52 protein-coding genes and 1 pseudogene (1 of these 53 only partly in view) are annotated in these 56,619 nt (G+C 70.5%); 20 read left to right on the plus strand and 33 right to left on the minus strand.

The features are described from left to right. Nucleotides 1–208: 208 nt before the first annotated feature. Both ACFORO_RS45145 and ACFORO_RS45150 read right to left on the minus strand, forming a co-directional pair. Nucleotides 209–832 carry a hypothetical protein gene (locus ACFORO_RS45145; RefSeq protein WP_377873593.1) on the minus strand — a complete coding sequence of 208 codons (624 nt, stop codon included), beginning with the start codon at nucleotides 830–832 and terminating at the stop codon, nucleotides 209–211. A gap of 50 nt (nucleotides 833–882) precedes the next feature. Next, nucleotides 883–1,659 carry a lysozyme gene (locus ACFORO_RS45150; RefSeq protein ID WP_377873598.1) on the minus strand — a complete coding sequence of 259 codons (777 nt, stop codon included), beginning with the start codon at nucleotides 1,657–1,659 and terminating at the stop codon, nucleotides 883–885. 352 nt (nucleotides 1,660–2,011) lie between these two features. Here ACFORO_RS45150 and ACFORO_RS45155 point away from each other — a divergent pair, with 352 nt between their 5' ends. Then, nucleotides 2,012–3,766 (plus strand): hypothetical protein, encoded by a 1,755-nt coding sequence (locus ACFORO_RS45155; protein ID WP_377873592.1) that lies wholly within the window; start codon nucleotides 2,012–2,014, stop codon nucleotides 3,764–3,766. A gap of 98 nt (nucleotides 3,767–3,864) precedes the next feature. On the opposite strand, the gene ACFORO_RS45160 is transcribed toward ACFORO_RS45155, so the two are convergent. Further along, complete coding sequence (locus ACFORO_RS45160; RefSeq protein WP_377873591.1) at nucleotides 3,865–4,710, minus strand: oxidoreductase; 846 nt, start codon at nucleotides 4,708–4,710, stop codon at nucleotides 3,865–3,867. Nucleotides 4,711–4,808: 98 nt separating this feature from the next. On the opposite strand from ACFORO_RS45160, the gene ACFORO_RS45165 reads away from it, so the two are divergent. Beyond that, on the plus strand, nucleotides 4,809–5,705 hold the full coding sequence (locus ACFORO_RS45165) for a LysR family transcriptional regulator (protein ID WP_377873590.1): 897 nt from the start codon (nucleotides 4,809–4,811) through the stop codon (nucleotides 5,703–5,705). Between the two features lie 12 nt (nucleotides 5,706–5,717). On the opposite strand, the gene ACFORO_RS45170 is transcribed toward ACFORO_RS45165, so the two are convergent. Further along, entirely contained in the window at nucleotides 5,718–11,207 is a 5,490-nt protein-coding gene (locus tag ACFORO_RS45170; RefSeq protein ID WP_377873589.1) for an RHS repeat-associated core domain-containing protein, read from the minus strand. Nucleotides 11,208–11,392: 185 nt separating this feature from the next. Between ACFORO_RS45170 and ACFORO_RS45175 the strand changes: the two genes are divergently transcribed. Further along, nucleotides 11,393–11,575: a hypothetical protein gene (locus ACFORO_RS45175; protein WP_377873588.1), complete on the plus strand. Its 183-nt coding sequence runs from the start codon at nucleotides 11,393–11,395 to the stop codon at nucleotides 11,573–11,575. Here the strand turns inward: ACFORO_RS45175 and ACFORO_RS45180 are convergent. Next, nucleotides 11,562–12,452, minus strand: coding sequence for a glycoside hydrolase family 16 protein (locus ACFORO_RS45180; RefSeq protein WP_377873587.1), 891 nt, complete (start codon nucleotides 12,450–12,452; stop codon nucleotides 11,562–11,564). The genes ACFORO_RS45175 and ACFORO_RS45180 overlap by 14 nt on opposite strands. Nucleotides 12,453–12,669: 217 nt before the next feature. Between ACFORO_RS45180 and ACFORO_RS45185 the strand changes: the two genes are divergently transcribed. Genes ACFORO_RS45185 through ACFORO_RS45205 form a run of 5 tightly spaced genes read left to right on the plus strand, consistent with a single transcriptional unit; the run spans nucleotide 12,670 to nucleotide 16,663 of the window. Further along, nucleotides 12,670–13,500, plus strand: a complete 831-nt coding sequence (locus ACFORO_RS45185) for a helix-turn-helix transcriptional regulator (protein ID WP_377873586.1) — start codon at nucleotides 12,670–12,672, stop codon at nucleotides 13,498–13,500. Nucleotides 13,501–13,541: 41 nt separating this feature from the next. After that, on the plus strand, nucleotides 13,542–14,396 hold the full coding sequence (locus ACFORO_RS45190; protein WP_377873585.1) for an oxidoreductase: 855 nt from the start codon (nucleotides 13,542–13,544) through the stop codon (nucleotides 14,394–14,396). Beyond that, the gene (locus ACFORO_RS45195) at nucleotides 14,393–15,103 is read left to right on the plus strand and encodes an SDR family oxidoreductase (RefSeq protein ID WP_377873584.1); all 711 of its coding nucleotides are present in this window, start codon (nucleotides 14,393–14,395) and stop codon (nucleotides 15,101–15,103) included. The genes ACFORO_RS45190 and ACFORO_RS45195 overlap by 4 nt, the downstream gene beginning before the upstream one ends. Nucleotides 15,104–15,119: 16 nt before the next feature. Next, nucleotides 15,120–15,458: a YciI family protein gene (locus ACFORO_RS45200; RefSeq protein WP_377873583.1), complete on the plus strand. Its 339-nt coding sequence runs from the start codon at nucleotides 15,120–15,122 to the stop codon at nucleotides 15,456–15,458. Further along, nucleotides 15,455–16,663 (plus strand): RNA polymerase sigma factor, encoded by a 1,209-nt coding sequence (locus ACFORO_RS45205; protein ID WP_377896776.1) that lies wholly within the window; start codon nucleotides 15,455–15,457, stop codon nucleotides 16,661–16,663. The genes ACFORO_RS45200 and ACFORO_RS45205 overlap by 4 nt, the downstream gene beginning before the upstream one ends. A gap of 24 nt (nucleotides 16,664–16,687) precedes the next feature. Here the strand turns inward: ACFORO_RS45205 and ACFORO_RS45210 are convergent, their stop codons facing one another. Next, on the minus strand, nucleotides 16,688–17,290 hold the full coding sequence (locus ACFORO_RS45210; RefSeq protein ID WP_354749196.1) for a TetR/AcrR family transcriptional regulator: 603 nt from the start codon (nucleotides 17,288–17,290) through the stop codon (nucleotides 16,688–16,690). Nucleotides 17,291–17,408: 118 nt separating this feature from the next. Here ACFORO_RS45210 and ACFORO_RS45215 point away from each other — a divergent pair, with 118 nt between their 5' ends. Next, on the plus strand, nucleotides 17,409–18,842 hold the full coding sequence (locus ACFORO_RS45215) for an amidase (protein ID WP_377873581.1): 1,434 nt from the start codon (nucleotides 17,409–17,411) through the stop codon (nucleotides 18,840–18,842). 101 nt (nucleotides 18,843–18,943) lie between these two features. Beyond that, entirely contained in the window at nucleotides 18,944–20,020 is a 1,077-nt protein-coding gene (locus ACFORO_RS45220) for a GDSL-type esterase/lipase family protein (protein ID WP_377873580.1), read from the plus strand. Between the two features lie 501 nt (nucleotides 20,021–20,521). On the opposite strand, the gene ACFORO_RS45225 is transcribed toward ACFORO_RS45220, so the two are convergent. From ACFORO_RS45225 to ACFORO_RS45245, 5 genes are all read right to left on the minus strand, one after another. Beyond that, a complete protein-coding gene (locus ACFORO_RS45225; protein WP_344274248.1) occupies nucleotides 20,522–20,821 on the minus strand; it encodes a hypothetical protein in 300 nt (99 codons plus the stop codon). Beyond that, nucleotides 20,808–21,035, minus strand: coding sequence for a hypothetical protein (locus ACFORO_RS45230; RefSeq protein ID WP_101439894.1), 228 nt, complete (start codon nucleotides 21,033–21,035; stop codon nucleotides 20,808–20,810). Before ACFORO_RS45230 ends, ACFORO_RS45225 begins: the two co-directional genes overlap by 14 nt. Before the next feature lie 37 nt (nucleotides 21,036–21,072). Then, the gene (locus ACFORO_RS45235) at nucleotides 21,073–21,525 is read right to left on the minus strand and encodes an Lrp/AsnC family transcriptional regulator (protein ID WP_033287500.1); all 453 of its coding nucleotides are present in this window, start codon (nucleotides 21,523–21,525) and stop codon (nucleotides 21,073–21,075) included. A gap of 76 nt (nucleotides 21,526–21,601) precedes the next feature. Beyond that, nucleotides 21,602–22,744, minus strand: coding sequence for a M24 family metallopeptidase (locus ACFORO_RS45240; RefSeq protein WP_354749188.1), 1,143 nt, complete (start codon nucleotides 22,742–22,744; stop codon nucleotides 21,602–21,604). Nucleotides 22,745–22,754: 10 nt separating this feature from the next. Continuing rightward, nucleotides 22,755–23,252 carry a MarR family winged helix-turn-helix transcriptional regulator gene (locus ACFORO_RS45245; RefSeq protein ID WP_377873579.1) on the minus strand — a complete coding sequence of 166 codons (498 nt, stop codon included), beginning with the start codon at nucleotides 23,250–23,252 and terminating at the stop codon, nucleotides 22,755–22,757. A 77-nt stretch (nucleotides 23,253–23,329) separates the two neighbouring features. Here ACFORO_RS45245 and ACFORO_RS45250 point away from each other — a divergent pair, with 77 nt between their 5' ends. Both ACFORO_RS45250 and ACFORO_RS45255 read left to right on the plus strand, forming a co-directional pair. Then, complete coding sequence (locus ACFORO_RS45250; protein ID WP_377873578.1) at nucleotides 23,330–25,411, plus strand: MMPL family transporter; 2,082 nt, start codon at nucleotides 23,330–23,332, stop codon at nucleotides 25,409–25,411. 31 nt (nucleotides 25,412–25,442) lie between these two features. Next, nucleotides 25,443–26,387 carry a 5'-3' exonuclease gene (locus tag ACFORO_RS45255; RefSeq protein WP_377873577.1) on the plus strand — a complete coding sequence of 315 codons (945 nt, stop codon included), beginning with the start codon at nucleotides 25,443–25,445 and terminating at the stop codon, nucleotides 26,385–26,387. Nucleotides 26,388–26,436: 49 nt separating this feature from the next. Here the strand turns inward: ACFORO_RS45255 and ACFORO_RS45260 are convergent, their stop codons facing one another. From ACFORO_RS45260 to pafA, 13 genes are all read right to left on the minus strand, one after another. Then, nucleotides 26,437–27,654: a GNAT family N-acetyltransferase gene (locus ACFORO_RS45260; protein WP_377873576.1), complete on the minus strand. Its 1,218-nt coding sequence runs from the start codon at nucleotides 27,652–27,654 to the stop codon at nucleotides 26,437–26,439. 55 nt (nucleotides 27,655–27,709) lie between these two features. Beyond that, nucleotides 27,710–28,096, minus strand: coding sequence for a DUF4333 domain-containing protein (locus tag ACFORO_RS45265; RefSeq protein WP_377873575.1), 387 nt, complete (start codon nucleotides 28,094–28,096; stop codon nucleotides 27,710–27,712). A gap of 37 nt (nucleotides 28,097–28,133) precedes the next feature. Beyond that, complete coding sequence (locus tag ACFORO_RS45270) at nucleotides 28,134–29,333, minus strand: GNAT family N-acetyltransferase (protein ID WP_377873574.1); 1,200 nt, start codon at nucleotides 29,331–29,333, stop codon at nucleotides 28,134–28,136. Between the two features lie 51 nt (nucleotides 29,334–29,384). After that, nucleotides 29,385–30,092, minus strand: a complete 708-nt coding sequence (locus ACFORO_RS45275) for a DUF4333 domain-containing protein (RefSeq protein ID WP_354749174.1) — start codon at nucleotides 30,090–30,092, stop codon at nucleotides 29,385–29,387. 127 nt (nucleotides 30,093–30,219) lie between these two features. Then, nucleotides 30,220–32,985, minus strand: a complete 2,766-nt coding sequence (locus ACFORO_RS45280) for a DEAD/DEAH box helicase (protein WP_377896777.1) — start codon at nucleotides 32,983–32,985, stop codon at nucleotides 30,220–30,222. Nucleotides 32,986–33,248: 263 nt separating this feature from the next. Then, nucleotides 33,249–34,139 carry a diacylglycerol/lipid kinase family protein gene (locus tag ACFORO_RS45285; protein ID WP_377873572.1) on the minus strand — a complete coding sequence of 297 codons (891 nt, stop codon included), beginning with the start codon at nucleotides 34,137–34,139 and terminating at the stop codon, nucleotides 33,249–33,251. 2 nt (nucleotides 34,140–34,141) lie between these two features. After that, on the minus strand, nucleotides 34,142–35,125 hold the full coding sequence (gene tatC / locus ACFORO_RS45290) for a twin-arginine translocase subunit TatC (protein ID WP_377873571.1): 984 nt from the start codon (nucleotides 35,123–35,125) through the stop codon (nucleotides 34,142–34,144). 88 nt (nucleotides 35,126–35,213) lie between these two features. Next, nucleotides 35,214–35,531: a Sec-independent protein translocase subunit TatA gene (gene tatA, locus ACFORO_RS45295; RefSeq protein WP_344274211.1), complete on the minus strand. Its 318-nt coding sequence runs from the start codon at nucleotides 35,529–35,531 to the stop codon at nucleotides 35,214–35,216. A gap of 37 nt (nucleotides 35,532–35,568) precedes the next feature. Continuing rightward, nucleotides 35,569–35,781 (minus strand): bacteriophage holin, encoded by a 213-nt coding sequence (locus ACFORO_RS45300; RefSeq protein ID WP_344274208.1) that lies wholly within the window; start codon nucleotides 35,779–35,781, stop codon nucleotides 35,569–35,571. Between the two features lie 9 nt (nucleotides 35,782–35,790). After that, entirely contained in the window at nucleotides 35,791–36,771 is a 981-nt protein-coding gene (locus ACFORO_RS45305) for a helix-turn-helix transcriptional regulator (protein ID WP_354749165.1), read from the minus strand. Next, nucleotides 36,768–37,760, minus strand: coding sequence for a helix-turn-helix transcriptional regulator (locus ACFORO_RS45310; RefSeq protein ID WP_354749163.1), 993 nt, complete (start codon nucleotides 37,758–37,760; stop codon nucleotides 36,768–36,770). Before ACFORO_RS45310 ends, ACFORO_RS45305 begins: the two co-directional genes overlap by 4 nt. Before the next feature lie 154 nt (nucleotides 37,761–37,914). Continuing rightward, nucleotides 37,915–38,952 (minus strand): WD40/YVTN/BNR-like repeat-containing protein, encoded by a 1,038-nt coding sequence (locus tag ACFORO_RS45315; protein WP_377873597.1) that lies wholly within the window; start codon nucleotides 38,950–38,952, stop codon nucleotides 37,915–37,917. 220 nt (nucleotides 38,953–39,172) lie between these two features. After that, nucleotides 39,173–40,531, minus strand: coding sequence for a Pup--protein ligase (pafA, locus tag ACFORO_RS45320; RefSeq protein WP_037806466.1), 1,359 nt, complete (start codon nucleotides 40,529–40,531; stop codon nucleotides 39,173–39,175). Nucleotides 40,532–40,736: 205 nt separating this feature from the next. Between pafA and ACFORO_RS45325 the strand changes: the two genes are divergently transcribed. The 4 genes from ACFORO_RS45325 to ACFORO_RS45340 all read left to right on the plus strand — a co-directional run bounded on the left by ACFORO_RS45325 (nucleotide 40,737) and on the right by ACFORO_RS45340 (nucleotide 45,495). Next, nucleotides 40,737–42,176: a bifunctional phosphatase PAP2/diacylglycerol kinase family protein gene (locus ACFORO_RS45325; protein WP_377873596.1), complete on the plus strand. Its 1,440-nt coding sequence runs from the start codon at nucleotides 40,737–40,739 to the stop codon at nucleotides 42,174–42,176. 395 nt (nucleotides 42,177–42,571) lie between these two features. Beyond that, nucleotides 42,572–43,807, plus strand: a complete 1,236-nt coding sequence (locus ACFORO_RS45330; protein ID WP_377873570.1) for an alpha/beta hydrolase — start codon at nucleotides 42,572–42,574, stop codon at nucleotides 43,805–43,807. Between the two features lie 109 nt (nucleotides 43,808–43,916). Beyond that, nucleotides 43,917–44,267 carry a YciI family protein gene (locus ACFORO_RS45335; protein WP_116204978.1) on the plus strand — a complete coding sequence of 117 codons (351 nt, stop codon included), beginning with the start codon at nucleotides 43,917–43,919 and terminating at the stop codon, nucleotides 44,265–44,267. Then, a complete protein-coding gene (locus ACFORO_RS45340; RefSeq protein WP_377873569.1) occupies nucleotides 44,260–45,495 on the plus strand; it encodes an RNA polymerase sigma factor in 1,236 nt (411 codons plus the stop codon). Before ACFORO_RS45335 ends, ACFORO_RS45340 begins: the two co-directional genes overlap by 8 nt. Here ACFORO_RS45340 and ACFORO_RS45345 read toward each other — a convergent pair. From ACFORO_RS45345 to ACFORO_RS45370, 6 genes are all read right to left on the minus strand, one after another. After that, entirely contained in the window at nucleotides 45,474–46,211 is a 738-nt protein-coding gene (locus tag ACFORO_RS45345; RefSeq protein WP_377873568.1) for a transglutaminase domain-containing protein, read from the minus strand. The two genes, ACFORO_RS45340 and ACFORO_RS45345, sit on opposite strands and share 22 nt — an antisense overlap. A gap of 66 nt (nucleotides 46,212–46,277) precedes the next feature. Further along, nucleotides 46,278–47,063 (minus strand): proteasome subunit alpha, encoded by a 786-nt coding sequence (prcA, locus tag ACFORO_RS45350; RefSeq protein WP_377873567.1) that lies wholly within the window; start codon nucleotides 47,061–47,063, stop codon nucleotides 46,278–46,280. 61 nt (nucleotides 47,064–47,124) lie between these two features. After that, nucleotides 47,125–47,988: a proteasome subunit beta gene (prcB, locus tag ACFORO_RS45355; RefSeq protein ID WP_344274179.1), complete on the minus strand. Its 864-nt coding sequence runs from the start codon at nucleotides 47,986–47,988 to the stop codon at nucleotides 47,125–47,127. 138 nt (nucleotides 47,989–48,126) lie between these two features. Then, a complete protein-coding gene (locus tag ACFORO_RS45360; protein ID WP_037806475.1) occupies nucleotides 48,127–48,321 on the minus strand; it encodes a ubiquitin-like protein Pup in 195 nt (64 codons plus the stop codon). A gap of 89 nt (nucleotides 48,322–48,410) precedes the next feature. Continuing rightward, entirely contained in the window at nucleotides 48,411–49,913 is a 1,503-nt protein-coding gene (gene dop / locus ACFORO_RS45365) for a depupylase/deamidase Dop (RefSeq protein WP_354749150.1), read from the minus strand. A 17-nt stretch (nucleotides 49,914–49,930) separates the two neighbouring features. Next, nucleotides 49,931–50,107 (minus strand): hypothetical protein, encoded by a 177-nt coding sequence (locus ACFORO_RS45370; RefSeq protein WP_377873566.1) that lies wholly within the window; start codon nucleotides 50,105–50,107, stop codon nucleotides 49,931–49,933. On the opposite strand from ACFORO_RS45370, the pseudogene ACFORO_RS45375 reads away from it, so the two are divergent. Beyond that, nucleotides 50,030–50,260: pseudogene (locus ACFORO_RS45375) on the plus strand (NUDIX domain-containing protein); the annotation flags it as partial. The gene ACFORO_RS45370 and the pseudogene ACFORO_RS45375 sit on opposite strands and share 78 nt — an antisense overlap. Nucleotides 50,261–50,750: 490 nt before the next feature. On the opposite strand, the gene ACFORO_RS45380 reads toward ACFORO_RS45375, so the two are convergent. Both ACFORO_RS45380 and ACFORO_RS45385 read right to left on the minus strand, forming a co-directional pair. Beyond that, nucleotides 50,751–51,674, minus strand: coding sequence for an aldo/keto reductase (locus ACFORO_RS45380; RefSeq protein WP_377873565.1), 924 nt, complete (start codon nucleotides 51,672–51,674; stop codon nucleotides 50,751–50,753). 94 nt (nucleotides 51,675–51,768) lie between these two features. After that, on the minus strand, nucleotides 51,769–52,107 hold the full coding sequence (locus tag ACFORO_RS45385; protein ID WP_101439870.1) for a hypothetical protein: 339 nt from the start codon (nucleotides 52,105–52,107) through the stop codon (nucleotides 51,769–51,771). A 120-nt stretch (nucleotides 52,108–52,227) separates the two neighbouring features. On the opposite strand from ACFORO_RS45385, the gene ACFORO_RS45390 reads away from it, so the two are divergent. Continuing rightward, nucleotides 52,228–53,133, plus strand: a complete 906-nt coding sequence (locus ACFORO_RS45390) for a DMT family transporter (protein WP_354751040.1) — start codon at nucleotides 52,228–52,230, stop codon at nucleotides 53,131–53,133. A 56-nt stretch (nucleotides 53,134–53,189) separates the two neighbouring features. On the opposite strand, the gene arc is transcribed toward ACFORO_RS45390, so the two are convergent. Then, entirely contained in the window at nucleotides 53,190–54,992 is a 1,803-nt protein-coding gene (gene arc, locus ACFORO_RS45395) for a proteasome ATPase (protein WP_344274157.1), read from the minus strand. 338 nt (nucleotides 54,993–55,330) lie between these two features. Here arc and ACFORO_RS45400 point away from each other — a divergent pair, with 338 nt between their 5' ends. Next, entirely contained in the window at nucleotides 55,331–56,224 is an 894-nt protein-coding gene (locus tag ACFORO_RS45400) for a hypothetical protein (protein WP_377873564.1), read from the plus strand. Continuing rightward, nucleotides 56,225–56,619: the 5' portion of a hypothetical protein gene (locus ACFORO_RS45405; protein WP_354751038.1), read on the plus strand. The gene runs 64 nt beyond the window's last position; the window shows 395 of its 459 coding nt (coding positions 1–395); the start codon lies at nucleotides 56,225–56,227; the stop codon falls past the right edge of the window.

The raw sequence follows: 56,619 nt of genomic DNA on the forward strand, positions 1-56,619 counted from the left end.
ACACCGCCGCTGCGTCCGCGACTACGAAACACTTCCCGAACACCACGAAGCCATGATCCACATCGCCATGATCATGACCATGTCCCGACGACTCACCCGCAACACAGACCAGTGACATCAGTTCTCAGACGCCCTCTCAGGGTTCCCCTCACGGACAGCTGGGTCACCTGCCAGCGTGGCGCTGGTCAAGGAGAAGCGCGCAGCTACGTCACTCCGTCTTCTGCCTGGCCGCCAGCGTCTCCTCCACCTCCGGCACCCAAAAGCTGAGTTCCAGCGTCTTCACGCTCGCCCAATGCGACATCAACCGGCCTTGCGCGACCAACGCCGGGAACGCGCCCGCGAACAGCACCGCCGCGCAGGCCGCGAACACGGGATGCTGCCCGACGATCAGCTCGACCACCGAAGCCACGAACCCGAACGCCATCGCCGGGCTGGAATTGCGCAGCATCAGCCCGGCGGTGCGCAGTCGCGTCGCTTCCATCGCCGCGTCGGCGTCGTGCAGTTGCAGGGCCGACAGCAGCAGAAACGAGTCCGCCTCGACGAAGACGCGCCCGCGCGCGGCCGGGTTCCGGCGCAGGAACTCCTCCCGCGCGTCCCGCTTCCGTCGTCGCGGCAGCCACCGCGACGCCCGCGTTCCCATCGGATACGCCAGGTACCCGAGCAGGTAGCTCGCCACCACGATCCCGATCACCAGCACCACGCCCGGCCCGCGCGAGACGGCGGCGAGGTCGAGCCAGTGCAGCCGTCCGGCGAGATAGGCCAGGAACGCCAGGTGCAGCGCGCCGGGGATCGCATAGGTGAAGAGGTCGAAGAGACCGATCGCGAAAGTCACCCGGTGATCCAACTACGGCCGGACCCCCTCCGGTACGGCTTTTCCGGCGATCACGCCGACGAACCGCCTCCCCTGGCGAGCGCCTCGACGCGGTTCATCGGCCCGTTGTAGTAGTTCTGGTCGCCGGGCAGGCTGCCGGTGCGCGAGAACTGCCAGATGCTCTGCTTGTCCCAGCCCGCCGGGAGTTCGCCGATCTCCGGGGCGTACCGGGCGAGCCACAGCGGGTTGGTGTCGCCGAACCCGCCGGCGTTCCCGGTGCATTGTTTCCACCAGGACGTCGAGGTGTAGATGATCGCGCTGCGGCGCTGTTTCGCCAGGTAGCGCTGGGTGAAGTCGGCGATCCACGCGGTCATGTCGGCCTGGCTCTTGCCGTAGCAGGCGTCGCCGTACGGGTTGTACTCGATGTCGAGCGCGCCCGGCAGCGTCGAGCCGCCGCCGCGCCACGCGCCGCCGTGGGCGATGAAGTAGTCGGCTTGCTGTGCGCCGCTGGAGACGTCCGGGCGGGCGAAGTGGTACGCGCCGCGGATGAGGCCCGCGTCGTGCGCGCCGTTGTACTGCTGGTCGAACTGCGGGCTCACGAATCCGGTGCCCTCGGTCGCCTTGACGTAGGCGAACCGGGCGCCCGCTCCGGCGGCCTGGCCCCAGTCGACCGCGCCCTGGTGCCCGCTCACGTCGTGGCCGAGGGTCTGCCCGGCCGCCGGATCGAGCCGAGGGCTCCCGGTCCGGACGCCCTCGTGGCGCACAATTTGTGAACCGGCAACATTCTCGCCGGCCTTCGAGTAGTCCGCGGCGGCGGCCGGTCCGGCGGTCGCGACGCCGCACGCCATCGCCAAAACCGACGCGGCGGCGGTGAAAGCGAGCCGCCAGGGCTTGTCCGTTGCTGTCCGGGTCACCGAGACTCCGATCTTCACGGCGGCAGGTCCAAGGTCATCTTGCGGCACGACGCGGGACGGGGCTGGCTGCGTCACCCGGACGTGAACGAGATTCCGATAGCCGGAATCGCGCCAGTGGTCCAGACAACCGTGACCGAGTTGTGACCGGCACCACGCGGCTGGGCGTTTAATTTGTTGTGGCCGACCACAAACTGGTGGGTAAATCCCCTACCGCGGAGGTGTCCCCGACGTGAACCGGACTTATCGACCACCCCGACCTCGTCGATCCCGTGGCCCGGCAGTCGCGATGCTGGCCTTGCTGGCCGCGGCCGGGCTGGCTGTCCCCGCCGCCGCGGCCCCAGCGTCCGGCCAGGCGGGCTGCGGCGGCCAGCCGGACCAGCCGGACTTCGGGCCGAACGTGCACGTTTTCGACCCGGGAATGCCCTCCGCGACGATCCAGGCCCAGCTGGACAAGGACTTCGAGGCGCAGAAGGACACGCAGACCGCGCAGTTCGGCTCGGGCCGCGTCGCGCACCTGTTCAAGCCGGGCACGTACGCGGTGCACGACAACGTCGGCTTCTACACCTCGGTCGCCGGTCTCGGCCGGAATCCGGACGACGTCCAGATCAACGGCGACATCACCGTGGACGCCTTCAACGGATCCGACCAGGGCTCGGCGCTGCAGAACTTCTGGCGGTCGGCGGAGAACATGGCCGTCACGCCTTCCAGCGGCAGCGACCGCTGGGCGGTGTCGCAGGCCGCGCCGTTCCGCCGGATGGACATCAAGGGCGGGCTGCAGCTGTTCCCGGCCAGCTACGGCTACGCGAGCGGCGGCTACGTCGCCGACACCCGCGTGTCCGGCCAGGCCGCGTCGGTTTCGCAGCAGCAGTGGTACACGCGGGATTCGGCGCTGGGCAGCTGGGACGGCGGCGTGTGGAACATGGTCTTCTCCGGGACCACCGGCGCGCCGGCCAACTCGTTCCCGAACCCGCCGGAAACGACCCTCGACACCACGCCGGTGTCGCGCGACGTGCCGTACCTGTACGTGGACGACGGCGGCAACTACCGCGTTTTCCTGCCGTCCCCGCGCACGAACGCGTCCGGGCCGAGCTGGGCGAACGGCGGCACGCCCGGCGATTCCGTCCCGATGAGCCAGTTCCGCGTCGTCAAACCCGGCGACACGGCGGAGAGCATCAACAGCTCTCTCGACTCCGGCTGCAACCTGTTCTTCACCCCCGGCGCCTACCACCTCGACCAGACGCTGAACGTGACCCGCCCGGGCACGACCGTGCTCGGCATCGGCTACCCGACGCTGATCCCGGACAACGGCGTCGATGCGATGCACGTGTCCGATGTGGACGGTGTACGGGTGAAGGGCCTGCTCTTCGACGCGGGCACGCAGAACTCGCAGTCCCTGCTGACCGTCGGCGAAGGCGGGAAACACGCCAGCCACGCGGCGAATCCGACCTCGCTGCAGGACGTGTTCTTCCGCGTCGGCGGCGATCTGGCGGGCAAGGCGACCAACAGCCTGGTCGTGAACAGCGACGACACGATCGTCGACCACGTCTGGGCGTGGCGTGCCGACCACGGCAACAGCGGCACCGTCGGCTGGACCACGAACACGGCGGACACCGGCGTGCTCGTCAACGGCGACAACGTGACCGCGACCGGGCTGTTCGTGGAGCACTACCAGAAGTTCCAGGTCGTGTGGAACGGCCAGAACGGGAAGACGATCTTCTTCCAGAACGAAATGCCTTACGACGTCCCGGATCAGGGTTCGTGGAATTCCGCGCCGGGCACCGCCGGGTACGCCGCGTACAAGGTCGGCCCGGACGTGACGTCGCACGAGGCTTGGGGCCTGGGCAGTTATTGCTTCTTCGACACCAACCCGGCGGTTTCGAGCTATCACGCGTTCGAGGTGCCGCAGAACGGCGGAGTGAAGCTGTACAGCCTGCTGACGGTGTCGCTGAACCACCGCGGCACGATCACCCACGTCGTGAACGACACGGGCGACGTGACACCGGACGGCACGAAGCCGGTCAACGTCCCGAGTTACCCCTGATCCCGGCTGCGTGACCCCGCGTCTTCAGGTCCGTGAGGGGAACCCTGAGGGACTCTGAGTCCCTCAGGGTTCCCCTCACGGACGACAACTCCGCGCGATCAACTGTTCAGCGCGGTCGTCCGGCTCACCGACTCCCAGGAGTCGAGATCCTTGGTCAGGGCCTCGATTTTGCCCCGGATCGCGTCCACGGCGTCACCGCCGAGCGCGAGCCGCAATGGCGCGTCGGGCGCATCCACCGCCCGAAGGATCGCCGCCGCCGCTTTCGCCGGATCGCCGGGCTGGGTCCCGTCCATCCCTTCGATCGCACCCCGGGTGGCGGCGGTCGTTTCGGCGTAGGCGTCGATCTTCTGGGAGCGGTGCATCGCCGCGCCGCCGAACGACGTCCGGAACGCGCCCGGCTCCACGATCAGCACCTTGACCCCGAGCGGCGCGACCTCCGCCGCGAGCGCCTCCGACATGCCTTCCAGCGCGAATTTCGCCGCGCAGTAGGCCCCGAACGCGGGCGGCGCGAGCAGTCCGCCCATCGAGCTCATCTGCACGATCGTCCCGCTCCCCTGTTCCCGCAGCAGCGGGACGACGGCCTTGGTCATCGCGACCGCGCCGAAGAACATCACCTCCAGCACCGCGCGCAGGTCGGGCATCGTCAGTTCCTCCACGGCGCCGACCGAGCCGTGCCCGGCGTTGTTGACCAGCACGTCGATCCGGCCGAACGCGTCCAGCGCGGTCCGCACCGCGGCGTCGACCTGGCCCGGGTCGGTGACGTCCAGCGCGGCCGTGCGCACCCGGTCCCCGCCGGATTCGGCGAGGTCGGCGAGCGTTTCCGGCTTGCGCGCGGTCGCGACGACCCGGTCCCCCGCGGCCAGCGCGGCCTGGGCGAGTTCGCGGCCGAAGCCGCTGGAGCACCCGGTGATCAGCCAGACGCGGCCGTCGGTTTCCTCGGTCATTGAGCAGTCCCTCCAGTGGTTTCTTCCGCCTCCGATCGTGGCGCGCGCCCGCCGGGGTCCGCCAACACCGGTTCGCTGGCGGGCTACAGTCTCAGCCTGTGACCCCTGAGCTGCGGCAGCTGCGCTACTTCGTCGCCGTCGCCGAATCAACGAGCTTCACGCGCGCGGCAGCGACCCTTCACATCGCACAGCAGTCGCTCTCGCAGCAGATCACCGTGCTGGAACGCCAACTCGGCGCGCAACTCTTCGACCGCGACCCCCGCGGCGCCCGGCTCACCGCGATCGGCGAACTCTTCCTGCCGGAAGCGCGCGCGGTGCTGGCCCGTGCCGACGCGGCGGTGGCGACGGTCGCGCGTGCGGTCCGCGGCGAAATCGGCGCCCTGCGGCTGGCTTTCCTTGCCAGCACGGCGAATTACCTGCTCCCGCCGGTCGTGCGCGCAGTCCGGGAGCAACTGCCGGAGCTGACCGTCACCACCGCCGAAGTCCCGATCGCCGAACTAGTCGACGGGGTGCGCGGCGGCCGGTTCGACGCTGGCTTCACGCGCCCGCCGCTGGCCGACGGCTTGGAGACGCACACCCTCCTGACCGAAGAAGTCTGCGCGGTCCTGCCCTCCGGCCACCGGCTGGCCGACCGTTCCTCGCTGCGCCTGGCCGACCTCGCCGACGAGCCGTGGGTACTGACCCCGCGCACGTCGTGGGATCCGTGGCACCGCAAGTACGACGCCGACTTCGCCGCCGCCGGGTTCACGCCCGACGTCGTGCAGCGCACCGCGACCGTGCAGGGATTGCTGGGGCTGGTCGCGGCCGGGGTCGGCGTGACGCGGCTGGCGCGGTCCGCCCACAGCCTGCGCCGCACCGGTGTGGTGTTCGTGCCGCTCGAAGGCGAGTCCGCGCGCACCGTGCTGGTGTGGCGCTCCGACGGCCCTCGGCCGGCCGCGCTCCTGGAGGTGGTCACGCGGCTGGCCGAGACGACGGATCTGTCCGGCGCGGGCTGACTGACAAGCGCGTCAAAGTCCCCCGTTGTTCTCGTCCAGCTCCAGGGCCCGCGTTTGCTGCGCGAGCGCCCTTTCCTCCATTGCCTTCATCTCGGCGCGCTTCGCGTCCGGAATGGGCGTGTTCCCGTCGTGGCCGCGCAGTTCCGGCGGGTCGTAATCGCCGTTCTGCCACCGCTGCCACATCGGGTCGTTCTTGTCCTTCGGGGCCTGGAATCCCCATTTGTCGAGCAGTTCGTCGGCGGATCCCTGGGGGTATTCGCCGGTCCGGCGCTGCTCGTACGCCAGGTGCGCCTCGGCCCGGCCGCCCGCGGTGAGCGGGTCGGTCCGCGCGAACGAATCGCCGGACGCGGTCATGTCGGCGTGCGCCTTCGAGCCGGGCGCCGGGGCATACGGCATTCCCTTGCCGCCGGCGTACATTTCGTCGACCATGCGGTGGTAGGAATCCTCGGACCCGCGCATCCACCGCTGCTCGTCGTCGAAGTCCTTGAGCTCTTTTTTGCGCGCGGCGTCGTTGCCGTTTTCGATTTCGCTGCGGTGTTCGTTGAGGTCGTCGCGGCGGGCCTGTTCGGCCTTCGCGTCTTCCGCCCGCTGTTTGTAGGCGTCCGCCGAAGCCTGCCGCTGTTCCGGGGTGTTCTCGATCCGTTCCCGCACCTCGGAGCCGTCCGGGTGCTGCTTTCCGGGCACCGGTTTGGTGTCGGTTCCGTAGGTGTGGATGCCGTGCTTCGGGTCGTGGAAGTCCGGGTGGTGGACGTGTTTCGGATTGTCGCCGTGGTAGACCTTCTCCTGCGGGCTCACGTACGTGTCGTGCGGCTGGCGTCCCGGCACCTGGTAGGTCGGCCGGGTGTACTTGCCCTCCATGTGCGAGTAGCCCATTTGGTTGAGCTGCAGCAGACCGGACGTGTCCTTGCGCTCGTAGGCCTGCCGCTGCGCGTGGGCGTAGGTCAGCTGGTGCTCGTCGTGCGTCTTCCCGCCGGTGAACCCGGAGGTGTGCATCTGCTTGCCGCTTCCGGTGCCCGGGTGCATCCGGTGGAAGTCGTGGCTTTCGTAGTAGCCGAAACCGGCGTTCTCGAGGGTCTTTTCGTCGGACCGCTTCCGCGCGGCCCCGCTGCCGTCCTCCGCGGCGGCCTTGTGCAGCCCGGCGTGTTCGAGCTGGTTGGTCTGCTGCCCGTCGACCTTGTAGCCGTGCGCGTCGCCGATCCGTGCGGCCTCGTTGGTCTTGTCGCCGAAAGTGCCGGGCGGATTCTTCGGCTCCTTGGCGGCCTTCTTGGCCGGGGGCTGCCCGGACGTCGCGTTGCCGCGTTTGCGCTTGTTGTTCGTCCGCGCGGCGTTCGCGGCCGCCTGCTGTTGTTGCTGCTGCCGCCGCATTTCCTCGAGCTTTTTGGGGCACGGCCCGACCGGGGCGGAGGCGGTGAGGCCGAGCGGGTCGATCATCGCGTTCGGGTTGTCCACGTAGGCCAGCGAGTCCGGGGACGGGCCGAGACCGAGCGGGTCGTGCGAGAGGTAGCGGCCGGTTTCCGGGTCGTAGTAGCGGTGCATGTTGTAGTGCAGCCCGGTTTCCGGGTCGTAGTACTGGCCGGGGAACCGCAGCGGCGTGCGCGCGGTCCCGTCCTCCGCGACGACCGAGCCCCACAGCGACGTGCGCTGGTGCCCGGCCAGCGCGCCCGCGCCGTCGAGCAGTTCGGCGGGCGCGCCCACCAGGTCGGTGACGACGGCGTGGAACCGTTCGCCGGGGCGTTCGCCGAGCGTCCGTTCGGTCTGCGCGAGCACCTGGTCGGAGTCGGGCAGCCAGTCCCACACGGTCGCGACCTGCGGGCGGCCGGGGACGCTGTGCACCTGCTCGGCGGGCTGGTAGTGGTCCCAGGCGAATTCGATCTGCTCGGCCACCGCGCCCGACCGGTCGAGGCGCTGTTTGGCGACGCGCCTGCCGAGCGCGTCGTAGCGGTAGCGCCAGACCGTGCCGTCCGGGGTGCGCACGCCGGTCAGCCTGCTCGCGGAATTCCACTGGTATTCCCACCGCTGCCCGCGGCGTTCCCGCACCACGACCCGGCCCTCGGCGTCGTGGGCGTAGCGGGTCTCGCCCGCGGCCTCGACGAGGGTGCCGCGGTAGGTACGGGGGCCCGCCGCGGCCGGGTCGCCCGGCCAACCCGCTTCGGTGATCGCGCCGGCCGCGTCGTAGCCGTAGGTTTCCCGCCAGCCCGGCCCTTGGACCGCGCTGACGCGACCGCCCGGGCCGACCTCGAACGAACGCGGCCCGGCGAGCAGATCGCCTGTCGCGTAGAGGTTTCCGTCCGGCAGGTAGCGGTAGTCGCGCTGCTGTACGGTCTCCTCGCCGCGCACCACGGTCTGGCCGCGCAGTTTCCCGGTCGAGGTCCAGTGCTGGCGCAGCTCCGCCACCGGCGCGGTCCCGGCGAAGAGCCGGCGCACCGTTTCCTGTCCCGCCGCGTCGTACTCGAACCGCAAGGTGCGGCCCGCGGTGGTGATCGCGGTCGGGCGGTCCGCGGAGTCGTAGCCGACCGACGATTCCGCCCCGCTGGGCGTACGGCGGCCGATCCTCCTGCCGAGCGCGTCGTACTGGGACCGCACGACGCGGCCGTTGATCGCCTCGGACACCAGCTGCCCGGTCGCGTCGTAGTCGAACCGGACCTCGGTCTCCCCGTTGCGCGCCAGGATCATCCGGTCCGCGTGGTCGTAGGCGAATTCGGCGACGTCGTCGTCGGCGGCGCGCCGCACGAGCCTGCCGAGCGCGTCGTACTCGAGCGCGATCGCCTGCCCGGCCGCGTTGACCCGGCGGACGAGCTGCCCGGCCGCGTCGTAGCCGTAGCGCAGGACCCGGCCGTTGTAGTCGGTCTCCGCGACGACCCGGCCCGCCTGGTCGTATTGGTAGCGCCAGACCAGGCCGCGTTCGTTCGTGACCGTCGTGAGCCGCAGTTCGGTGTCGTAGCCGAACCGCCGGACGCCGCCGTCCGGCTCCTGTTCGGACAGCGGCAGGCCGAACGCGCCGTACTCGACCCGGTGCACGCCGCCGCGCGGGTCGACCGACTCCTCGACGTTGCCGACCGCCTTGAAGCCGAACTTGCTCACCGTGCCGTCGGCGTTGCGCTGCTGCACCAGATCGCCCGCCGCGTTGCGCACCCGTTCCACGAACGCGCCGGTCGGTCCGGTGATCGACACGACCGCGCCGAGCGCGTCGTAGCTGTACCGGGTCACCGCGCCGTCGGGAGCGGTGATGGCGGTGGGGAGACCGGCCGCGTCGGACTCGATCCGGGTGACGCCGCCGAGCGCGTCGGTCCGCGTCGCCACCGCTCCGGAGACCGGGTCGTAGGTGTAGGCCGTGCTCCCGCCCGCCGGGTCGATTTCCTTGACCAGGCTGCCTTGTTCGTCGTACTCGTAGCGCCAGACGTCGCCGGAGGGACCCGTCGTCGAGACCGGCAGGCCGCGTTCGTCGTACTCGTTCGCCAGCCGCGTGCCGTCCGGGCGGGTGACCGCGACGACGTTGCCGACCTCGTCGTACTCCCAGCGGGTGGCGTGGCCGAGCGCGTTGACGCTGGCGGTGACCCGGCCGTACTCGTCGTACTCGGTGGTCGAGGTGTTGCCGAGCGGGTCGGTCTCGGCGACGACCTTCAGCTGCTCGTTGAGCTGGAAGCGGCGGACCGCGCCGAGGGAGTCGGTGACCGTGGTGACCAGGTTCTCCCGGTCGTAGGACAGCTCGGTGTCGAGGTAACCGCCGTCGCCCCGGGCGCGCACGCACCGGCCGCTGCTGTCGTACTGGTAGCCGTACCAGCGGCCGTTGACGTCGTCCCAGCGCACCATCCGGCCGTCGGCGTCGTAGCGGAACTTGTGCGAGGTGCCGACCGCGTCGACGACCTCGGTCAGCCGCCGGGCGGAGTCGTAGCGGTACTCCCGGATCGCGACCGGCGCGTCCGGCACGCGCAGCGCGGTGACCAGCCCGTCCGCCGAATCGATCGTCACCCGGTAGCCGCCGGAGTGCTCCATCTCCACCGGCACGCCGTCCTCGTAGCGGAAGACGATCCGGTTGCCCGAGCTGTCGGCGAGGGCGTGCAGGCGGAGGGTGCGGTCGTCGGGGTCGCCGGTGAAGTAGCGGATGACGTTGCTCTGCGGGTCGCCGACGATGAACCCGGTGGTGATCCGGCGCAGCGCGAGGTAAGGCCCGTCGTCGGTGGCCACGGCCTCGATGTCGCGCGGATAGGGGAAGCGGACCAGCACGCCGTTCGGGGCGGCGTAGTGGAGGCCGTCGTCGCGGATCTCGAGCCGTTCGTCCAGCGTGGAGGACCAGGTGGGGCCGAAGAAGCCGCCGGAGCGGTAGGAGGAACGGTGGGTCCGTTCCACCGTCAGCGGCAGCATTCCCGGCAGCCGCAGGTCTTCCTGGACCAGGAACACCGCGCCGGTGGCGACGTCGATCGGGTCGCCGCAGTCCCGGACGTCCTTGGGGTCGGTGTGGTGTTCGGCGGCGTTCTGGTTGCCCCTCGGCTGCTGCGTCGAGGACGTGTGGACCTCGTTGCCGCCGGTGTCGTGCGACCCGGAGCCGCCTTGGCCGCCGCCTTCGTGCCCGCCCCCGCCTTCCCAACTGCTGGAGTGGGTGTTGCCGGTATTGCCCGTACCGCCGTGGTGCCCACCGCCACCGCCGCCCTCGGCGCCGGAGGTGTGCGTGCCTTCGTTGCCGCCAGGGCCGGAGCGGGTGCCCTCGGACTTGACGTTGATGTCCTTGGGCGTGTGCGTGGGAGCGTTCTTCCCGCCCTTGAGCCCTTTCAGCGCCTTTCCGGCGTCCTCGAACAGCGTCCCGGCCTTCTTCAGCAGCGGGATGAGCGCCTTGAAAGCCTTGACCAGCTTGGTCGTGATCTGGGTGATCTTGGACGCGGTCTTCGCGACCGCCGCCGCGACCTGCGGGCCCACCCAGGCCATCCCGATGCCCGCGGTGAGCAGCACCTGCAGCGCCCAGGAGATGAGGTGCCCGACCAGGTCCGCGATCGTGTCCCGCACCAGCGACCGGACCGCCGCGACGATCTCGCCCGCGGTCTTGACGCCGCTCGCCGCGCCCTCGGAACCCTTCTGGGCGCTGGCGATGAGAGCGGAGGTGTCCTCGGCGCGCTTGCGGTAGCTGTCGGCGGCCTCGCCCTGCCAGTTCTCGAGGTCTTTCTTGACCAGGTCGCCGAGGTCGGCGGAGACGCCTTCGAGTTCCTTGGCGACGTTGGTCCAGGTCTCGGCCTGCGAGCTGATCTGGTCCGCGTTGCCGGTGAGCGCGTCGAGGGCCTGCTTGAGCGGGCCGACGTGCTCCATCAGCCAGCCGACGCCCGCGGCGAAAATCGCGCCGAACGGGTCCATGACAGCGGTGAGGACGTCGAGCGCGGTGCCGACGGCCCCGATCGCGACCGCGGCCCAGTTCTTGCTCTCGATCGCGTCCTTGAGCCCGGTGGCGTCCTCGAGCAACGGGACCCCGGCCATCGCCGAGGTCTCCTTGACCGGCGCCACCAATGGATTGCTCACGTTGTCCCCCTCCGCCCTCTGCTGCGTTGATCACGGTACCTACCAGGCCCCGGACCCGCGCGCAGCAGGCGGCGACCTTGCTCGACAGGCTCCGCGGAGATGCCCTTTCAGCAGCTGAGGGACCTGCATGCGGGCTTGGCCGGCGCTGAGCGAACGCCCAGGTCGAGGACGTCGCGGAGGAAGACGTGTACGCCGAAGCCGCCCCGCGTGCCGACGGCCTGCCGCTCCAGCTGGTCGCAGGTGAATTGGCGGAGTGCGGGGCCAGCGTTGTGGTCACCGATCCCGCCGCGGCCGAGCGCGTCGAATGGTCCACGCCGCAGCTCGGCCGCGTCCGGATCGACCCGTCGCCCAAGGTCAGCTCTTGCTGACCTTCACCGAAAACGCGTCAATGCTCATCCCCGCCCCGGGCGTGATGTCCGCCCCCGGGCTGGTGCACCCGCACACCTTGTTCGGATAGGACCCGCCGATCGCCACGTCGAAGATGGCGAAGAACCCGTGGTCCACCGCGGCCTTCCAGGTGGCGTCGGACACCTGGTTCTGCTTCACCGCGAAGGTTTCCTTGCCGTCCAGGGAAAACCGCAGCTCCTCGGCGGCCGCGTCGCGGCGGTCCACCACCACCGAATACGTGTGGTAACCGGTCTTGCAGCCGGCGCAGTCCTGCAGGTCGCTGCTGATCCCGTCCGGATCGTGGCACTCCCCCGCCCACTGTCCACAGTGGAACGTGCTGGAGTGCTTGTCCAGCGCGTTCACGTTCTCCATGATGTCCAGTTCGCCGATGCTCGGCCAGTTCGTCGCGCCGACCGGCCGCGCGTCCGCGCCCATCGCCCAGAACGCGGGCCAGTAGCCGAGGCCGCGGTCGGGATTCGGCTGCTGGATCGTCGCGCTCATCTCCATCTGCCCGCCCGCCGGCGCGCCGAAATCGGTGCGCTGGGTTTCGATCCGGCCGGACGTCCACGCGCCGTTCGCGTCCCGCAGCGGCTTGATCACCAGGTGCCCGGCTCCGTCGTGGTAGACGTTGTCCGTCGAGTCGGTCGACGTCTCGATCTCCCCGGTGCCCCAGTTCGCCGCGCCGCCGGGATAGCCGGTTCCTTTGTCGTAGAGCCAGTTCTGCGGGTCGAGGCCGGTGCCGGCGGGGCCGTCGAAGGTGTCCTCGAACACCGTGGTCCAGGTTTCGGCCGCCTGTGCGGGCGCGGCGGCCATCGACACGGCGGCCGCGGCGGCCAGGATCAACGGGGTTCGGCGCATGGTTGGCCTTCCGGTCGAGGGGGGTGGTCTCAGCAGCGTCGGCCGGTGCCGCTGACCAGTCAAAACAGTCTGCCTGCCGGTCCCGCGGCCGCGGTGCGCGCGGGCAGCACGCGCCCGGATAGGTTTGAACCACTGCGCGCCGGGGTACCGCGAGGGTGGGAGAACCACACCCCCTTTGACGCCTCCACGGCCGCCGTCGGCGATCTAGCCTGGGTCCATGAGCGACAACAACCTCCTCGGCGAGTTCCTGCGGGCCCGGCGCGGCACCACCGCCCCGGCGGACGCGGACGTGCTCGCCGACACCCGGCGCCGGGTCAGCGGCCTGCGCCGGGAGGAGGTCGCGCAGCGGGCCGGGGTGAGCACCGACTACTACGTGCGGCTCGAGCAGGGCCGGGAGCGCACCCCGTCGGCGCAGGTCGTCGACGCGCTCGGCCGGGCGCTGCACCTCGACGACGAGGCGCTCGCCCACCTGCATTCGCTGGCCCGGCCGAAGCGGCCCAAGCGACGCCCGGCGCGGGAACGCGTGAGCCCGCGGCTGGTGCAGCTGATGGACGCGTGGCCGCAGACGCCCGCGGTCGTGCTCGGCCGGTGCATGACCGTCCTCGCGTCGAATCTGCTCGGCGGAGCGCTGTTCGGCGGGCACGGACACAGCGGCGACCTGCTGCGGCTGGTGTTCCTCGACCCCGACGCCCGGGATTTCTACCCGGATTGGGAGCAGGTCGCGGTCAACACCGTCGGCGGGCTGCGGTCGGCGGCGGGCACCGATCTGGACGATCCGCTCTTGATCGAGGCGGTCGGCGAGTTGTCGCTCAAGAGCGCCGATTTCCGCCGGTTGTGGGCGCGCCACGACCTCCGGCAGAAAACGCACGAGACGAAACGGTTCCGGCACCCGCTCGTCGGAATGCTCACCCTGCACTACGAATCGATGACCGTGAACAGCGCTCCCGGCCAGCAACTCGTGGTGTACCAAGCGGATCCGGGCAGTCCGTCGGAGGCCGCACTGGGGCTGCTGGGCAGTCTCGCCGTCGGCGACCACCCGCATCACTGACGCTTTTTTCGCAATTTCCGAATTCACCCGAGGGTAGATCCATGTCTGAAAACAATGCACCAGTCTGGTTTATCACCGGATGTTCCACCGGTCTCGGCCGCGCACTCGCGACCGCCGTCCTCGAACGCGGCCTGCGCGCGGTCGTGACGGCCCGCGATCCGCAACGCGTCGCGGACCTCGTCGCCGCATACCCCGGCCGCGCGGTCCCGGTCGCGCTCGACGTCACCGACCAGCGGCAGATCACCGAAGCGGTCGCCGAAGCAGAACGCGTCTTCGGCCGGATCGACGTGCTCGTCAACAACGCGGGCTACGGCTACCTCGCCGCCGCCGAAGAAGGCGAAGACGCCGAGATCCGCGCGTTGTTCGACGCCAACGTCTTCGGCCTGATGGCGCTCACCCGCGCCGTCCTGCCGGGAATGCGGGCCCGCCGCAGCGGTCACATCGTCTCGGTCTCGTCGCTCGGCGGGCTGGCCGCCTTCGGCGCGACCGGTTACTACCACGCCACGAAGTTCGCCGTCGAAGGCTTCAGCGAGTCGCTCGCCGCCGAGGTCGCGCCGCTCGGCATCGGCGTCACGATCGTCGAACCGGCCGCGTTCCGCACCAACTGGTCGGGCCCGTCCATGCGGGAATCCGCCGTCCGCATCGACGATTACGCCGACACCGCGGGCGCGCGCCGCACCTCGACGCTCGCCACCTACGGCAAGCAGCCCGGCGACCCGGACCGCGCCGCGACCGCGGTGATCGACGCCGTCACCTCCGCCGAACCGCCGCTGCGCCTGCTGCTCGGCCAGGCGGCTTACGCCATCGCCACCGCCCGCCTCGACACCCTCCGCAAGACGTTCGACGACTGGCGCGACGTCACCCTGTCCGCCGACTTCCCGAAGGAATCCGAATGACCAAGATCGCCCTGATCACTGGCGCCAGCAGCGGCATCGGCGAAGCCACCGCCCGCCGCCTCGCCGCCGACGGCTGGCACGTCGTCGCCGGAGCGCGCCGCGAAGACCGCCTGGCCGAACTCTCCGCCAGCACCGGCGGCATCGAATTCCACCGCCTCGACGTGACCGACCGCGCCGACGTCGCCGAGTTCGTCGACCGCGCGGTGCGCGACCACGGCGAGATCGACGCGTTCATCGCGAACGCCGGCGTGATGCCGCTGTCGCGGTTGGACGCCGGGCTGGTCGAGGAATGGGACCGGATGATCGACGTCAACGTCCGGGGCCTGCTGCACGGCATCGCCGCCGCGCTGCCGCACTTCACCCGCCAGCGCCGGGGCCACTTCGTCACCGTCGCCTCGATCGGCGCGCACCAGGTCACCCCGACCGCCGCGGTGTACTGCGGGACGAAATACGCGGCCTGGGCGATCACCGAGGGCCTGCGGCAGGAATGCGATCCGTCGATCCGCGTCACCACGGTCTCCCCCGGCGTCGTGACGTCCGAGCTGGCGGACACGATCAGCGACCCGGAAACGCGGGAGGTCATGCGGATCTACCGCAAGGACGCGATCGAACCGAAAGCGATCGGCGACGCCATCGCCTACGCTCTCGACCAGCCGGCCGACGTGGACGTCACCGAGATGATCGTGCGCCCCGCCCGGCAACGCTGAGCGAAGGAGGGGCCGCATGCCGCAGTACCTGCTCGGGATCTACCAGCCCGACAGCGGGACCCCGGATCCCGAGGTGCTGGCGGACATCGCCGCGCGCCTCGAAGCGGTGACCGACGAGATGAAAGCCACCGGCGTCTGGGTGTTCTCGGGCGGACTGCGTCCGGCGCCCGCCGCTCGAGTCGTCCGCGCGTCCGGCGAGGACGTCCTCTGCACCGACGGGCCGTTCGCCGAGGGCAAGGAACACTTGGGCGGCTTCACCATCGTGATCGCGCCCGCCCCGGAGGTCGCGGCCGAATGGGCGCGGCGGATCTCGGCAATCACCACGCTGCCGGTGGAAGTCCGGGAGTTCCATTGATCTCGACGGCCGTGCTCGAGCGGATCTTCCGCGCCGAGCACGGCCGCGCGGTCGCCGTGCTGGCTCGCGTCTTCGGGGACCTGGACCTCGCCGAGGACGCGGTCCAGGAGGCGTGCGCGATCGCCACCGTGAAATGGCGTGCCGAAGGGCTGCCGCCGAGCCCCGCGGGCTGGCTGGTCACCACCGCCCGCAACCGCGGGATCGACCGGCTCCGCCGCGAATCCACCCGCGCCGACCGCCACGCGCAAGCCGCGCTCCTGCACGCCGCCGAACCGTTCGACGAAGGCGCGGTCCCCGACGAACGCCTGCGGCTGATCTTCACCTGCTGCCATCCCGCTCTCAGCGCACCCGCCCGAGTCGCCCTCACCCTGCGGCTGCTGGGCGGCCTCACCACCGCCGAGATCGCGCACGCGTTCCTCGTCCCGGAACCGACGCTGGCACAACGGCTGGTGCGCGCCAAAGCCAAGATCCGCGACGCCCGAATCCCCTATCGCGTACCCGACGCCGCCGACCTCCCCTCGCGGCTCAACGCCGTCCTCGCGGTGCTGTACTTGATCTTCACCGAAGCCCACACCGCCAGCACCGGCCCCGATCTCACGCGACCGGACCTGGCCGCGGAGGCGATCCGCCTGACCCGGATCCTGGCCGCCCTGCTGCCCGACGAACCCGAAGTCCTGGGCTTGCTCGCCCTGCAGTTGCTCACCGAATCCCGCCGCGCGGCCCGCCTCGACGCCGACGGAATCCCGGTGCTGCTGCCCGACCAGGACCACGACCGCTGGGACTGGACGCTGATCGCCGAAGGCCAAGACCTGGTCCGCCAGTGCCTGCGGCTCGACCGCCCCGGGCCGTACCAGATCCAGGCCGCGATCAACGCCGTCCACAGCGACGGCACCGACTGGACCCAGATCCTCGCCCTCTACGACCAACTGCTCGCCCTGGCCCCGACTCCGATCGTCGCGCTGAACCGCGCCGTCGCGGTCGCTGAGGTCGAGGGTCCGGGTGTCGCGCTGACCATTGTGGACAGTCTCGACCTCGGCAACCGGCACCTGTTCCACGCCGTCCGGGCGGATCTGCTCGCCCGGCTAGGCCGAGCCGCCGACGCCGCGGCGGCTTACGACGAGGCGCTGCGCCTGGTCGCCAACGAGGCCGAACGCCTTCTGCTGCAACGCAAACGCGCCGCCCTCAGCTTGACTCCCGGCGACTGAGCACTTCTTCGCCGGGTGCCGCCCTCAGCGCGCTTTCCCGCGACCGACGACCCCTTCGACGATCTTCGTCAGCTGCGCGCCGACGTTCTCGACACCGCCGTTCTGCACCGCGATCTGCGCACCTTCCATCGCGAACGTCAGCTCCGCCGCGCCCAGCTCCGGATCGGGCAGCCCGAGTCCCTCGCACATCGCCCGGAGCCTGCCGAACTGACGGGTCTTGTGCTCGCTGATCAGCCGCCGCGCGGGATGGTCCGGGTCGGGCAGTTCGGCGACGGAGTTCGTGAACGGGCAGCCGCGGTGGGAGAACTCGGGCAGCCCGTCGACGATGAACCGGCCCACCGCGCGGATCTGCTCCGCGAAATCGTCCGGATGCGCCTGTTCCGCCGCGTCGAACGCCGCGGAGTAGTCGTGCACGACGATCCGCAGCCATTCCGCGATGAGCGCGTCCTTGGTGCCGAAGTGCCGGTAGATCGCCATCTTCGTGGTCCCGGCGCGGTCCGCGATCGCCTGGACCCCGACCCGCACCACGCCCTCGTTGAGGAACAGCTCCTCGGCCGCGTCGAGGATGCGCTCGCGAGGCGGCAACGTCGCGACCCGGGTCGGCCGCCGGTCGGAGGTGCTCGTCATCGGTTCTTCCTCGGGAGGGCTTGGCAATCCGGTTCGTCCCCGGCTACGGTACACAACCGTCCCCCGTGATACCACTCGGTATCACTCAATACGGATGAGTCTCCCGAAGGGCCCACTGGTGAAAATCTCCGAATACGCGAGCTGCGACGCCGTCGCCTTGGCGGACCTGATCGCCCGCGGCGAAGTCACGGCGGCCGAGGTCGCCGACGCGGCCGCGCGAGCTGTCGAAGCGGTCAATCCGCAGATCAACGCAGTAGTCGAAACCTGGCCGCCCGAAGACACCCCGGCCCCTGGCTCGGCGCCGCTCGCAGGCGTGCCGTTCCTGATCAAGGACCTGGGCGTCGCCATGGCAGGCAAGCGCAGCGAACTGGGCAGCCGCTTGGCCGCGGGCTCCGTGTCCCCCGAAGACTCGTACCTCATGCGCCGCTTCCGCGAGGCGGGCTTGGTGACGATCGGCCGCACAACCACCCCGGAAATGGCGTACAGCACCACAACCGAACCGGAGTTCTACGGCGCGACCCGCAACCCGTGGTCCCTGGACCGCAGCGCAGGCGGCTCGAGCGGCGGTTCCGGCGCCGCAGTCGCCGCCGGAATCGTGCCGCTCGCGCATGCCACCGACGCCGCGGGTTCCATCCGAGTCCCCGCCTCCAGCAACGGATTGTTCGGCCTGAAGCCGACCCGAGGCCGGGTTTCGCAGGGTCCGGGCGCCGACGAGGTCTTCAGCGGACTGGCCGTACAAGGCAGCCTGAGCCGAACCGTACGAGACAGCGCCGTCCTGCTGGACCTGATCGAAGGCCCCGAACCCGGCGACCCGTACTTCGCCGCCCGCCCGGACCGCCCGTACGCCACCGAAGCCCAACTGCCCCCAGGCCGCCTGCGCATCGCCGTCCTCCGCCAGCCATGGGGCGGCCGACAGCCGACCGCGCCAGTCTCCGCAGCCCTCACCGAAACCATGCGCCTGCTGGACTCCCTCGGCCACCACGTCGAAGAAACTCCGCTGGGTCTGGGCGCCTCCTGGGAAGAATTCGTCCTGGGCAACGCCCGGATGTGGACCGCGAACCTGGCCCCGTGGATCGACAGCATCGCCGCCGCGACCGGCCGCCCCGTCGACGAGACCACCCTCGAACCGGTCACCCTCGCCAGCTACCGATACGGCCATCAGGTCACCGCCGACGAGTTCGTCCGCGCGCTGACCATCCGCAACCAGGTCTCCCGAACCTTCGCCCAGCACTTCGCCCGCTACGACCTGCTGCTCTCCCCCACCCTGCCCGAGCCGCCGGTCCCGCTAGGCGTCTACGGCGAAGGCGCCGACCAGTTGGACGGCCTCGGCTGGCTAGCTCGTCTCCTGGACCGCTCCCCCTACACCGCCGCCGCGAACGTTTCAGGGGCTCCGTCGATGTCCGTCCCGCTGGCCGAAGCCGAAGGACTCCCCGTCGGCATGCAGTTCACCGCCGCATTCGGCCGCGAAGACCTGCTGTTCCGCCTGGCCGGACAGCTGGAACAAGCCGCCCCGTGGACCCACCGCAAGCCCCCGATCCGGGCGGCCGAATGACCCCTTGAGTCCACATTGGACGAACAACGGACGGTGACCCGCGTCCCAGCCACCCCAAACCCTGACGGCGCGTCCGGAGTTCTCGCTAGACTTGGCAAGCGATGCGACGATTCCGGTGGTGGTGGGGGGCGCTGGTCCTCGCCTGCGTAGCTGTTCTGGTGGGCTTTTTCGTCTTTTTCGGCAGCGAGAGCCGCCCAGGCCAGCCATTTCCGCGGCAAGGCCCGCCCGGCCGCGGCCCGCTGACCATCGTCTCGCTGGGAGACAGCACCGTCTCCGGCGAAGGCGCCGGCGCCTACACCCCCGACACCGACGGCAAGAACGGCGACTGGTGCCACCGCTCGTCCGCCGCGTTCGTGGAAAAGGTCCGCGTCCCCGGCGTCACCGCCCGGGTCAACCTGGGCTGCTCCGGTGCCCCCGCCGCCCAAGTCGCCCTGGGCGAGGCCAAACAGTGGGGCGAACGCTCCCAAGCCGCACAACTGGCCGACGTCGTCAAAGACCACCGGGTCTCGGCCGTCGTGATCGCCGTGGGCGCGAACGACGACCCGAAGTTCTCCGCGCAAGTGAGCGAATGCTTCAAAGCCTGGTTCTCCTCCGACGGCCCGTCCTGCAACGTCGCTTTGAAGGAAAGCTGGAAGTCCAAAGTGGACGCCATGGTCCCTAAAGTGGCGAATGCGGTAGGCGACGTAAAAAAGGTGCTCGCGGACGCCGGATACGTTCCCGCGGACTACCAGTTGGTATTGCAGTCCTACGCCACTCCCGTGGGCCCGAACATCCCGCCGGATCTGCAAAGCCTCAACGGCTGCCCCTTCCGAACCGACGACCTGCAGTGGATTTCGACCACCGGAATCAGCACCCTTTCCGCAGGCATCAAACAAGCAGCCACCCAATCCGGCGCCCGTTTCCTGGACCTGGCCCGAGCAGGCGAAAACCACGAAGCCTGCTCCGGCGGCGCGAACCCGGCAGCGGAATGGTTCACGAGGCTCACCCTGCACCTGAACGACCTGACGCAGGTCGATCGGGCGACGCACGCACTGCAGGAATCCTTCCACCCCAACGCCGCCGGACACGCCGCCATCGCCGACTGCCTGACGGATTTCCTCACGAGGCAACAAGGAAACGCCTCCTGCCTGACCGGCCCCGACGGCAAACTCCACGCCGTCCCCGAACCGGTCAGCTGACTCCCCGCGCCGCTTCACCCCGGCAGCAGTCCGTGAGGGGAACCCCCACAGACTTTGATCCCCTCAAGGTGGCCCTCACAACCCACGCAGGTCCGTGAGGGCCACCTTCACAGACTCTGATTCCCTCAGGGTTCCCCTCACGACCCGCCGCGCGCCGCGAGGGGCCCCTTCACGGACTTAGATTCCCCTCAAGGAGCCCTTCACGGACCTCTCCGAGCCGCTGCGATGCACCCAATGTGGCATTCGGTGCGTCACATGCACCCAATGCCACATTGGGGCGCTAGCCCCACGCCCCCTCCCCAACCGCAGCCAACGCACCCAACCAACTCAGTGCAGCCACACCTCCCGCACCCCGATACGAAGCCAAAAACACGCGCGGAAAGGCTTGTCAAGGCATCTTTCCCGCCTTGACAAGCCTTTCCGCGCGTAGTCACCATCAGCTTCGGGGTGCCCCCACGCAACCCCCACGGCAATGTCGCCGCCAGGCGACGAGCCGAGGATTCACAAATCCAACGCAGCCCTCAACGCCACATCAATCTGCTCCTGAACATCCACGTCAACCTCAGCGACGCGCTCCGCCAACCAAGGCCGATACAACCGCGTCAAATTCAACGTGGACACCCAATACCGAGCATCCACCGCCACCCCAAGAATGTCCTGCGGATCCCGATCCAGCAGCTCGGTCCCGAGCAGCCAAGGCCGCTCGGACTCATTCACCCCGTCCGAGGACAGCAGGACGACAGTCCGCTGCCGCGCGGGATCAGTAGGCGGGTGGTAAGTCCAAACCTCACCCCTGCGCACGCATCTCCTTCTCCGCAGCCGCCCGCTCCGCCTCATCGGCCTCGGCCGACGGCGTGACAGGAGCCCGCTGCGGGGTATACCCAGTCCGAACCGCCTCGCGCCGGGCCGCCTTCGACAGCCAGGACGAGACCGAAATTCCGTGCGCTTTCGCGGCCCGCTCGGCGTACTCGAGCGCACCGGTGTCGAGCGAGAGTGTCACCTTACGTGTTGCCATACCTTTTACCGTACCACTCGCACAGCGTCGGCGGATCTCACAGCGTCGGCGACCGCCCCTCGAACGGCGTGGACAGCACGACCGTCGTCCGGGTGGACACTTTCGCCGCCTCGCGGATCCGCCGGAGCAGGTCTTCGAGGCCGAGCGGCGACGCGACCCGCACCAGCAGGATGTAGGACTCGTCGCCCGCCACGGAGTAGCAGGACTCGATCTCGGTGATGTGCTGGATCCGCTGCGGGTAGTCGTCGGGGGCGGCCGGGTCGTTCGGGGTGAGCGAGATCAGCGCGGTGAGCGGGAGGCCGATCTGCTCGCCGTCGAGCCGGGCGGTGTAGCCGAGGATGACGCCGCGCTGTTCGAGGCGGCGCACCCGCTGGTGCACCGCCGACACCGACAGCCCGACCCGTTCGGCGAGGTCGGTGAAGCTGCGCCGCCCGTCGGCGGCGAGTTCCTGCACGATCGACTGGTCGAGCGGTTCCAGCGGGCCGCTCATGCCGTCGCCTCCTCGGGGAGTTCCACGCTGGTCGCCGGGGAGGCGGCGGCGCGAACGGCGGTGATCCGAACTGCGCTCATGCGTCCAGCACGACCAGTTCGTGCGGGCGCGTGTTCACGGACTCGACGCCCGCGTCGGTGACGAGCACGATGTCCTCGATCCGGGCGCCCCAGCGGCCGGGCTGGTAGATGCCCGGCTCGACGCTGAAGGCCATGCCCGCCTCGAGCGGCAGCGCGTTGCCCGCGATGATGTAGGGCTCCTCGTGCACGTCGAGGCCGATGCCGTGGCCGGTGCGGTGGATGAAGTACTCGCCGAACCCGGCGGCGTCGATGACGTCGCGCGCGGCCTTGTCGATGCTCTCGGCGGTGGCGCCGGGGCGGACCGCGTCAACCGCGGCCTGCTGCGCGCGCTGCAGCACGGCGTAGGTCTCGGCGACGTCGGCGTCGCGGGGCTCGCCGATCGAGTAGGTGCGGGTGGAGTCGGAGTTGTAGCCCTCGGGCACCGGGCCGCCGATGTCGATCACGACGACGTCGCCGCGTTCGATGACGCGCTCGGACACGTCGTGGTGCGGGCTGGCGCCGTTGGGGCCGGAGCCGACGATGACGAAGTCGGCGTGCGTGTGGCCCTCTTCGACGATGGCGGCGGTGATGTCCGCGCCGACCTCGGCCTCGGTGCGGCCGGCGCGCAGCCACTCGCCCATCCGCGCGTGGACGCGGTCGATCGCCGCGCCCGCCTTGCGCAGGGCGTCGATCTCGGCAGCGTCCTTGCGCATCCGCAGTTCGCGCACGATCGGGCCGGCCAGCGTCTGCTCGGCGTCGCCGAACGCGGCGCGCAGGGACAGCACGTGCAGCGCCGGGGTGAAGTCGCTGACCGCGATCCGGCCGGGCTTGCCGAGCCGGTCGGCGACGAGCCGGTAGGGGTCGTCGCCGTCGACCCAGGTGAGCACCTCGACGCCGAGTTCGTCGGTGGGCACGCCGGCGTAGCCGGGGGCCTCGAGCTTCGGCACGACGAGCGCGGGGGCGCCGTCGGCGGGGACGACGAGAGTGGTCAGCCGCTCGAAGGAACCGCCGGCCTGGCCGAGCAGGTACCGCAGGTCGGACCCGGGCGCGACGAGCAGCGCGTCGGTGTCGGCGGCGGCCGCCGCTTTCGCGGCGCGGTCGAGACGGGCGCGGAGCGCGGCGGCGTCGGGAGCGGGCGTGTTGAGGGATCGGCTCGACATGACGCCGAGCCTAGTACCCGGCGCCGCCGCGTTCGTCCCGACCGGCCGGGGGTGCGCCGGAACGGTCTTCGCGCAGGCCGGAGATCAACTGCACCAGCTGTGCGCGGAACTGGTCATTGGCGACCGCGGCCCCGAACGCGCCGGTGCCGTGCCGTTCGGCGCGGATCGCCCGCGCGTGCACTTCGCGGCCGGCGGCGGTGATCGCGACGAGGCGGCGGCGGGAGTCGGCCGGGTCGGGCGCGCGGGCGACGAACCCTTCTCGGGAAAGCCGGTCGAGGGTGCGGCTCATCGTCTGGTCGGTCACTTCGCAGCGACGGGCGAGCGAGCGCTGTGCGAGCGGGCCTTCGCCCAGCAGATGGAGCACGATCAGCCCGGCGTGGGTCAGCCCCAGCCCCGCGAGCACCGAGGTCCACTTCTGTTCGACCAGCCGCGCCGCGACGGCGAGCAGCCGCCCGGTCGGCCAGGACGCCAGCTCCCCGTCGCCCGGCGAGGTCTCCTCGGTGCCCATCCGCCCTCCCTCGTGCGATATGTTCAGCTTGCTGAACATATCGTCCCTCTTATTCCGCTCGAAGGACTGTATCCACCATGGCTGAGCCCGGAATCCCGCCTGCGTCGAGCCGTCGCCGCGTCCGCTGGGCGCTCCCGGCGCTGCTCGTCGTCGTCTGGCTCGCCGTCGGCGGGTTCGGCGGGCCGTTCGCCGGAAAACTGAGCACGGTTTCGAAGAACGACAACGCCGCGTTCCTGCCGCGCTCGGCCGAAGCGACGCAGGTGCAGGAAGAACAGAAGGCGTTCACTCCGCGCCAGACGCTGCCCGCGATCGTCGTCGCGGAACGCGAGGCCGGGCTGAGCACGGCCGACCGCGCCTACCTCGGCGCGCTGCCCGCGCGTGCCGACGCGGTCGCCGGGGTCGCCGGTCCGGTGAAGCCCGCGACGTTCTCCGAGGACGGCAAGGCCGCGCAGCTCTCGGTGCCGGTCGACGCGGGCGGGAATCCGGCGGAGGTCGTCAAGGAGGTCCGGGCGAAGCTCGGCGGCGGGCCGGACGGGCTGACCGTGCTGGTCACCGGGCCGGGCGGGCAGATCGCGGACCTGGTGACGGCGTTCGGCGGGATCGACGGCGTGCTGCTGATCGTCGCGGGCGCGGTCGTCGCGCTGATCCTGCTCGTGGTCTACCGCAGCCCGCTGCTGCCGTTGCTGGTCCTGGTCTCGGCGGTGTTCGCGCTCGCCCTGGCGAGCCTCGTGGTGTACCTGCTGGCGAAGAACGACGTCCTCGCGCTGAACGGGCAGAGCCAAGGCATCCTCTCGATCCTCGTGTTCGGCGCCGCGACCGACTACGCGCTCCTGCTGGTCGCCCGGTTCCGCGAGCAGCTGCGCGACACCCCGGGCCGCTTCGAGGCGATGCGGCTGGCCTGGCGGGCGACGTTGGAACCGGTGGCGGCGTCGGCGGGGACGGTCATTCTCGGCGTCCTGTGCCTGTTGTTCAGCGATCTCAACTCGAACAAGGGACTCGGCCCGGTCGCCGCGATCGGGATCGGCGCGGCGCTGCTCGCCTCGACCACCTTCCTGCCCGCGATGCTCGTGCTGTGCGGACGCGGCGCGTTCTGGCCGTTCCGGCCGCGGCACGGTACGCCGCATCCGGAGACCTCCGGGATCTGGGGCCGGGTCTCCCGCACGGTCGGCGCCCGCCCGCGCGCGGTCTGGGTGCTGTCGGCGCTGGTGCTCGTCGCCGGGGCGGCGTTCCTGCCCCAGCTCAAGGCGTCCGGCACCGCGCAGTCCGACGTGTTCCTCGACAAGGTGGATTCGGTGACCGGCCAGGAGGCGCTCGGCAGGCACTTCGCCGCCGGGGCGGGATCGCCCGCGGTGATCGTCGCCAACGCCGCGGCCGCGACCGAGGTGGCGAAAGCCGCGCGCGTGCCGGGCGTCGCGACTGTCTTCCCGCTCGCCGGTCCCGACCGGCGTCCGCTCGAAGTCGGCGGGCGGGTCGAATTGCTCGCGATCCTTTCCGCGCCAGCCGATTCCGAGGACGCCGTGGCGACCGTCGACAAGGTGCGCGACGCCGTGCACGCGGTGCCGTCGGCGGAGGCGAAGGTCGGCGGGCAGACCGCGATCCAGCTCGACACGCAGCGGACCTCGCAGCGGGACCGGGCGGTGATCATCCCGATCGTGCTGGTGGTGATCTTCGCCGTGCTGGCCTTGCTGCTGCGCGCGCTGCTGGCCCCGCTGCTGCTGATCGCGACGGTGGTGCTGTCGTTCGCCGCCACGATGGGCGTCTCGGCGCTGGTGTTCAACCACCTGTTGCACTTCCCCGGCGCGGACCCGGTGGTGCCGTTGTTCGGGTTCGTGTTCCTCGTGGCGCTCGGGATCGACTACAACATCTTCCTGATGACCCGGGTGCGCGAGGAGACGAAACGGCGGGGCACCCGGGACGGCACGCTGCACGGGCTCGCGGTGACCGGCGGCGTGATCACCTCGGCCGGGGTGGTGCTCGCGGCGACGTTCTCCGCGCTGGCGGTGATCCCGATCCTGTTCCTCGCCCAGATCGCGTTCATCGTCGCGTTCGGCGTGCTGGTGGACACGCTTCTCGTCAGGTCGCTGCTGGTGCCCGCGTTGACGGTCGACCTCGGCGGGCGGATCTGGTGGCCGTCGCGGCTGGACCGGCGCGTCGGGTGAGCCCGCGGCCCGGACGTGGCAGGCTGTGCGGGTGACCGGACCACTCGCTCTCCTCGATTCCGCGAGCCTCTACTTCCGCTCGTTCTACGCGCTGCCCGATTCGATGACCGCGCCCGACGGGACGCCGGTCAACGCCGTGCGCGGGTTCACCGACACGATCGCGCGCATCCTGACCGACCGCCGTCCGTCGCGGCTGGTCGCCTGTCTCGACGCGGACTGGCGGCCGAAGTTCCGCACCGATCTGCTGCCGAGCTACAAGGCGCACCGGGTCGCCGAGGCCGGGGACGGCGGGGCGGACGTCGAGGAGGTGCCCGACACGCTGACCCCGCAGGTGCCGATCATCCTGGAAGTGCTGGAGGCGTTCGGGTTCGCCGTCGCGGAGGCCGCCGGGTACGAGGCGGACGACGTGATCGGCGCGCTCGCGACCCGGGAGAAGGACGCGCCGGTCGAGGTGATCACCGGCGATCGCGACCTGTTCCAGCTGGTGCGCGAGGAGCCGACGCCGACGTCGGTCGTGTACGTCGGTAAGGGCTGGGCGAAGGCGGAAGTGCTGGGGCAGCGGGAAATCGCCGAGAAGTACGGCGTTCCGGTCGAACAGGCCGGGCCCGCTTACGCCGACATGGCCGCCCTGCGCGGCGACCCGTCGGACGGGCTGCCGGGCGTGGCCGGGATCGGCGAGAAGACCGCGGCGAAGCTGATCACGCAGTTCGGGTCGCTGGAGGAACTCGTCGCCGCTTCCTCGGCCGGGGATTCGCGGGTGCCGCTGAAGACCCGCCTGCGGCTCTCCGACGCCGCGGATTACCTGGCTGTCGCGCCCACGGTGGTGCGGGTCGCGGTGGACGCGCCGGTCGAGCAGTCCGGGCCGGACGCGGTGCCGACCGCGCCCGCCGATCCGGATCGGGTGGCGGAACTGGCCGAGCGGTGGAACCTGGGCCGTTCGGTGGAGCGGTTGCTGGCGGCTCTGCCGGGAGCCTGACGACAGCGCAGGGGTTCCAGCGCTCGGGCGGGCGCTGGAACCCTTCCGGTCAGAAGTGCGTGCCGGTCCAGGGCTGAGTCCCGGTCCGGAACAGCGCGTCCACGCGTGCCAGGGTTTCCGCGCTCGCACCGGCGATCCGGCCCGACAACGCGAGCGGACCGGCTTCCCACGCGCCGAGGTACAGCATCGCCAAGGTGTCGACGTCGAGCTGCAGATCCGCTTCGTCCTCCGTGCGCTCGACCCCGTTGCTGCTGACCCGGTAACGGCCGCGGTTGTCCGGCAGCATCCGGTCGTTCACCTCCAGCACCACCGGTTCCCGCGAGCCGTACGTGCGCGCGGCGAGCGCAGCCGGCACGTCGATCAACCGCAGCCACAGTTCGTCGTCGACGCCGATCGTCTGCGCCCGGCGCGGGTCGACGAGCAGCAGGCCCACCGGATCGTCCACCGGACGGCCGCGCGCGTTCACGACCTCGATCAGGTCGACCGACAGCAGGAACCGCCACAGCCCGGCCAGCGCTTCCGGGGTCGCCGCGTGCAGCTCGTGGACTTCGAGCGCGGCGCCGCGCTCCGGGTCGAGGTAGCTGTTCTGCGGCACGACGTGGAACACGGCGAAGCCGTCGTCGCCGTTCGGTCCAGTGTGGACAGCCACGCGGTGGTTGCCGCCGTCCGGGTGGAGGTGCCAGTTGAACGCGATGGGCCACCAGGGTTCCGGGCGGGCGATCATGCCCGGCCGGTGGGTGTCGATTCGTTGGTACAGCGAGGGAATCGTCGCGATCGCCTCGTCGGTGGCGAGCAGCCGGACCCGGCCGGGGAGGTCGACGCTTTCGCGCAGCGGCGCGGGTTGCTTGACCTGCAGGGTGGCCATGCGGGTCGCGACGCCGTAGCCGAAGCGGCCGTAGATGAGCGCTTCGCTCGCGTGCAGCGCGGCGACGACGTGGCCGCGCCGCACGAAGTCGTGCAGTTGCCGGTCCATCATCGCGGTGAGCACGCCGCGGCGGGTCCAGTCCGCGCGGACGCCGACGCCGTCGACCGCGCCCATCGGCACCGTGGCGCCGCCGGGGACGGTGAGCGTGGTGGCGAACGAGCTGGCGATGCCGATGGCTTCGCCGTCGTGGAACGCTCCGGTCCGGCCGTCCGCCGCCCAGGAATCGCTGACCTTCGCCCAGCGCTCGTCCGAGGGCGGGTTTCCGTGCAGGGAACGCACCAGAAGGTCGAAGGTCTCGCGGCTTTCGGCGTCGGTGATCTGGCGCACCACGTAGTCGCTCATGACCCGATTGAACCAATGCCGCCGCCGCGCGGCCATCGGATTTACCGCGGCTGGGCTATTGCGGCGGGTCGACGCGGTACTTGCCGTCCGCGCCGGTCACCGTGATGGGGACGTGTTTCGTCGCGCCCGCGATGTCCACAGTGCACTGGAACCGCGAGCCGTCGGCGACGGGCTGCCGGTCGGGGCAGGAGACCGTGCCGACGTTCGCCATCTTGTAGTCGGTGGTGAGGAGCCGGGTGACGGCCGAGGCCATCACCCGGGAATCGAACACCCGCATCGCTTCCGACGAGCTGGGCGCGGACGACGACGCGACGCCCGGCTCCGCGGGGCTGTTCGGCGTGACCGTGACGGTGTGGACCGGAGGCGGGGGCGTCCCGCTGTCGCAGCCCGCGGCGGCGAGCATTCCCAAGCCGCACAACAGCAGCACCGGCACGGCGCGCATCAATCCCGCTCCTCTGCGCGAAACGTCTGGTCAACGGTCAGAAGAACGTACCGCACCACACCGATTCGCGCGTGCCGAAGAGAACGTCGGCGGCCTCGGGAGCGGCCGGGTCGAACACCTCGATCCGGCCGGTGGCGGCGAGCGCCGACGCGCGCCACGTCCCGAAGTAGAGCATCGCGAGCGTGTCCGCGGAGAGCCGCAGCGCCGGTTCCGCGTCCGTGCGCGAGGCGCCGTCCGGTCCGACGACATAGCGGCCGTCGTTGCCCGGCAGCGACCGGTCGAACACCTCGAGGACGACGGGTTCGGCCGGACCGTAGGTGCGGGCGGCGAGCGCGGCCCGCACGTCGACCAGCCGGAGCCAGCATTCGTCGTCGGTGCTTTCGGTTTTCGCCATCCGGGGGTCGGCGAACAGCAGCGCGTGCGGTTCGTCGAGCGGGCGCATCGCGAGGACGATCTCGTCGACCAGGTCGACCGACAGCAGGAACCGCCACAGTCCGGCGAACGCGGCCGGGTTGGCGTAGTGGAACGCCATCACGTTCAGCTTGGCGTGCTCGTTGGCGTCTTCCTCGACGTAGTAGGTCAGGAAGCCGTCGTCGCCGTCCGGGCCGCGGTGCACGGCGGTCTGGAGCAGTTTCGCTCGGCGGCGCAGCGATGCCTCGTATCCCGGCCAGTAGACCTCGGACCGGGTCATCGCACCGACGCGGCCCGTCGCGGTCGCGGCGTACAGTTCCGGCCATTTCGGGGCGGCCTCGTCGACGCCGAGGACGGTGACCTCTCCCCCGGCCGGCACGTCCAGGCGCAACTGCGCGCGGTGCCGGTCGACCACGACCCGCTTCGCGAGGGTCGCGACTCCGTAGCCGTAACGGCCGTAGATCGCGCCTTCCGACGCGTACAGCAGCGAAAGCGCGACGCCTCGTTCGGCGAAGTCCGCCAGCTGCGCGGCCTGCAGCGCACTGAGCACGCCGCGCCGGGTGCGTCCGGCTCGGACGCCGACGCCGGTGACCGCGGCCAGCGGGAGCCGCGCGCCGCCGGGAACGACCATTTCCGCCGCGAAGGACCGGGCGGTGCCGACCAGGTCCGGTTCGAAGACGCCCCAGCTGCGTTCGGCCTCGTAGGCCTTGGAGACGCGGTCCCAGTCCTCGTCGGTGCCGGGCTGGACGTGCAGCGCGGCCCGGAACAGGTCCCAGGCCCCGCGCTGCTCGTCGGGACGGAGGATGCGGACGGTGCGGTCGCTCATGCCCCGATCATCGCCGGGGCGGCCCCGAGATCGCCACTGAATTGAATGGCGTCACTTGGCGGCGGGCGGCGAGACCTCGTAGTTGCCGTCGGTGCCCTTGACGGTGATCGGCACCTGCTGAGGTTTGCCGTTGATGGTGGCGGTGCATTCGAATTTCGCGCCGTCCTCCACCTTCTGCTCGGCCGGGCAGGTGACTCCGCTGACGCCCTGGATCTTGTAGGTGTCGGTGAGCATCTTCGCGACGTCGGTCTGCATCTGGTTGTTGTTGAAGACCTGGGTCTTGAAGAAGCCGGGCGCGACGAAGCCGAGGATCGCGACGACGGCCACCACGACGACAAGCGCGCCGATCCCGATGAACAGGCCCTTCTTCGACCCGCCCGAGGATTCCGGCGCGGCCCCGCCGGGCTGGCCGTAGTCGTACTGGCCGGGCTGCTGGCCGCCGTACTGCTGCTGCGGCTCGCCGTACTGCTGCTGGCCGTAGGGCTGTTGCGGCTGCTGCCCGTACGGCGGCGGCTGCTGGCCCCACTGGGGCTGCTGGGGCTGCTGCTGTTGGGGGTAGCCGCCCGGCTGCTGCCCGTACTGGGGGTCTTGACCGTAGGGCTGCTGCCCGTACTGCTGGGACGGGTACGGCTGCTGCTGCGGCCCGCTCTGCGGGTACGCGCCGCCCGGCTGCTGCCCGTACTGCGGGTCCTGGCCGTAGGGCTGTTGCCCGTACTGGGGCTGCTGCCGCGGGTCGTTGCCGCCATACGGCGTGCTCATCGTTGGCCTCCGCCTTCGTGTGTCCGCACCCGCGGGCCGGGCCGGGGGTGTCGTGCGCGATCCAACCACAGGTCTGGACCTGGCACACGTGTCCGCGCGCAGTCGCTACTAAGGTGTGCCCTCGCGGTCATGCCGCGCCCGCGGCCACGACGCCGCGGCGCAGCGCGCGGACCGCTTGTGCCGCCGCCGAACCGACCGGGTCCTCCTTGCCGAGGACGTCGCGGACCTGGTCGAGCAGGTCGATGACCTGGCGGCACCAGCGGACGAAGTCGCCCGCGGAGAGTTCCTGCCCGTTGGTCTCGGCCGCGGTGAGGACCTTCTCCAGGGATTCGCCGCGCGCCCAGCGGTAGACCGGCCACGCGAAGCCGGCGTCGGGTTCGCGGGTGCGGTCGAGGCGGTGGCGGCGTTCGTCCTCGGTGAGTTCGACCCACAGCCTGCTGGTTTCCTGCCACGCGCCGGGGACCGCGCCGCCGGGCAGCCGGGGTTCGCCCGCGGTGTCGCGGCGGGCCTCGAACACGAGCGTGGACACGACGGCGGCGAGTTCGGCCGGGCCGAGGCCGGTCCACACGCCGTGCCGGATGCACTCGGCGGCGAGCAGGTCGGATTCGCTGTAGAGGCGGGTGAGGCGGCGGCCGTGTTCGGTGACGCGGTCCTCGCCGTCGCCGGGGCGGACGTAGCCGCGTTCGCCGAGCAGCCGCAGGATCCGGTCGAACGCGCGGGCCAGGGAGTGCGTGGTGGCCGCGACTTTCCGTTCGAGCTGTTCGGTTTCGGCGGAGAGCCGCTGGTAGCGCTCGACCCAGCGGAGGTTGGCCTCGCGTTCGGCGAGGCCGTGGCACGGGTGGGCGCGCAGGGCGCGGCGCAGCGAGGCGAGTTCGGCGTCGTCGGCGGCCGCGGTGCGGCGGCGCTGGCGTCCGGGCAGGGCGATGCCGGCGTTGCGCAGCGACGAGGCGATGTCGCGGCGGGTCTTGGGCGAGCGCAGTTCGATGTGCTTGGGCAGCTTGATCCGGCCGAGCGCTTCGACCGGGGCCGGGAAGTCGGCGACCGACAGCGGCCCGGACCAGCGGTCCTCGGTGACGACGACCGGCCGCGGTTCGCGGATCGGGTCGAGGCCGGGGTCGACGACCACGGCGAGCCCGGCGCGGCGGCCGGCCGGGACCGGGATGACGTCGCCCTTGCGCAGCTTCTCCAGCGATTGCGCGGTTTCGGCGCGGCGGGAGGAGGTGTTCTGCCGCGACAAGGTCTTCTCGCGGGCGGAGATCTGCGCGCGGAGCTCGACGTACTCGAGCATCTGCTCGAAGTCGCCGGAGATCGCGTCGGTGTAGCCCTTGAGGGCTTCCTTGTTGCGTTCGATCCGCCGCGCGGTGCCGACGACCGACCGGTCGGCCTGGAACTGCGCGAAGGACTGTTCCAGCAGGTCGCGGGCCGCGTCCGCGCCGACCTGGGCGACCAGGTTGACCGCCATGTTGTAGCCGGGGCGGAACGAGGAGCGCAGCGGGTACGTGCGGGTGGAGGCGAGGCCGGCGACGGCCTTCGGGTCGACGCCGGGCTGCCAGGAGACGACGGCGTGGCCTTCGACGTCGATGCCGCGGCGGCCGGCGCGGCCGGTGAGCTGGGTGTATTCGCCCGGGGTGAGGTCGACGTGCGCCTCGCCGTTGTATTTCACGAGCCGTTCGAGCACGACGGTGCGGGCGGGCATGTTGATGCCGAGCGCGAGGGTTTCGGTCGCGAACACGACCTTGACCAGGCCGCGCACGAACAGTTCCTCGACGGTTTCCTTGAACGCGGGCAGCAGCCCGGCGTGGTGGCCCGCGAAGCCGCGTTCGAGCGCCTCGCGCCATTCCCAGTAGCCGAGGACGCCGAGGTCGCCCTCGGGCAGTTCGGCGGTGCGGGCGTCGACGATCCGGCGGATCTCCTCGACCTGTTCGGGGCCGTTGAGCCGCAGGCCGGAGCGGACGCACTGGGCTACGGCGGCGTCGCAGCCGGCGCGGGAGAAGATGAACACGATCGCGGGCAGCAGCCCGGCGTGGTCGAGCCGTTCGGTCACGTCGACCCGGGACGGGGGCCGGAACCTGGGCCCGCGCGGCGGGGCTCCGCGGCGGCCGCCACGAGGCCCGCGGAAGTTCGGCGCGAACCGGCCCATGTCGTCGGTTTTGCGCAGCAGCGTGGGGTTGATCCGCAGCTGCTCCCCCGGGTCGGCCTCGTTCTGGCCGGCGAACAGGTCGAGCAGCTGGTTGCCGACGAGCATGTGCTGCCACAGCGGGACCGGGCGGTGCTCGTCGACGACGACGGTGGTGTCGCCGCGGACCTCGACGAGCCATTCGCCGAATTCCTCGGCGTTGCTGACGGTGGCGGACAGGCCGACGACGCGGACGTGGTCGGGCAGGTGGAGGATCACTTCCTCCCAGACCGCGCCGCGGAAGCGGTCGGCGAGGTAGTGGACCTCGTCCATGACGACGTAGCCGAGTTCGGGGATCGAGGAGCTGCCCGCGTAGAGCATGTTGCGCAGCACCTCGGTGGTCATGACGACCACCTGGGCGTTGCCGTTGATCGAGGTGTCGCCGGTGAGCAGGCCGACGGCGTCGTTGCCGTAGCGCTCGACGAGGTCGGCGTACTTCTGGTTCGACAGCGCCTTGATCGGCGTGGTGTAGAAGCATTTGCGGCCCTCGGCGAGGGCGAGGTGGACGGCGAACTCGCCGACCACGGTCTTGCCGGCTCCGGTGGGGGCGCAGACCAGGACGCCGTGGCCCTCCTCGAGCGCTTCGCAGCCGCGGATCTGGAAATCGTCGAATTCGAAGGCCGATTCGGCGGAAAACCGGGTCAGCTGGGGGTGCTTGGCGCGGCGACGGGAGGCAGCGTAGGCCTCGGCCGGCGATGGTGAAGGGCTAGTGGCCACCCGGTCAGGGTTTCATATGCCACCGACATTCCGCACGCGGCGTGCGCGAACGCCCTCGTGAGCGGCGATGCCGGTTCTCACCGGCTTAGGCACTCACGAGGCGCTGTCGCTGTGCGGATTCAGGTTGCGCGCGGTCTTGCGCGCCCCAATGCCACATTGGGTGCGCTCAACGCACCGAACGCCACATTGGGTGCGTCGGATGCACCCAATGTGGCATTGGGGCGCTCGCCGCCGCAGGCAGCCGGCACGCGGCGTGCCGCCGGTCACGGCGCGGGGGCGACGACCGTGAGCGCGGAGGGCACGCAGACCGCTTCGACCGGCGTCTGGCCTTGGTCTTCGCCGTCGGCGTAGACGGGCCAGCCGGGTGCTTCGACGCGGAGGGTGCGGGTGCGGAAGGTTTCGACGCTGGGCTTGTGCACGTGTTCGCCGGTGCGCAGGTGCGGCAGCATCCGCAGCAGGCGGGCGCGGCCGGGGGCTCCGATGACGGTGACGTCGAAGAGCCCGTCGTCGGGGGTGGCGTCGGGGCAGATCGGGATGCCGCCGCCGTAGTACGGGGTGTTGCCGACGGCGATGAGGCTGGTCTCGCCGGAGAGGACGCCGTGGTCGGTGTGCACGACGATCGGGCTGGGCCGGAACGCGGCGAGTTCGGCGAGGATGGCCAGGTCGTAGCGGCGGGGGCCGGCGGGCCAGCGCATCGCGTTCGCGCGGGCGTTGACGGCGGCGTCGAATCCGGCGCAGAGCACGGTGGAGAACCACGTGTCGCCGGCTCGGCCGAGGTCGACGCGGCGGCGGTGCCCGGCTTGCAGCGCTCTCGCGAGGGCGTCGGTGGCGGCGCGCGGGTCGGCGGGGATGCCGAGAGCGCGGGCGAAGTCGTTGCCGGTGCCGGAGGGGACGAGGCCGAGCGCGACGCCGTGGTCGGCGCAGAACTGGACGCCTTGGTGGGCCGCGCCGTCGCCGCCGAGGACGATGAGCACGTCGAGGCCTTCGGCGTGCGAGGACCGCATGAGCGCGCGGGATTCCTCGACGCTGGTGGCGGTGAGGAGGTCGAGCCGGTCGACGGCGGGCCGGAGCCGCGCCGCGACCGCTTCGGCGACGCGGGCGGCCGCGCCGCGCCCGGAGGCCGGGTGCACGGCCAGTGCTGCGTTCAGGCCCACGGTCAGGTGATGTCGTCGGTCGAGCCGGAGCTCGAGCGGCCGGTCGACGGGCTCTGCGCGGTGGGTTCTTCGCCGTCGGCGGTGCTCGGCGTGTAGGTGAACGGCGCGGCCTCGTCGTCGGCGAGCTGGTCCCAGCCCTCGTCGTGGCGGCCGCGGTCGAGCTTGCGGTCGTGGAAGCGGGCGATCTGGATCGACAGCTCGAACAGCAGGGTGAGCGCGCCGGCGAGGCCGAGCATCGAGAACGGGTCCGAGCCGGGGGTGGCGAACGCGGCGAACACGAACAGCGCGAACACGAGGCCGCGGCGCCACCGCTTGAGCTGCTGGTACTTGAGCACGCCGACGCGGTTGAGCATCACGACGAGCAGCGGGAGCTCGAAACTGACGCCGAAGATCACCAGCAGCGACAGGATGAAGGAGATGTACTTGTCCGCGGTGAGCGCGGTGACGAACTGGTCCTGGCCGAAGCCGGCGAGCAGCGCCAGCGCGTGCGGGACGAGCAGGTAGGCCAGCACCGCGCCGGCGGCGAAGAGCACCGAGGCGAAGCTGACGAAGATCATCGCGTACCGGCGCTCTTTGGCGTAAAGGCCGGGGGCGATGAACGCCCAGATCTGGTAGAGCCAGGCGGGCGAGAGCAGGACCGCGCCCGCCGCGACGCCGACCTTGAGGCGGATCATGAACGCTTCGAACGGAACGGTCTGCAGCAGGCGGCAGCCGGGCTGGTCGCCGGCGAAGCGCTGCGAGGCCGGGATGGCGCAGTACGGATGCGTCATGATGTCGCCCAGCGACGGGATCGGGCCGAGCCGCTGCTCGAACCAGATGAACCCGAAGATCGCGCCGACGACGATGAAAACGACCGCCCAGCCGAGGCGGCGGCGGAACTCGTAGATGTGCTCGATGAGCGTCATCGTGCCGTCGGGGTTCTTCCGGCGGCTGCGCCGGGTCCGCTTGCTGGACCGGCTTCCGTTGCCGTTGGCGGCTTCCGCCACTGGTCGTTCCGTTCTCGTCAGAGCCCGCCACGGCGCGCCGGACCGGCGCGCCGCCGTGGACCGGGGACCGGGTGGTGCGCGCGGAGGGTCAGCTCGCGTTCTTCTGCGGCTGGTCGGCCGGGGCGGCCGCCTGCTGCTTCTTCAGTTCGTCGAGCTGGCGCTGGAGGTCGGCGACCTGCTTGTCCTGCGCGGTCTGCGCGGGCGCGGGAGCGGCGATGTGCCGGGTGTCGGCGGATTCGGCCTCGGCTTCGGCCTTCTGCTCGCCGGTCAGGTCCTTGGTCTCGGCCTTGAAGATCTTCATGGACTTGCCGATGGACCGGGCCGCGTCCGGGAGCCGCTTCGCTCCGAACAGCAGAACCACCACGAGCACCAGAACGATGATGTGCCACGGCTGCAGCGCGTTCATGGTCGTCTGCCCTCCTTGTCTGGGGTCTGTGCTGATGTTACTTGTTGCCGGCCGCCGGGCGGCGTTCGGCCACGGCCACACGGAGTGCCGCGGACCGGGCCCGGATGAGTCCGGTCCGGTCGTGGGTGTCCGCACTTACCATGCTCATGGTGCGGCGGAAGCGGCGCAAGACTCCGGCGGTCCGTACCAGCAGCAGGGCCAGGACGAGCAGGCCGGCCGCGAGCAGCACATAGACGGGCAGGTACGGCACCAAACCACCTTATCGGTCGGAGATGGACGCGAGATGACGGGCACGCGCCACGGCGTCGGCCGCTCGGCGACCGACTGCCTCGGCGAGTGTGGCGGGGCTCTCCACCTGGGCTTCCCCGCCGAGGCTGAGCACGAGCCGGACCATCCAGGGCTCGTCGCTGTAGCGCATGGCGATGCGCAGCCGTCCGCCGTCGAGTTCGTCGAGTTCCTCGCAGGGGTAGTACTCGGCGACCCAGCGGGCGTCGGGGTCCAGGACGAGATGGGCGACCCGCTGATCGGGACGGGCGGAGAAGACGCCGTCGGACAGGTCGGTGGGCCGCGCGTGGGCGGGCGGAGCTGCGGGTTCGTCCAATACGGTGAGCGCGTCCACCCGGTCGAGGCGGAACAACCGGACGCCTTCGACGCGCCGGCACCACGCTTCGAGGTAGCCGACGCCTTGGACGATGACGAGCCGCATCGGGTCGACGGTGCGTTCGGTGATCTGGTCGCGCGAGGCGGTGTAGTAGCGCATCCGCAGCGCGCGGCCTTCCTGCAGCGCGCCGGCGACGGTCTCGCGGGTGCGGGCGGCGCGGGCTCCTTCGCGCACGCCTCCCCCGACGACGACTCCGGCCGGGCGGGCTTGTCCGGCGGCGTCCTCGATTTTGGCGATGGCGCGGCGGACCGCGTCGCCGTCGGCCACGCCCGGGGTTTCGGCGAGCGCGCGCAGCGCGACCAGCATCGCGGTGGCCTCGCCGCCGGTGAGGCGCAGCGGGCGGCTCATCCCGGCGTCGTGGGTGACGACGATGGTGTCGCCTTCGAAGGACAGGTCGATGAGGTCGCCGGGCCCGTAGCCGGGCAGGCCGCACATCCAGAGCAGTTCGAGGTCTTTGCGCAGCTGGCGCGGGGTGACGTCGAAGTCCTGGGCGGCCTCGTCGATCCGGATGCCGGGGCGGGCCAGCAGGTAGGGCACGAGCGCGAGCAGTCTCGGCATGCGTTCGCCGGAAGCGCTCATCGCACGCTCCCCTGCTCCACGCGGGCGAGCACGGCCTCGTGCCGGTGCTGCACGGACTTGGCCAGCACGTCCGGTTCGAGCACGAGCACGTCCGGCCCCTGCGCCGCGATCCAGTCGGCGGCAGATTCCGGGAAGTACAGCCCGATCTCGATCACGTCGCCTTCCTCGCCCGCGACGATCTCGCGCCCCACCACGTCCCCGCGACGGCGCACCCCCGCGGCCCGCCCGTCCGCGATCCACAACCGGGCAGTCGTCACGGGAGCAGGATCCTCACTGCCGCCCGTCACCGACACCAACTGCATCAAATTGACGCCCTCGGGCCTGGCGACCGCGCCAGGTTTCCCGATCGCGACAACCTTCCCGGTCACCCGCGAAAGCCGAAAACATCGGGTCGCGTCGCGATCCCGGTCATGCCCCACGACATACCAACGAGCCCGCCAGGACACGACGCCCCAGGGCTCGAGCGTGCGAATCCGCCGCTCCGGCGACCCGCTGCGCCGATACTCGAACCGAACCGCCTGCCCGGCCTGGACGGCAGCCAACATGGGCGCGAACGCCGGCTCCGCCCGCACCCGAGGCTCGATCACCGTCGGCGCCTGGTCGTCGACCTCGACCCCGGCCGCCCGCAGCTTCACCAGCGCACCCTGCGCCTGCCCGGTCAGCTCCGGCGAGTCCCAAAGCCGAACCGCGAGCCCCACCGCCGCGGCTTCGTCCGGCGCGAGATCGATCTCGCCGAGCTCGTAGTCGCGACGAGCGATCCGATACCCCTCGACCGGGTCGAATACGGAGTTGCGCCCGGTCTCGAGCGGAATCCCCAGCTCGCGCAACTCGGTCTTGTCCCGCTCGAACGTGCGAAAAAAGGCGTCGTCACTGGCCGCCTCGGCGTACCCCGGAACGATCCCGCGGATCCGCTCCGCGGTGAGGTACTGCCGGGTGGAGAGCAGGGCCAGCACAAGGTTGACCAGCCGTTCGGCGCGTGCGGTGGACACCAGACGACTCTAGCTCTCCCCGCTGCCGGCCATCGCGAGGTCTGCCCCGCGCGCGTCGCGCCTGGTCAGCCCGGGTGGCGCGAACGGCCCCTCCGCTCCCGCCCCGTCACCCACCGCCGTTCCAGCGGACTCACACCCCGGATCGGGTTCCCCCTCACGAAACCAACTTCGCCACCCGCCCCTTGACCCCGCTGGCCCAACACGCGCCGAACCACGTGCAATCAACGGTGTCAAAACTGCCCGTGTCGAACGAGACCCAATGCCGTCCCCCGTCGCGGCTCAGATCGCTCCCACCAGGTCCCACGGCGAGCACCGTCCCACCACGCCAAGCAAGCCCGGACCGATACCCAGCAGGATGCTCCGGCGGCGTACGCCAGCTGCGCCCACTGTCGCGGCTCACCGCGACCGCCGGTCCAGGCGCAGTCGGATTGGCGTAGTCCCCGCCAATCGCAACCCCTTGCCACGGCGTACGAAACGCAACCGCGAACACCCCAGCCGACGCACTGCTGGGCAACGGCGTGACAGACGCAGCCCAGTGCCGCCCGCCATCACCAGAGTGCAAAACGCGCGCGTGCGGCCCACCGCCAGTAGCAAGCCACGCATCAAACGGCCCAGACGTAGCGATGCACTGCCCACTCGCGGCAAACCCGGCTTCTCCGGCCTCCGCGGGCGGAAACGCGTCGTCCGGAACCTGCCGCCAACTGCGCCCGCCGTCAAAGGTCGCCTGCACCCGGAACTTCCCGTTGACCGGATCGCTCATCGCAAGCCCGCGCCAGGGATCAAAGAAGGCCAGACAGTCATAGAACGCCGCGGAATCAGGATTGCTGAACGTCTGCCGCCAGTTCTTCCCGCCGTCGTCAGTCCGGTAGACCCGGGAATCCGCCCCCGGCCCGATCGACAGCACGACGGCATGGTCAGCATCAAAGGCCTCGATGTCACGAAACTCAAGCTTGCCGGTGGCAGGCGGACCCGCTGAAGTCCAGTTGCGACCGCCGTCAACAGTCCGCAACACAGTGCCCTGAGTCCCGCTGACCCAAGCGACCCGTTCACTGACCGCGGACAACCCGCGAAACTGCGCCGTCGTGCCCGTAGGCAAAACCCGCCACGACGGCAGGGAGGATGCCGCAGCAACCCCGCCAAAAGCCACCGACAGCACCGCTATGAGAACAAGACCCGCCCGAAACCCGCGCATGCGCAGATCCTGCCGCACGCCCCCGACAACTTTCGTCGGTTCTCTCCCCCGCAACAACGTTTCCTGCTTGGAGCTCCGGCGCTTATCCGCTCGCTTGAGTGCCACGCGGGATCGCGTCGGCGTCTGGAGGGCAGTGCGCCCGGCCCCCAGGCCGGGTGTACTGCCCTCCAGACGCCGACTCAAAGGCGATCACGCACGCGACGGCGGAGCCGGCGCCAAATTACAGCGACCCGATGAGCCGCTCCACCCGCTCATCCACAGACCTAAACGGGTCCTTGCACAACACAGTCCTCTGCGCCTGGTCATTCAACTTCAAATGCACCCAGTCCACCGTAAAGTCCCGCCCAGCAGCCTGCGCAGCCGCAATAAAGTCCCCGCGCAGTTTCGCCCGAGTAGTCTGCGGCGGAGTATCCTTCGCAGCCTCGATCTCCCCGTCATCAGTAACCCGCCGCACCAGCCCCTTCCGCTGCAGCAGATCGAAAATCCCCCGCCCACGCCGAATGTCGTGATAGGCGAGATCCAACTGAGCCACCCGCGGACTGGACAAATCCAGATCATGCTTGGCCCGATACCGCTCCACCAGCCGATGCTTGATCGCCCAGTCGATCTCGGTATCGATCTTGCTGAAGTCCTGCTCCTCCACAGCCTCCAGCGCCCGCCCCCACAACTCCACAACCCGCTCATTGGCAGGAGTAGACCCGTTCTCCTTCAAATGCTGCACAGCCCGAGCGTGATACTCCCGCTGAATATCCAGCGCCGAAGCCTCCCGCCCGCCGGCCAGCCGAACCTGCCGACGACCGGTGAGGTCATGGCTGATCTCCCGAATCGCCCGAATCGGATTGTCCAGCGTGAAGTCCCGGAACTGCACCCCGGCCTCGATCATCTCGAGCACCAGGTGCGCCGAGCCGACCTTCAGCATCGTCGTCGGCTCGGCCATGTTGGAGTCGCCGACGATGACGTGCAGGCGCCGGTAGCGCTCGGCGTCGGCGTGGGGTTCGTCGCGGGTGTTGATGATGGGCCGGGACCGGGTGGTGGCGCTGGAGACGCCTTCCCAGATGTGCTCGGCGCGCTGGGAGAGGCAGTACACCGCGCCGCGCGGGGTCTGCAGGACCTTGCCCGCGCCGCAGATGAGCTGGCGGGTGACGAGGAAGGGCAGCAGGACGTCGGCGATCCGGGAGAATTCGCCTGCCCGGGTGACCAGGTAGTTCTCGTGGCAGCCGTAGGAGTTGCCCGCGGAGTCGGTGTTGTTCTTGAACAGGAAGATGTCGCCGCCGATGCCCTCGTCGGCGAGCCTGCGCTCGGCGTCCACGAGGAGGTCCTCGAGGATCCGCTCGCCGGCTTTGTCGTGCGTGACGAGCTGGGTCAGGTCGTCGCATTCGGCCGTCGCGTATTCAGGGTGCGAGCCCACGTCGAGGTAGAGCCTGGAGCCGTTGGACAGGAACACGTTGGACGAGCGTCCCCACGAGACGACCCGCCGGAAGAGATAGCGCGCGACCTCGTCGGGCGAGAGCCTGCGCTGGCCGTGAAAGGTGCACGTGACCCCGAACTCGGTCTCGATGCCAAAGATCCGCCGCTGCATCCCACCAGAGTAGGCGCTGGACCCCCGCGGAAGGTGCGCCGTTCGGGCGGCGACACGCGGTCGGTACGTTGCAAGTGGTGACAATGCGGCGGAAACCGGTCGCCGGGGCCGGTGGCGGGCCCGGCCCGGCCAGCGGAGGTGGACGAGAGTGTTCCAGCAGGTCGGCCGGGCGTTCCGGCAGGTGGGGCGGCGGGATCGGGCGCTGATGCGGCGCAGTGCGGCACTGCGGCGCACGCGCGCCGACGACGTGGTGACCGCGTTGTCCCGAAGTGCGGACAAATCGCGGCTCTGGTGGGGCGTGGCGGCCGTGCTGGCGGTGCGGAAGGGCCCGGCGCGGCGGGGCGCGCTGCGCGGGATCGCCGCCATCGCGGGGGCGAGCGCCGCGGCGAACCTGGTCGCGAAGCCGTTGTTCCCGCGCCGCCGTCCGGCCGAGGAAGAGGTTCCCGCGCACCGTCAGCTGCGGAAACGGCCGACCTCGTCGTCGTTCCCGTCCGGGCATTCGGCTTCGGCGGCCGCGTTCGCGACCGCGGTGGCGATGGAGTCGCCCCGCGCCGGGCTCGCGCTTTTCCCGCTCGCCGGGGCGGTCGCGTACTCGCGGGTCCACACCGGGGTGCACTGGCCGAGCGACGTCGCGGCGGGGCTGGCGATCGGGACCGGGGGCGCGGTGCTGACCCGGCATTGGTGGCCGCTGCACCCGGACGCGCGCGCCCGCACCGCCCATTCGGCGCAGGCCCCGGAGATGCGCGACGGCGAGGACATGCTGGCGCTGGTGAACCCGCATTCGGGCGTCAACGGCCAGGACCCGACCGAGGACGTCCGCTACGCCTGGCCGAAGGCGTCGCTGATCTATCCGGACCCGTCGCGGGATCTGCGCGAGCAGCTCGCCGCCGAGATCGAAGCGCACGGTTCGGTCCGCGCGCTCGGCGTGGCGGGCGGGGACGGCACGGTCGCGGCGGTGGCGTCGGTCGCGGCCGAACGCGGGCTGCCGCTGGCGCTGATCCCGGCCGGGACGCTCAACCACTTCGCCCGCGACATCGGGGTCCGTTCGATGCCGGACGCGGACGAGGCGACCGAGGGCGGGCACGCGGTCGGCATCGACCTGGCCGAGGTCGAGATCGACGGGACCGGCGAGCCCGAGCACCGCTGGTTCGTCAACACCGCCAGCCTCGGCGGGTACCCGGAAATGGTGCGGCTGCGGGAGAAGCTGCAGTCCCGGTTCCCGAAGTGGCCGTCCGCGGCGATCGCGCTGGTGCGCGTCATGCGGCACGCGAAACCGCTGCGGGTCCAGCTGAACGGGAAGCCGACGCAGGTGTGGCTGATCTTCGTCGGCAACGGCACGTACGCGCCGAAGGGGTTCGCGCCGTCGCGGCGCCCGGCGCTCGACACCGGCCTGCTCGACGTCCGGTACGTGCGGGCGGACGTGCGCTGGTCGCGGCTGCGGTTCGTGCTCGCGAGCCTCACCAACAGCCTGCACGCGAGCCGCGTCTACCGGCAGCGGGACCTGCCGGAGCTGCACGTCCGGCTGCTCGACGGGAACCGCCGGGTCGCCACCGACGGCGAGGTCGGGCCGCTCGGGCGGGAGTTCCGGTTCCGGTCGCGGCCGAGCGCGCTGACCGTCTACCGCAACCCGGACAGCGCTTCTTGACGGCCGTCCTGCCCCGAGGTCCCATGCCAGGGAACTTGAGCGCGAGGACCACCGTCCGTGAGGGGAACCCTGAGGGACTCTGAGTCCCTCAGGGTTCCCCTCACGGACGTCTGGCCTGCCCTAAGGTCCCTCCGGACGCGGTCGGCCGGGCACCGAGTTCTTCGCCACTGCGTGCCCGGCACTCCCGGCTCTGACCTGCGCGCTTACCCTCCGCTCGCCGTCGCCGCAACTATTCTTGACCATTCCTTTACCTTCTCTCAACGAATCCACAGCGAGCCGTCCCTAGCGTGATCTTCGAGGTGCGGACAGTCGTGTCCGCACCAGTTCACGGCAGGGGTCTACTCAGTGCGTCTTTCCACCCGCGGTCCGAGCTGCCCGTCCGCGGCAGGCCGCGGATGACGCGGCTGCTCCCGCAGGCTGTCGACCCGGTCCTGCCCCCGTCGGTCACCTCCCAGGCGAGGGACCTCGGGCCGCTCGAATCCCCGTTGGTGTGGCTCGCGTTCGCCGGGGCCGCCGCCGCGGTCCTCGCCGTCACCATCGCGCTCGCGCATCGCCGCCGCGCGCGCCGCTGGGGCATCAGCGGCGCGATCGCGCTGTTCCTGCTCGCCGCGATCACCGCGGTGAACAGCTACGTCGGCTACGTCCGCACGCCCAGCGACCTCGGCAGGCTGCTGCAGCGCGGTTCCGGCGCGATGAACGTCGCGGGCACCCTGCTGCGCAGCACCAGCGACGATCCGGCCGAGGACTCGGATCCCAGCACCGCGAGCAGCTCCACCGGCGGGAACAGCGGCAGCTCCCCCACCGCCGCCCGCCCGGCGGCTCCGTCCAACGCCAACGGCAGCACCGAGGTGCTGAACGTGCCCGACCCGGCGCACGGCGTCGCGAACGGCGAGAACTACGTGATCCTCCCGGCCGGCTACCACGACCCGGCGAACGCGGCCAAGCGCTACCCGGTCGTCTACCTGATCCACGGCTACCCCTACGGCGGGCCGCGCGACTGGCTCACGTCCGGCTCCGCGCCGCAGACGCTGCAGAGCCTCGAGGACGCGCACGTGATCCAGCCGATGATCATCGTGAGCGTCGACCTCACCGCCAACCGGCCGAGCACCGACTGGGAATGCCTGAACGTCCCGGGCGGGCCGCAGCTGGAGACGTATCTCGCCAGCAGCATCGTGCCGTCGGTCGACCAGCACTACCGCACGTTCCCCGACCGCGGCCACCGCGCGCTCGGCGGCATGTCCGGCGGCGGCTTCGGCGCGCTGAACATCGGGCTGCACCACCTCGACGAGTTCGGCACGCTGCTGATCTCGCTGCCGTACGACGACCTGAACGACTCCGTCGGCGTCCTCGGCGGCAACCAGGCCGCGATCGCGGCGAACACCCCGCGCCGCTACATCCCGACGATGCCGTTCCCGCAGAAGCTCGCCGTGATGCTGACCGTCGGCACCGGCGCGCCGACCGACGTCGCGACCGCGCACCGCATCGCCGGGTCGCTGCAGCGGCGCGGCCAGGAGGTCGTGGTGCACGCCGAACGCGGGTTCAACCACACCTGGCACACCGCCCGCGCGACGCTTCCCTACATGCTCGCTTTCGCCGATCAGAACTTCCGCAGCGCTCCTGCTTCCTCCTGAGCGGATTTCCCGGAAATATCTTCCGGGGCCCTGTCCATCCGGGCGGGCGCCGTTCGTGGTGAGGTCAGTGCGGCACCACGGCCGCGCTGACCGACGAAGGAGCCCGACCATGAAGTACCTGCTGCTGATTCACGCTTCCGCGGCCACCGAGCAGGGCGGGGCCGCCGGCTGCGAGCCCGCCGACTGGATGGCCTACGACAAGGAAGTCCGGGACGCGGGGGTGTTCGTCAGCGGGGAGTCGCTCGCCGACCTCGTGACCGCGACCAAGGTGCGGGTCGGCGCGGACGGCGAGCGTTCGATCACCACCGACGGCCCGTTCGCCGAAACCCGCGAGCTGCTCGGCGGGTTCTACGTGCTGGACGTGCCGGACCTCGACGCGGCGCTCGACTGGGCGGCCCGCTGCCCCGGTTCCCGCGACGGTTCGGTCGTGGTGCGCCCGATCGCCGATTTCGATGCCTGACGCGCGAGCGTCCGTGGCGGCCGTGTTCCGCGAGGAGCACGGCCGCCTGCTCGGCGCGCTCGTCCGCCGCTTCGGCGATCTCGACCTCGCCGAGGAGGTCGCCGCCGAAGCAGTGGAGGCCGCGCTGGTGCGCTGGCCGGTGGACGGCGTCCCGCCGAAGCCCGGCGCGTGGCTGATGACGACCGCGCGCCGCAAGGCCGTCGACCGGCTCCGCCGGGACCAGGCGTACGCGGCGAAACTCGCTGTCCTGCAAGCGGAATCCGAACGCAGCGATCCTCCCCCGCTGCCCGGGGCCGACGGCGACCTGCCCGACGACCGGCTCCAGCTGTTCTTCACCTGCGCGCATCCCGCGCTGGCCGCGGAGGACCGGCTCGCGCTCACGCTGCGCTGCCTGGCCGGGCTCACGACACCCGAGGTGGCGCGGGCGTTCCTCGTGCCGACCGCGACGATGGCGAAGCGGATCGTGCGGGCCAAGAACCGGATCCGCGACCACCGCATCCCGTTCCGCGTCCCAGCCGGCGACGAGCTGCGCTCCCGCCTCCCGGGCGTGCTGCAAGTGCTGTATTCGCTGTTCACCGAGGGCTACGCGGCCAGCTCCGGCCCGGACATCCAGCGTCCGGACCTGGCCGAGGAAGCCATCCGGCTGGCGCGGATCCTGCACCGCCTCCTGCCCGCCGAACGCGAAATCACCGGACTGCTCGCGCTTCTGCTTCTCGTCCACGCGCGCCGCGCCGCCCGCACCGGGCCGGACGGCGAGTTCGTCTTGCTGGAAGACCAGGACCGGACGTCCTGGGACGCAGCGCTGATCGACGAGGGCTGCGCGCTGGTGCCGGTCGCGCTCACGGGAGGGCCTCCCGGGCCGTACGGGGTGCAGTCGGCGATCGCCGCGCTCCACGCCGAAGCACCGGATGTCGCGAGCACCGATTGGCCGCAGATCGTTGCGCTGTACGACATCCTGCTGACGCTCACGCCGACTCCGGTCGTCGCGCTCAACCGCGCGGCCGCAGTGGCGATGCGCGACGGACCCGAAGCCGGGCTGAAACTCCTCGACGGCTTGGCCGACGAGCCTCGGCTGCAGGGCTACCACCCGTACGCTGCGGCTCGCGGAGACCTGCTGCACCGACTCGGCCGTGACGACGAAGCAGCGGCGGCGTACCGGGAAGCGTTGGAGAGCGCGGGAACCGAGCCGGAGCGCGCCCATCTGCGTCAGCGGCTCGACGCTCTCTGACTTGGTGCCCACCGGCTGAGCACCGGGTCGACGAGCGTCGTCAACGGTCCCGACAGTGTTTGCCCGTGCTGCCGGAACAAGTCGTCGCGCGAATCGAAACGCCCCAGGTCCACCAGGACCGTCGCGGAGAGGTCGCATGCTCCGCCGACGTCGCAGGTGATCCCGTCCCAGTCGATCGCGGTGCGGGACACGGCGTCGAACAGGGTTTCCCCGCTGTCATTGGAGAATCCCGGACTCGCCGCCAGCTCGGTCAACGGCCCGAACAACTCGCCGACCGGAACCCAGGCGTCCGCGATCCGGAACTCCGGCCACGCCACCACGACCCGCGACGGCACCAGGAACTTCAGCAGGGGAAACCGCGGATACCAGAACCGGCCGTCCACGACTAGACCCCGCACTCGCGTCGGAATCCCTTGCGCCCGCGCGACTCCTTCGAGAATCGCCAGACGCTGACTGCACGAACCTCGCCCGCGCCGCAAGGTCCGCGAGACCGGCTGTCGCTCCTGCACCGCGTACACCGGCCGCACCGACCTGGCGATAATCCGGTGCGCGGCCCGCAATCCGGCAAGCTGGTTCTCGGATGCGGTCTGCCGCACCAGGGACCGCACGAGCGGATCGCGCCAGTCGAGAATCGCCGTCGGAACCACGCCGCCCCCGGCGGAACTGTCCCCGGCGGCACGACGACGCCACCACGGGGTCACCAGCGCACACGTCACCACGCCAGTATTCCGGAAAACGACTGTGGGCCGCCGACATTCGCCGGCGGCCCACAGTGCGTTACGTCATTCCTTCTCGCCCGAGTCCTTCTCTGCGCCCTTGTCGGAATCGCCTTCGCCGGAGTCGTCCGGCTTCTCGGCAGGCTCCTCCTTCGCCGGCAACAACGCCTCCAGCGCCGCCCCGGACAACCGCCGGAACGCCCGCCGCGGCTTCGCCCGGTCCAGCACCGCGACCTCGAGCTTGATCTCCGTCTCGGCCGCCGGACCGTTGCCGTTCGACGTCGCGGTCGCCCGCAACCCCTCGATCGCCGACGCCAGCGCCGTCCGCAGATCGTGCTCCGGATCCACCACGTCCTTCAGCTTCGCACTGATCGTGTCCGTCTGGCCGCCCATCACCACGAACGGCGACTCGTCGAAAATCCCGCCGTCGAACGTCAATCGGTACAACTGGTCCTCGGCCGCGGTCGCCCCGACCTCCGCCAGGCAGACCTCCACCTCGAACGGCTTCAGCTGCTCGGTGAAAATGCTGCCCAGCGTCGCCGCGTACGCGTTCGCCAGCGCCCGCGCGCTCACATCCCGCCGGTCGTACTGGTAGCCCTTCAGATCCGCGTGCCGGATCCCCGCCACCCGCAGATTCTCGAACTCCGAGAACCGGCCCACCGCGGCGAACCCGATCCGGTCATAGATCTCCGCCACCTTGTGCAAGGTCGCCGAAGTGTTCTCCGCGACGAACAGCACCCCGCCGGAATACTTCAGCACCACCACGCTCCGGCCCCGCGCGATCCCCTTGCGCGCCAGCTCGGAACGCTCCCGCATCAGCTGCTCGGGAGAGGCATACAACGGCATCGTCACGGTGTCGGCTCCACGTTCTCCGAAAACTCGGCAGTCATTGATTCAGCGGACATCGGCGGCCTCAGACCGGCCGGTGGTGATTGCGCTCCGCGCGCCCGGCCACCACCGCCTCGGCCACCGCACCCGTCCGCTCCGCGGGCAGCACCACCGCGCCGTCCTCCGCGGTGATGGTGATGACGTTCGGGAAAATCCGCCGCACCAGATCCGGCCCGCCGCTCGCGGTGTCGTCGTCCGCCGCGTCGTACAACGCCTCCAGCGCCGTCCGCACCGCCGCGTCGGCATCCGCGTCCGGGTCGTACAGCTTCTTCAGCGACGACTTCGCGAACAGCGAACCCGAACCGACGCTCGCGTACCCGGCGTGCTCCTCGTACCGCCCGCCCGCCGCGTCGTACGACACGATCCGGCCCGCGTGCTTCGCGTCCTCGGCCTCCAGGTCGTACCCGACGAACAACGGCACGACCGCGAGGCCCGCCATCGCCATCTCCAGGTTCGCCTTCACCATCCCGGCCAGCTTGTTCGTCTTGCCGTCCAGCGACAGCGAAACGCCCTCGATCTTCTCGTAGTGCGCCAGCTCCACCGCGTACAGCCGGACCATCTCCACGGCCAGCCCCGCGGTCCCCGCGATGCCCACCGCCGAGTACTCGTCCGTGACGTGCACCTTCTCGATGTCCCGGCTCGCGATCAGATTCCCCGACGTCGCCCGCCGGTCACCGGCGATCAGCACCCCGCCGGCGAACGCGACCGCGACGATCGTGGTGCCGTGCGGCGCGTTCAGCTCGCCCGCGCCCGCGGGCACCCGCCGCGCGGGCAGCAGCTCCGGCGCGGTCGCGCGCACGAAATCCGCGAACGACGACGTCGCCGGCGAAAAGTAGGCCGACGGCAGTCCGGGCCCGGAAAAACCCGCCCCAGAGGAGGTGTTGTCCATACGTGCTCTCGGTTCCCATCTATCCCGTGCCCGGCAACGCCACCGGCAAACCTGCCCCCGGCGCCGCCGCGCGAAACCTCCGGCCCAGCGCGCCCGCCGCACCGCCCCGCATCCGGGACGGCCGCGACGGGCAGGCGGCTACTCGCCGCCCTTCTGCACGTAAGCGCGGACGAAGTCCTCGGCGTTCTCCTCCAGCACGTCGTCGATCTCGTCGAGGATCGTGTCCACGTCCTCGCCGAGCTTCTCCCGCCGCTCCTGGCCCGCCCCGCCGGCGTCGTCGAACTCCTCGTCGGAATCGCCGCCGCCGTGCTTCTCGATCTTCTCCTGCGCCATCTCGCCTCCCGGTCTGGCCGATGTTCCCTAGCCTACCCAGCGGTACCGACGAAAAGGGCCTTCCAGCGGCCCGAAACGCCGGGATCGCGCTAGTCCGAACCGGTGATCGCCTCCACCAGCTCCTCCGCCGTCGCCGCCGCGTCCAGCAGCTTCCCGACGTGCGCCTTCGTCCCCCGCAACGGCTCCAGCGTCGGGATCCGCACGAGCGACTCCCGGCCCACGTCGAAAATCACCGAGTCCCACGACGCCGCCGCGATCGACGACGCGTACTTCTCCAGCGCCCGGCCCCGGAAGTAGGCGCGCGTGTCCGACGGCGGATTCGTGATCGCCGCCTGCACCTCCTCCTCCGTGACCAGCCGCTTCATCGAACCCCGCGTGACCAGCCGGTTGTACAGGCCCTTGCCCAGGCGCACGTCCGAATACTGCAGGTCCACCAGCCGCAGCCGCGGCGCGCCCCACGCCAGCTGGTCCCGCTCCCGGTACCCCTCCAGCAGCCGCAGCTTCGCCGGCCAGTCCAGCCGGTCCGCGCACTCCTGCGGATCCCGCGCCAGCGCGTCCAGGATCTCGCCCCACACCCGCAGCACTTCCTTCGACGCCTCGTCCGCGCCCGTGCGCTCGAGGTTCGCCGACGCCAGCTCGTGGTAGGCGAACTGCAGGTCCAGCCCGGTGAACTTCTTCCCGTTCGCCAGCTCGACCTTCGTCTTCAGCGTCGGGTCGTGGCTGATCTTGTGCACCGCCCGCACCGGCTCGTCCAGCTTCAGGTCGTCGAACCGCACGCCGGCCTCGATCAGGTCCAGCACCAGCGCCGTCGTCCCGACCTTCAGATACGTCGAGTACTCCGACAGGTTCGCGTCCCCGATGATCACGTGCAGCCGCCGGTACTTGTCCGCGTCCGCGTGCGGCTCGTCGCGCGTGTTGATGATCCCGCGCTTGAGCGTGGTCTCCAGCCCGACCTCGACCTCGATGTAGTCCGAGCGCTGCGAAAGCTGGAAACCCGCTTCTTCGCTCTGCTGCCCGATCCCGACCCGGCCCGAACCGCACATCACCTGCCGCGACGCGAAGAACGGCGTCAGCCCGCCGATCACCGCGGTGAACGGCGTCGACCGCTGCATCAGGTAGTTCTCGTGCGTGCCGTAGCTCGCGCCCTTGCCGTCCACGTTGTTCTTGTACAGCTGCAACGGCGGCTGCCCCGGGACGGTGGCCGCCTTCAACGCGGCCTCCTCCATCACCCGCTCGCCCGCTTTGTCCCAGATGACGGCGTCCCGGGCGTTCGTGACCTCCGGCGCCGAATACTCCGGATGCGCGTGGTCCACGTACAGCCGCGCACCGTTGGTGAGGATGACGTTCGCCGCGCCGAGGTCCTCGACGTCCGGATCGTGCCCCGGACCGCCCGGCCCGGTCAGGTCGAACCCGCGCGCGTCGCGCAACGGCGACTCCACCTCGTAGTCCCAGCGCGCCCGGCGCGCCCTCGGGATGTCCGCAGCCGCGGCGTAGGCCAGCACCACCTGAGTCGAGGTGAGCACCGGGTTCGCCGTGGCGTCCCCGGGCACGGCGATGCCGTACTCGACTTCGGTTCCCATGATCCGACGCATGCCCACCACCCTACGGGTTAGACGCGTGCGACGATGCCCCCATGCCAGGCAGTGACGAACTCGTTGCCCTCTATGACGACGCAGGCCACGCAGTAGGCGAGGCCCTCCGCTCCCGAGTGCGGGCGGAAGGACTCTGGCACGCCGCCGGCGTAGTCCTCGTCCGATCGGGCGACGGCCGCAACGTCTACGTGCACCTCCGCACCGCGGACAAGGACACTTTCCCGAGCACCTGGGACTGCTGGGCAGGCGGAGTAGTAGCCGCAGGCGAAACCCCGGCGGATTGTGCCCGCCGAGAACTAGCCGAAGAACTAGGCGTCCACGGAGTGGACCCGGAACCGCTGTTCACCACAATGCGCGCCCGCCACGACATCCTCCCCAGACCGGCCCGCATACACCGTCACCTCATGCGTCAACGCCGACCCGCTCGGATAAACCCAGCTAACCGACTTCCGCTCCCCAGCAGCCAACCCGTTCAAACACCCCGAAACGCGCCCCGAGCCCGGCGCAACACCCTCCTCGGCAACGTCCGAATCAGACAACAACGCCGCCTGAGCCCGCCCCGGATCCGGCACCGCCGAAGAAGAAACCACCGGAGGATCAACGGCCCGCGACACCGGCGGAGCCACTGGCGCACTAGTACCCGGCGAGGGAGCCGGATCGTCGTAATAAGTCTCGAGATTGTTGGGCCGATTGCCGCATCCGGCGAGCCCGGCCAGCGCCCCCAGCCCGACCAGCACAGCGACTGCTGGCACCTGCCGACGACGCACGTTGCCCCTCCGCGCTCAATGGTGCCCGTTCGCCCCGGGCCATGCTGGCCCCCGAGGGTAATGCAATCGCTCAACTCCACCCGAGGTGGGATCGATGCGCCCAGTACTCCCGCGCGTCCCGCGCCAGTCCCCCCAGCACAGAACGCTCGTCGTCGCTCAACCGGACCTGCGTGGCAGCGAGGTTCGCGGTCAGCTGCGCCGTGCTCGACGGACCGAGCACCGCCACCGGAGCCCACTCCTGCCCGAGCACCGCGGCCACCGCGATCGCGTCCGGGCCGACGCCGTGCGCCCCGGCGATCCGCCGCAGCGGCTCCGGAGCCTCCGCGACGAGCCGCCCGTTCGCGAGAGTTTCCTTGACCAGCACCCGTTTCCCGGCCGCCCGCGCCTCCGCCAACGCCGGGCCGACCGAAGGCTCGGACACATTCCACGTCGACTGAACCGACGAAAACACCGGCTGCCCGCCCGATTCCAACTCGAACGCCCGGCGCACCACGTCCGCCTGCGCGGGTCCGGATGTTGAGAAGCCGACCTCGACGCCGTCGCCGGAAAGCCCGGCCAGCGCGTCGATCAGAGCCGGATCAGTGAAAAGTGGACTGTCCACAGTGAGCGAATGAACCTGGTACAGATCCACGTGCCCCGCCAGGAGCTCCCGTGTCTGCGCCCACTGCTCACGAAACCGCGGCAGCGTGTGTTCCTTGACCTCGTGGACATCCGCATCAAGCCGCCACTCGCCCACGTAGCGATAGCCCCACTTGCTGGACACAGTCACATCCCGGTGTCCGCGTTCGGCCAACCAGCCGCCGAGAAACTCCTCCGAACGGCCGTAAGACCGCGCGACGTCGACCCACCGGACTCCCGCCGCATACGCCGCGTCGAGCACCTCGTGCGTCGCGGCCCGCATCGACGGAACGTCCCGTACTGCGGGCAAGTCCCGTCCCAGATTGATGTATGCCGGACGGCCGAGCGCGGCCAGCCCCACCGCGATGCGGTCCATCGGGGCCCCCTTGTCTTTGCTGGATTTCGGAATTGCGGAAAAAGTTTAGGCGAGGCGACGCGAAGCGTTTTCTTATCGCCAGATGTATAGGACGTTATACACTTTGTTTGTGCCGGAGGATGGCCAACCATTGGCCGGAGTTCTGGGCTTGGCGGTGAAGTTTCTCAAGGCGCGCGGCGGGTGCCCGGACGTAGCCTTTGCCGAAGACAGGCGCGATTTGACGGAGGCTGGCCCCTTCCTCCCGGGCAGCGAGGAGCGCCCAGTCGGAGGCGTCGGCGCAGGCCGCGGACGCCCGGCGCAACTCCCCCAGCAGGTCGATCAGGTCGTTGGCGTTCAGCTCCCCCGCTTGGACGGCGGCAGCGGTCGTCTCGAGCCAGGCCAGCACGTCGGCTTCGGTGATCGGCGGGCGCGGGCGGGCGTTGTCTGTACTCACGCGGCGCAGTATAGGGCGTTATACACCGATGTCGAACACAGTGACGGAAACCTGCTGGACTCCGGGCGTGGCGCGGACGTTGACTGGCCGCAGCAGTCATCCGGCCGTTTCGGAGGTTCAGTGAGGTTCGGCATCGCCGCCCGGTTCGTCGCGCTCGCCGTCGTGTGGGGCGCGAGTTTCCTGTTCATCAAGGTGGGCCTGGAGGGGCTGTCGCCGGCTCAGGTCGCGCTCGCCCGCGTGGCGCTGGGCGCGTTGACGCTCGGCGCGTTCCTGGTGCTGCGCAGGCGATCGCTCCCCCGCGATCCCGCCTTGTGGGCGCATCTCGCGGTGGTTTCGCTGCTGTTCTGCGTGGGCCCGTTCCTGCTGTACTCGTGGGCCGAGCAGTACGTGGCGTCCGGGCTCGCCAGCATCTTCAACGCCACCACTCCCCTGCTGACGATGCTGTTCGCCGCGGCGGCCCTGCCCGCCGAACGGCTCACCCGCCCGAAAACCGCCGGGCTGCTGATCGGCTTCGCGGGCGTGCTCACGCTGGTCGGCGTCTGGCGCGGGATCGACCTCAGCCACGAAGTCCTCGCGCAACTCGCCTGTCTCGGCGCGACCACCTGCTACGGCATGGCTTTCGTGTATCTGCGGAAATTCGTGTCGCCGCGCAATCCCGACCCGGTCGTCGTCGCGTTCGGGCAAACCGGTTTCGCCACCGTCATTCTGCTCGCCGCGACACCGGTGATCGCCGCGCAGCCGGTGCGCCTGAATCTCGCCGTGGTGCTGTCCATGCTCGCGCTCGGCGTGCTCGGCACCGGCGTGGCCTACACGTGGAACACCGCCATCGCGACCGCCTGGGGCGCGGCCAACGCGTCTGCTGTGACCTACCTCACTCCAGTGGTCGGCGTTCTGCTCGGAGTGCTGGTCCTCGACGAGCCGGTGCACTGGAACGAACCCGTCGGCGCGCTGCTCGTGGTGCTCGGGATCCTGGCGTCGCACGGGCGGCTTTCCCGCACGCGGCAACCGGTCCTGGAACGGGTCTGAAACGGCCTGTGGGGCCGCCGGAGACGATCCGGCGGCCCCACAAGGTTCACGGTGCGCTACAGGTACTGACCGGTGTTCGTGGCGGTGTCGATCGCCCGCCCCGATTCCTGGTTCTTGCCGGTGACGAGGGTGCGGATGTAGACGATCCGCTCGCCCTTCTTGCCGGAGATCCGGGCCCAGTCGTCCGGGTTGGTGGTGTTGGGCAGGTCCTCGTTCTCCGCGAACTCGTCGACGATCGCGTCCAGCAGGTGCTGCACGCGCAGGCCGGGCTGCTTGGTCTCGAGCACCGACTTGATCGCCGACTTCTTCGCCCGGTCCACGATGTTCTGGATCATCGCGCCCGAGTTGAAGTCGCGGAAGTACAGGACTTCCTTGTCCCCGTTGGCGTAGGTGACCTCCAGGAACCGGTTCTCGTCGCTCTCCTCGTACATCCGCTCGACGGTGTGCTGGATCATCGCGTCGAACGTGGCCTTCTGGTCCCCGCCGAACTCCGCCAGGTCGTCGGCGTGGATCGGCAGGCCCTCGGCCAGGTACTTCGAGAAGATGTCCTTCGCGCCCTCGGCGTCCGGACGCTCGATCTTGATCTTCACGTCGAGCCGGCCCGGCCGCAGGATCGCCGGGTCGATCATGTCCTCGCGGTTGGAGGCGCCGATGACGATGACGTTCTCCAGCCCCTCGACGCCGTCGATCTCCGACAGCAACTGGGGCACGATCGTCGTCTCCACGTCGGACGACACGCCCGAGCCGCGGGTGCGGAAGATCGAGTCCATCTCGTCGAAGAACACGATGACCGGGGTGCCCTCGGAGGCCTTTTCCCGCGCCCGCTGGAAGATCAGCCGGATCGACCGCTCGGTCTCGCCGACGAACTTGTTCAGCAGTTCCGGGCCCTTGATGTTGAGGAAGTAGGACTTGCCGTCCGCCTGGTCCCCGCGAGCCTCGGCCACCTTCTTGGCCAGCGAATTCGCCACCGCCTTGGCGATGAGCGTCTTCCCGCAGCCGGGCGGGCCGTAGAGCAGGACGCCCTTCGGCGGGCGCAGCTGGTACTGCTCGTACAGGTCCGCGTGCAGGAACGGCAGCTCCACGGCGTCGCGGATCTGCTCGATCTGCCGGGTCAGGCCGCCGATGTCCTCGTAGCGGACGTCCGGCACCTCCTCCAGCACGAGGTCCTCGACCTCCGCCTTCGGAACTCGCTCGTAGGCGTAGCCCGCCTTGGAGTCCACCAGGAGCGAATCGCCCGGTTTGAGCGGCTGCTCGGACAGCGGACCGGAAAGCAGGACGACCCGCTCCTCGTCCGCGTGGCCGACCACGAGAGCGCGCGTGGCCCCGCCCTCGACGTCCGGTGCGAGCACTTCGCGCAGCGCGCACACCTCGCCCGTGCGCTCGAAATCGCCGCCTTCGACGACCGTGAGCGCCTCGTTGAGCCGCAACGCCTGCCCGCGCCGCAGCGACGAGACCTCCACCGCGGGCGACACCGAGACGCGCATCTTGCGCCCCGCGGTGTAGACGTCCACCGTGTTGTCCTCGTACGCCTCGACGAACACCCCGTAGCCGCTCGGCGGCTGGGCCAGCCGGTCGACCTCTTCGCGGAGGGCGAGCAGCTGACCCCGCGCCTCGCGCAGAGTTTCGACGAGTTTCGTGTTCCGCTCGGTGAGCTGACTCACCCGTTCCGACGCCTCGGCGAGACGTTGTTCGAGAACGCGGTTCTGTCGCGGGGAATCGGTGAGCCTGCGGCGCAGCAGCGCCACTTCTTCCTCGAGAAAACGGATCTGCCGGGCTTGTTCCTCTGGTGTCTGCCCTGCTCCGCCGGTTGCTGAAGGGTCGGCCTCCTCGCGCCGACCTCCGGGAAGGTCATGATGCATCGGGCACCTCCTCGGAGTGCTTTTCATTCCACGGTACCGGCGATCACCGACAAGAAAAGGCCTTTCCGCATCACAAGACCGGCGCGTCGCGCTTTTTCTTCCGGCCAGCACGGCCGCGAGCGCAGCGCAAGCGGCCGATTCGGTGCCGCGGACGGGAATCCGCTCCGCGCGGGTTTCCGCAACGCGGAACCGAACGCATCGCGGATGCCCGGCGGCGCGGACCGCAAACCCGACTTGCGGGTTGGCTGCGCGCGAAGGCGCGCGGCTGGCTAGCATCCCCGGGTGGCCACGCTCCGCACGTGGCCAGGACTTTCGTTCGCACGGCAGGGGGAACCGAAATGACTTATCCGCCGCAGCAGCCCGGCGGCTACGGACAGCAGCCGAACCCGTACGGGCAGCAGCCCGGCGGCCAGCAGCCGTACGGGCAGCCTCAGCAGGGCGGATGGAACCAGGGCGGGCAGCCGCCGCAGGGCCCGCAGTCCGGCGGATTCCCCTCCGCGCCCGGCCCCGGCGGTCCCGGAGCCCCCGGCCAAGGCCCCTACCAGGGCGGATACCCGCAGCCGGGCGGTCCCCCGCAGTACGGCCAGCAGCCGGACCAGTTCGGGCAGTTCGGACAGCAGCCCGGGCAACCGGGCCAGCCCGGCGGGCCGTTCGGGCAGCAGCCGGGAGGCCAGTTCGGCGGGTTCGGCGAGGAGCCGCCGAAAAAGAAGAAGACCGGCCTGATCGTCGGCATCGCGATCGCCGCGGTGGTCCTCCTCGGCGGCGGGACCGGCCTGGTCATCTGGCTCACCGGCGACAGCAAGGACACCAAGAACGCCGCCCCGCCCGCGTCGTCCTCGGCCCCGGTCGCGGCCCCGCAGTCCAGCGGCAGTTCGTCGTCGTCCCCGTCGAGCTCCTCGTCCTCGGGTTCGAGCAGCGGCAACTACCCGGCCGCGTCCGGCGCGAAGGCCACCTCGGGCGAGCTGTTCGACGCCGCTTCGGCGGCGTACAACAGCTCCGACACCGACGGGCTGTACTCGTTGCTCTGCACCAGCCTCACCAAGGGCCAGAAGCCGACCGACAAGATGCCCTCGGGCATCCACTTCGAGCTGACCGGCAGCCCGCAGGAAAGCGGCGACCAGGCCACGGTGAAGTACCACGTCACGACGTCCACGAAGACCGCCGACGGCACCCTCACCGCCCTGCGCCAGGGCGGGGCCTGGTGCCTCGGGAAGGTCAGCACGGACCACTAGGTGAGACGCCGGCTCGGCACGGCACTCGTCCTGCTCGCGGTCGCTGTCGCGGGCGGTGTCCTCGGCCTGGTCTCGATCGGCCTGCCGGGGCCCGCCCGCACCACGACGGAGCCGCCCGCTCCCCCGCCTCCGCCGCGAAGCAGCGCGTCCCAGAGTCCCGCGCCCGCGGCGGATCAGGCCGCGATCGCCTCGCTCGCGCGCACTCTCGTCGACGCGATCACGCGCGCCGACTCCGCCGAATTCGGCACTCTCACGTGCAAACCGCAAACTGCGGCGGCGTTGAAGGAACTCCAGTCGAAATGGGACGCCGCGGGCCCGCTTCGCGTCTCACTCACCGGACAGCCGGCGATCGCGGGCGACGAAGCCACCGTGACCGTCCGGGTCGAAGGCGCCGG

Origin of the sequence: Amycolatopsis halotolerans (assembly GCF_042647905.1) — a bacterium.
GTDB lineage: Bacteria > Actinomycetota > Actinomycetes > Mycobacteriales > Pseudonocardiaceae > Amycolatopsis > Amycolatopsis halotolerans.

Excerpts from the sequence above, each read along its gene's own strand:
- ACFORO_RS45270 (WP_377873574.1), bottom strand. The coding sequence starts at position 29,333 with ATGAGCGACCGCACCGTCCGCATCCTCCGTCCCGACGAGCAGCGCGGG.
- ACFORO_RS45200 (WP_377873583.1), top strand. The coding sequence starts at position 15,120 with ATGCCGCAGTACCTGCTCGGGATCTACCAGCCCGACAGCGGGACCCCG.
- ACFORO_RS45360 (WP_037806475.1), bottom strand. The coding sequence starts at position 48,321 with ATGGCGCAGGAGAAGATCGAGAAGCACGGCGGCGGCGATTCCGACGAG.
- ACFORO_RS45275 (WP_354749174.1), bottom strand. The coding sequence starts at position 30,092 with ATGAGCACGCCGTATGGCGGCAACGACCCGCGGCAGCAGCCCCAGTAC.
- ACFORO_RS45265 (WP_377873575.1), bottom strand. The coding sequence starts at position 28,096 with ATGCGCGCCGTGCCGGTGCTGCTGTTGTGCGGCTTGGGAATGCTCGCC.
- ACFORO_RS45400 (WP_377873564.1), top strand. The coding sequence starts at position 55,331 with ATGACTTATCCGCCGCAGCAGCCCGGCGGCTACGGACAGCAGCCGAAC.
- ACFORO_RS45315 (WP_377873597.1), bottom strand. The coding sequence starts at position 38,952 with ATGCGCGGGTTTCGGGCGGGTCTTGTTCTCATAGCGGTGCTGTCGGTG.
- ACFORO_RS45195 (WP_377873584.1), top strand. The coding sequence starts at position 14,393 with ATGACCAAGATCGCCCTGATCACTGGCGCCAGCAGCGGCATCGGCGAA.
- ACFORO_RS45150 (WP_377873598.1), bottom strand. The coding sequence starts at position 1,659 with ATGGCGTGCGGCGTCGCGACCGCCGGACCGGCCGCCGCCGCGGACTAC.
- ACFORO_RS45330 (WP_377873570.1), top strand. The coding sequence starts at position 42,572 with ATGACGCGGCTGCTCCCGCAGGCTGTCGACCCGGTCCTGCCCCCGTCG.
- ACFORO_RS45210 (WP_354749196.1), bottom strand. The coding sequence starts at position 17,290 with ATGACGAGCACCTCCGACCGGCGGCCGACCCGGGTCGCGACGTTGCCG.
- prcB (WP_344274179.1), bottom strand. The coding sequence starts at position 47,988 with ATGGACAACACCTCCTCTGGGGCGGGTTTTTCCGGGCCCGGACTGCCG.
- ACFORO_RS45260 (WP_377873576.1), bottom strand. The coding sequence starts at position 27,654 with ATGAGCGACTACGTGGTGCGCCAGATCACCGACGCCGAAAGCCGCGAG.
- ACFORO_RS45240 (WP_354749188.1), bottom strand. The coding sequence starts at position 22,744 with ATGTCGAGCCGATCCCTCAACACGCCCGCTCCCGACGCCGCCGCGCTC.
- tatA (WP_344274211.1), bottom strand. The coding sequence starts at position 35,531 with ATGAACGCGCTGCAGCCGTGGCACATCATCGTTCTGGTGCTCGTGGTG.
- ACFORO_RS45220 (WP_377873580.1), top strand. The coding sequence starts at position 18,944 with ATGCGACGATTCCGGTGGTGGTGGGGGGCGCTGGTCCTCGCCTGCGTA.
- ACFORO_RS45230 (WP_101439894.1), bottom strand. The coding sequence starts at position 21,035 with ATGGCAACACGTAAGGTGACACTCTCGCTCGACACCGGTGCGCTCGAG.
- ACFORO_RS45340 (WP_377873569.1), top strand. The coding sequence starts at position 44,260 with ATGCCTGACGCGCGAGCGTCCGTGGCGGCCGTGTTCCGCGAGGAGCAC.
- ACFORO_RS45160 (WP_377873591.1), bottom strand. The coding sequence starts at position 4,710 with ATGACCGAGGAAACCGACGGCCGCGTCTGGCTGATCACCGGGTGCTCC.
- ACFORO_RS45245 (WP_377873579.1), bottom strand. The coding sequence starts at position 23,252 with ATGGGCACCGAGGAGACCTCGCCGGGCGACGGGGAGCTGGCGTCCTGG.
- ACFORO_RS45155 (WP_377873592.1), top strand. The coding sequence starts at position 2,012 with ATGCTGGCCTTGCTGGCCGCGGCCGGGCTGGCTGTCCCCGCCGCCGCG.
- ACFORO_RS45235 (WP_033287500.1), bottom strand. The coding sequence starts at position 21,525 with ATGAGCGGCCCGCTGGAACCGCTCGACCAGTCGATCGTGCAGGAACTC.
- ACFORO_RS45250 (WP_377873578.1), top strand. The coding sequence starts at position 23,330 with ATGGCTGAGCCCGGAATCCCGCCTGCGTCGAGCCGTCGCCGCGTCCGC.
- pafA (WP_037806466.1), bottom strand. The coding sequence starts at position 40,531 with ATGCAGCGGCGGATCTTTGGCATCGAGACCGAGTTCGGGGTCACGTGC.
- ACFORO_RS45335 (WP_116204978.1), top strand. The coding sequence starts at position 43,917 with ATGAAGTACCTGCTGCTGATTCACGCTTCCGCGGCCACCGAGCAGGGC.
- dop (WP_354749150.1), bottom strand. The coding sequence starts at position 49,913 with ATGCGTCGGATCATGGGAACCGAAGTCGAGTACGGCATCGCCGTGCCC.
- ACFORO_RS45180 (WP_377873587.1), bottom strand. The coding sequence starts at position 12,452 with ATGCGCCGAACCCCGTTGATCCTGGCCGCCGCGGCCGCCGTGTCGATG.
- ACFORO_RS45325 (WP_377873596.1), top strand. The coding sequence starts at position 40,737 with ATGCGGCGCAGTGCGGCACTGCGGCGCACGCGCGCCGACGACGTGGTG.
- ACFORO_RS45185 (WP_377873586.1), top strand. The coding sequence starts at position 12,670 with ATGAGCGACAACAACCTCCTCGGCGAGTTCCTGCGGGCCCGGCGCGGC.
- ACFORO_RS45380 (WP_377873565.1), bottom strand. The coding sequence starts at position 51,674 with ATGGACCGCATCGCGGTGGGGCTGGCCGCGCTCGGCCGTCCGGCATAC.
- ACFORO_RS45305 (WP_354749165.1), bottom strand. The coding sequence starts at position 36,771 with ATGAGCGCTTCCGGCGAACGCATGCCGAGACTGCTCGCGCTCGTGCCC.
- ACFORO_RS45190 (WP_377873585.1), top strand. The coding sequence starts at position 13,542 with ATGTCTGAAAACAATGCACCAGTCTGGTTTATCACCGGATGTTCCACC.
- arc (WP_344274157.1), bottom strand. The coding sequence starts at position 54,992 with ATGCATCATGACCTTCCCGGAGGTCGGCGCGAGGAGGCCGACCCTTCA.